Source organism: Leptolyngbya sp. FACHB-8 (assembly GCF_014695575.1).
Classification (GTDB): domain Bacteria; phylum Cyanobacteriota; class Cyanobacteriia; order Elainellales; family Elainellaceae; genus Vacuolonema.
In genome coordinates this window covers 1-57,671 of record NZ_JACJOO010000068.1, presented here as the reverse complement: position 1 = coordinate 57,671, position 57,671 = coordinate 1, and the positions used below count along the sequence as shown (strand labels likewise).

Sequence of the window (57,671 nt, the reverse complement as noted above, 5' to 3'; positions counted from 1 at the left end):
TATCGATAACAGCACTGTCTCCAGTCAGCTGATGGATGGAGCCGTGGGGCAGGGCGGAAATGTGGGAATTGCTGCCAATCGGCTCTGGGTTGTCAATGGTGCCGCTCTGTCTTCCAGCAGCTTTGGTACGGGGGATGGGGGGGCTGTTCAGGTGTTGGTAGGCGATCGCACGGTCATCGATAATAGCTCGTTGAATAGTGAAGTGAGTGGCAATGCTCAGGGTGATGGAGGCGATGTCTCCATTGCCACAGGGTCGCTGCGAGTTCTGAATAATGCTCAACTGAGTGCAACCACCTTTAGCCAGGGGGATGCCGGAGATGTGTTGATTCAGGCACGGGATAATGTGCTCTTTGACCAGGCCTTTGCCTTCAGCCGGGTGAACCGTGCGGGGGTGGGGGAAGGTGGTAATGTGGCGATCGTCAGTGGCTCGGTGACGGTACTCAATGGCTCTCAATTGATTGCGGATAGCCAGGGGCGAGGAAATGCAGGCAATGTCTTTATTCAGGCCCGTGATCGCGTCCTCTTTCAGGGCACCAGCCCCAATGGTCAGCTTGCCAGTGCCGCCTTTACAGATGTAGATCCGGAAGGGGTGGGTCACAGCGGCAATATTGGCATTCTGGCGAATACTCTGGAGTTGCGAGATAGGGCTTCGCTGACCGCTAGCAATGCGAGTACTGGGGATGCCGGAAGTGTGATTTTGGGGGTGAGCGATCGCATTCTGCTTGATAATGCTGCCCTGGCTAGTGAACTGGAATCGACAGGGCGGGGCCAGGGGGGGAATGTTGTCATCGGTACGGGCGATCTCACTCTGCGCAACGAAAGCCGAGTTTTGGCTCAGACCCGGGGCATGGGTAATGCTGGCAACGTAATTATTGACGCAGAAAACCTGCATGTCCTGGAAGGAAGCCAGGTCATCGCCCAGAGCGAAGGCATGGGAAATGCAGGATTTATCTTAATTAACGCACGGGGAAATGTGGTCTTTGACGGGGCCAGTGCTGACGGCAGCTTCGCTAGTGCTGCATTTACCCGAATTGGGGAAACCGCTGTCGGTCAGGGGGGCGGCGTATTCATCAGTGCTGAGTCTCTTCGTGTGACGGGAGGGGGGCAATTGATTGCCGATACCCTCGGGACGGGAGATGCGGGGGCCGTGTTTCTGCAAATACGGGGGCCGGTGCAGTTTGATGGAGCCAGCCCAAATGGGCAGTTGCTCAGCGGCGCCTTTACGAGTGTGGCGGAAGGTGCCAACGGTAATGGCGGCAATGTAGCCATCCAGGCAGGTTCGCTGACTCTCCAGAATGGAGGCCGACTGGTGGCCGACACCGAAAGCGACGGTAATGCGGGCAATGTGATCATCGAAACTCAAGGGCCGTTGCGTGTGATCGGCACTAACCCCATCAGCGGCAACAGCAGCGCCATTTTCAGCGAGGGCTTCGGTAACGCAGGTGGCAATGGGGGAAATGTGATTATTTCGGCAGATTCTCTGGATATTCGGGATGGAGGTGCCCTGGCAGTACGGGCGTTTGGTTCTGGCAATGCGGGCAATATTATTGCCACTGTTGGCTATCTGACCTTGACCGGTGGCAACATTTCCGCTGAGAGCCTGGGAACGGGCCGGGGGGGGCAGATTGCGATCGCCGCCGATCATCTAGTTCTGGACGATGAATCCACCATTAGCACACAAACTAACAGCACCAATGGCGGCAACATTGCGTTAGCGGTGGATCGAGCGCTGGTGCTGCGACGAGGCAGCTTAATTTCCACAGAAGCCGGACGGGCAGAGGGCTCGGGCAATGGCGGCGACATCTTCATTGACGCCGATTTTGTGGTGGGCATCCCTCAAGAAAACAGTGATATTGTTGCCAATGCCTTCGAAGGAAGTGGTGGAAATATTGCCATCGCAACTCAGGGCATTTTCGGCCTGGAATATCGACCTGAGCTGACTGAGCTGAGTGACATTACAGCCAGCTCTCGCTTTGGCTTAGATGGGACGGTTGTGGTGGATACTCCCGGTATCGATCCAGTTCAAGGCCTGGTCGCATTACCGAGTGGGGTCGTGGATGCCTCTGACCAGATCGGTCAGGTGTGCCCCACGGGGCCAGCCGCCGCAGAGAGGCTGGGGCGTTTTGTGGTCACGGGTCGTGGTGGATTGCCTCCCAGCCCTCTAGACCCTTTGGAATCTGATGAAGTCGAAGCAGGTTGGGTGTCTCAGGATGAGGTGCGCGATCGCCCCTCTATGCCCACCCCAGAACCTCACTCTACTCAACCCACACCCGCAATCACCGAAGCGGAAAGTTGGGTTCGGGATGCTCAGGGTAACATCTACCTCGTTGCTGGGGCCGCTCTGGGCCTACCGTCCTTGGCGGAAAGGGGGGGCACGTGTCCTCAAGTGCATTAAAGTGGGTCCGATTCCGGTTAAGGCGAGCGATGCGATCGCTCCTTTATTCCTGGCTGGCAATTCTCACAGCAGTGCTTTGCCTCACCCTACCGGGTCTTGCTCAAATTTCACCGACTCAAAATCTTGCAGCCCAACCGTCTGACCCATTAACCCAGAGTCGTCAATTTTACGAGGCAGGACGCTATGCGGAAGCAGCTGCTTTGCTAGAACCCCTATCCCAGTCAAGCAATGGGCTGGCTGCTGCGATCACCTTCAGTAACCTTTCCCTCATTTATCAGCATCTGGGCCAGTGGGAAGCGGCTGAACGCGCGATCGCCACCAGCTTAGAACACCTGCAAGCTCTACCTGAAGAAACGGCAGTCCGAGCTCAGGTGTTAGAGGTTCAGGGACAGCTCCAGTTCCATCAAGGCCAGGTTGAAGCCGCTCTGGCAACTTGGGAACAGGCAGCAGCTCTCTATAAGGCTGAGGGCAATGGTGAGGCGGCTCTCCGATCCCAGCTCAATCAGGCAGAAGCCATGCAGGCTATGGGGATGTATCGGCGAGCAGTGGCATACCTGACCGAACTACGGCAATCCCAGGTGAGCCAACCAGATTCCCCCCAGCAGATGGCAATTCTCCGCAACCTGGGAGATTCCCTGCGGGTTGCAGGCGATCTCCAACAGGCAGAAGCCGTTTTGCAGGAGAGTTTGACCATGGCCGAGCGGTTGTCTCTAACCGAGGCGATCGCCCGTGCTCACCTGAGTCTCGGTAATGCCTATCAATCTCGGGGCGATCGCAAAACTGCTCTGGCTCATTATCAGCAGGCAAGCTCCACTTCCAATCTGACTCTGCGCACTCAGGCAGAACTCAATCAACTGCACGTCCTGTTAGATCTGGAACGGTGGGCCGAGGCTCAAGCCCTCATTCCTATGCTGGCAGAGCAGGTGGACCAAATGCCCACCAGTCGCGCCGCCATCGATGCCCGTGTCAGTCTGAGCCATAGTCAACTCCGCTTGCCCAATGCCCAGAATCTGGAGGCTGTGGCGCGATCGCTTGCCACGGCTGCTCAGCAGGCCGAGAATTTACAGGATAAGCGGGCTGAGTCCTATGCCCTGGGTACGTTGGCAGCCCTTTACCAGAAGACGGGGCAACTGGACGAAGCCCAGACCCTCACCGATCGGGCTTTGCTATTGGGAGGGCAGGTCAACGCTCCGGAACTGCGCTACCGCTGGGAGTGGCAGTTGGGCCAAATCCTCAAGCAAAAGGGCGATCGCTCTGGGGCGATCGCGGCTTATACCCAGGCGATCGATACGCTTCAAGTGGTGCGCCGTGACCTATCCGCCATTAACCCAGAAGCGCAGTTTTCCTTCCGCGACAGTGTGGAACCCATCCATCGAGAATTGGTGTCGCTGCTGTTGGCTCCCGACGCCACACCGACCCAGACAGACCTGGAACAGGCCCGGTTCACCATTGAATCCTTGCAACTGGCAGAGCTGGACAACTTCTTCCGCGAAGCTTGTCTGAATGCTCGGAAGGTGCAGATTGATGCGATCGACTCCCACGCAGCGGTGTTTTACCCGATTATCTTGAGCGATCGCCTGGAGATTATTCTTTCTCTTCCTGCTCAACCCCTACGCCACTACTCCACCCCGATTTCTGCAACTGAGGTTAATGCCCTCATCACCCGCTATGTTCGCCAGTTGCGTGACCCACGCTTCAGCCAGCGCACCGGCCCCGATAGCCAGCAGGTGTTTGACTGGCTGATTCGTCCAGCTCTGGAGGATCTGCGGGTCAATCAGGTTCAAACCCTCGTGTTTGTGTCGGATGGTTTGCTGCGCAGCATTCCGATGGGGGCGTTGTTAAATAGCGATCGTTACTTGATTGAAGACTATGCTGTGGCTCTGGCCCCTACCCTGCAATTGCTGGAGGCGAGTTCTTTGTCAAAGGAACCCCTGACAGTATTGATGGGAGGCCTGAGCCAATCGCGCCAGGGCTTCTCTCCATTGCCGGGAGTGAAGGATGAGCTGTCTCAATTGCACGCGATTGTTCCAGGAGAAGTCATTCTAGATGAAGCATTTACTGATGAAGAATTGCGGGCGGCGATGGATGCAGTGGACTTCCCAGTGGTACATCTGGCTACGCATGGCGAATTCGGCTCGACTGAGGAAGATACGTTCATCCTCACCTGGAACGATCGCCTCAACATCAATGAAATGAATACGTTGCTGGAAGCAACCGATCTCAATCATCGCCGCCCTATTGAGCTGCTCGTGCTCAGTGCTTGCCGTACGGCAGTCGGAGACGATCGCGCTGCCCTTGGCTTAGCTGGGGTAGCCGTCCGTTCTGGCGCCAGAAGCACCCTCGCCTCGCTGTGGTATGTCAGCGACGAAGCAACCTCACGCCTAATGGTGCGCTTTTATCAAGAACTCTCGAAGGGGGGCATCACGAAAGCAGAAGCCCTACGCCAAGCACAAGTTGCGATGATCCACGACCCCAACCTGGTTATCTTCAGCCGTCCATACTACTGGAGTGCCTTTGTCCTGGTGGGTAACTGGCTATAGCCCTACAGCATTTTCTGGCCCTATAGCCTTATAACGCTGTGCAAATGCGTTAAGTACAGCAACGGTGGTGTGGGGCACTTCGTACCCCACACCACCGTACTTAATCAACGTGCACTGTACTACATACAATCTGGTTAACCTCAACTCTCTTAAGCCAAACTCAGGCTTGTTAAGAGAGTTCAATTTTTGAAAAGCTGTGCTCTGCACAGCTTTTCAAAAATAAAGGGTTTGAAACATGACTAAACAGCCTCAAAAACAAATGTAGCTCCCTTTGCTAAACCCCTTAAAGAGGTGTCACAAAAAGAACTACAATTTGCAGACTGATTGACTTCAAGAAACAGAGGATTGTTAAGCAATACCTTCAGCTGTACCTACAGCGGCCAAAGCGGTTTGATCTAAGCAAGCTTGCTCCAAGTTTGCTCTATCTAAATTAGCTTTGGAGAGGTTTGCAGAGGTTAAATCTGCATGAGTCAGATTAGCCCCAATCAAGACGGCTCCGGTGAAGTCAGCCCCTGTCAAGTTTGAGTGACTGAAGTCTACATTTCCCAACGTTGCATTTCGAAAATCTGCGCCGCTCAGGTTAGAACAACTCAAGTTTGCGCTGGTTAGATTAGCCCCGTTGAAATTTACATTTCTCAGGTTCGCGTTTCTGAGCCGGGCAGCAATCAAGTTGAGCCGACTAAAGTCACGCTGTCCTGCGGCATATCGGCTTAAAAGCTCGTGGATATTCATTGGGATAGCTCAAAGATTCGGCGCGAACAAAACTTACTGGTAGCGGAAACGTTGTCTCCGCTGTCTATGCTTTGCCACGGCTTTCCGCTTAGCTTTCTCTAGCGGAGTCTCGAAGTGTCTCTTTTTCTTGACGTCCTGAAGAATCCCAGCCTTAGAAACTTGACGCTTAAAGCGTCGTAGTGCCGACTCAATTCCTTCATTTTCTCCCAAAATTACCTGGGTCACTCTGCATCCTCCTCCGAATCAACATTTAACAGCGGTCACGTGAAAGTTATAGCTTAAAAGCCTATAACTACCAACAGAACTAGAGCCAAAAGAGATGGAGACCGCTTGTCGGGTATTTTACCCAATTCCAAGGCAGTAATCCTTCCCTTTTGGCTCAAAACTTTAGCTTAGTAGCGACGGTCGTTACGACGATTTCCGCCGCCACCGCCACTCCAGCCGCCGCCAGAAGAGCCACGCTCTTCCCGGGGTCTTGCTTTGTTAACTTTTAGATCGCGGCCCATCCACTCAGCACCATCCAATGCGTCGATCGCACTGGCTTCCTGAGCTTCTGTTTCCATTTCTACGAATGCAAAACCGCGGAATCGCCCGGTTTCACGATCCATAGGGAGCTGAACACGCTTAACCGTGCCGTACTCTGCGAATGCCTGTTCAAGATCTTCTTGGGTAACTTGGTAGGCCAAATTTCCAACGTAAATCGACATGAGATTCCTCCGAATCAAGAGAGTGTAGAGAAGCTAGATCCGGAGAAAACAACATTTGCTGTAATAAACAAATTGGAGTTCCAGAACCCAAAACCATCTTTACGCTACGACTATAACACAGCCAACGGAACTGTAATATTCTGTAAAATTTCGTGAGGTCTCCTGGCAAGAACGTGCGATCGCCCTTCCCCATAGGTAAGTTCAAACTTACTGTTTTATTCTATACACCCCAGGAGTTCCTGCTTCAAAAACGAGGAATATAGCTAAATAAGCGCACCTCCTACTGCCTAAGAACAAAACATACCTTACATCAGCGTCAATTTCAAATCAGCTAAATGGCCTGTTTTTGTATGCGCAAAGCATACGCAGAAACAGTTTTTATGGCTGTGCAGCTCACGTTCGCCAAAAAACTTAGCCCAGCCTCAGGTTTCGTTGTTCACAATTTAAGGCTATTTTCCCTGAAAATTTCGGCAATATTTAGTGTAGAGCATTAATCTTTGATTATGTTTTTTGTGGGAAGTGCAAGTTGAATATCCTCTTTTCTGTTACTAGAGATAGCAAAAAAGAGAGTGAATAGACCTAAACACATAACTCTTACAATAAGGTACGAAGTTCCATATACATCCTTCGTACCTTATTAGATCGGAAAACGCTTTAGAATGCGTTTACTCTTAGCGTTATGCACATCCTATATTTGGGTTTTATGTTAATGAATAGCTACCAGAATTTTTGTAAGGTCGTAGCTCCTACAAAAAAACAAACTCAACTTTTTGGGTAGGTAATTAGAATTAATAGGACCCAAAAGGCTATGCCGCCCGCGTCGTGGGCGGCATAGCCTTTTGGGTCCTATTAATTAGGCTGAGCTACTTAGCACTGGATACCCGGTACTAAAAATTGATAGGACGCTAACTATTATTGGCAAGAAGCGCTTCTATATCGGCTTCCAGGTTAGATTTAGTCTGCTGAAATTCCTGGCCCAGGTTTTGCAGCAGGTCTTCATCCATACATTCGCGAATGGTGTCAAAGATCTCACTTTCTTCTTCTTCGATATGGTGCATCATGGCATCTTTCAGATCCATGATCATGTCAGCGAAATCTTCGTCGCCGGGTTCCATTGCCTTCATCTGCTCCAACATAACTTTGACGGAGGTATGCTCTTCCTCTGCCTCTTCGATGTATTGGGCAGTTTCTTCGAACTCCCGCATTGCTGGATAGAAGACAACTTCTTCAGCCTGGGCGTGAAGATTTAATGCTTTATAGATTTGCTTAAAGCAATCTTGTAGTTTTTTCCCTTTTGCCTTTTCAGCCTGCTCAAAAAGTTGTTCAGCTTGCCGGTGATCAGCTTCGATCAGGGAAAGAATATCAGTTGCTGCTTGTGATTTAGCCATGGGTCCACCTCGTCATCTGAATAATCAGTGTCTAATCCGATGCAACATAGAGGGTGTTTGAAAAGTGTGTATTTCGTTCTCTACACGCACGAAAAACAACCCTGTCAGGGTGTCTTTTCAAACGGCCTCGTAGGCTAATTCTTCAGATTAGCTTGGCTTAAGAGTCTCACTAAAGCCCCCTTAAAATCCTCATTCTTTTGACTGAGTTACTATTTCGCCTAAATGCAAAATAATTGATCCTTTCCTTAGGCAGACCTGAATTAAAGTTATCGCTTCCATTAGACAGACGAAAGTTAATAGTAGACTTTTTAGGATCGGTGAGTCAGTGAGTGGGGGGTTGACTTATTCATGAGCCTCATGTTTCTTGATGAACCCAAGACACTTGCTACACAATCACAAAGCCCATACATTTCTATTTTTATGTCGACCTATCGGGCTAGTGCGGAAGTGCTTCAAAATCCCATTCGCTTTAAGAATTTACTGCGGTAAGCAGACACCGATTTGCAAGCCTATAGCCTTCGCTCTACAGATATCAATAATCCTTTGGAGCCAGCCCAAGATTTAGATCGCTTAGAATTTTAGGAGCGTCAAAATGAAGGACTTGCGCTTTTTATTGCGTCTAATTTCTTCCGGTATTACTGTTTGCCAATAACATTTTTTGAGCAAGATCGAGAGGTAGCGATCGCCCACTACTTCGAACTCACTAACACGGGTTGTACCTCTACTGACCTGAAAGAAACCGTTTCATGTGCCTTGTTCAGGCGCATTGAGGAGTTGTTGGTAGCAGTCGGTGTAACAACGGGGCCGTTTTGGCTCCGACAACAACGAGCTGACTGTTCACAACGAAGCAGAACCTGGTCATGAAAATTTGCTCAATGCTGCTACCTAAACCCTGCTAAATGGTGGAACTGTGTATGCCGTTTCACCCGAACAGGTGCCCGATGCCACATCTGTGGCTGCTGTCCTTCGTTGTTAATCAAGGAGAATCCTAAATGAATACTACTCAAGGGGACGATCGCTCTACTCAAAACGAGTCCCAATCTCAAGCTGTGCAGCCCGAATCAGGAGCTGTAGAGGATCGAGAACTACGGCAAGACATTCGCCAGAGTTCTCCTACAAACCCACGGGTTGAGGATAAGAACGAAGAGGCCATGGAAGAGCCTTAAGCGCGATCGCTGTTCACATTTAGAACATCAGGAAAGGGTTGGGGATTAACCCCAACCCCTTGGTTTAGGTAGGGACGTTTCCAAACCGAAATTTGCTTATGCCTTGGCTTAAATGAATCCGTCTCGTACCAAAGCCCCTAAGGACCACAAATAAAACACCCTGTAATTCCTTTGTGGGAGTGACGGTTTTGCCGTCACTCCCACAAAGGAATTGCAGGCTATTAAATGCACAATTCTATAGAATCCCGGCACTAAAGCACTTGTCTAGCATCCGTTGCATGCTGCTATCCAGAATGTCTGGTGTCAATTCTTCAATGGAAAACCATCGTCCCTGCTCTACATCCGTTGCGGGAACGATAGGTTGTGATTCCGTCAGACACAGATAGCGGATGTCAAAGTGCTGATGGGTAGGGTAGGGCGGTCTGGCCGGAATAGGATGGACGTCCACATCGAAAAGCTGAGCACGAGATGAGGCGACGGCCAATCCCATTTCCTCTGCCACTTCTCGAAGGGCGGCGGCAAGAATATCTGTTTCGCCAGGGTCAACATGGCCTCCAGGCTGCAACCACCGTTGTAAGCCCTTGTGAAAAATGAGGCCGACCTGCCGAGTGTCTACTGCCACAACCCAGGCGCTTGCAGTGATGTGACCTGGAGAATAGCGATCGCGATCCAGGGGATCGTCACAGGTTTCGATTAACTGCAAAATAGTGTCTTGATGACTGGCTTCTATCTCGTTTGCAGGGATATGGTGTTGAATCGCCTCCGCTAACCTCTGGCGAATTATTGGGCTTAATTTTGCCATGATAGTTAACTCTATTTTTCTGCAGCATTTCCCGATTCAATAAAGTATGAGAGGGCTGTGAGACTTCGTTTCACACCTCCTCCTGTACTTTATAGACTGTGCATGCTGTTTGTAAATTTTGCTAGGGATAAAGGCTTATATAGTTGCCCTGAAAATTATCCTTCTAAATTCGGGTATTTCTAGAGATCCTGCCAGGGGGAACGCCTATTGGCGTACTTCAGAGGAGTGATGTATGGAGTGAGTGGTCATTGCTCTTTCAGAACGGATATTTGATTTTATGGGCATTGATTTTACGACTATTGAAAGAGGAGTTTGATAATAGCAGTTCTTAGACTGTTTCTGTACAGACCACACGGAGCTTACAGCGATGGCGGTTTCTCCAATTGACATTACGAAGGCTTTAGGTGGCATGGATTTTCCCGCATCTAAGCAAGAACTCGTGGATCATGCTAATGGAAAAAAAGTAGATAAAGAAGTGCTGGATCTGCTGAAGCGCTTGCCTGACCAACAGTATGAAACCATGCGAGATGTTGAGCACGCTTACAGTGAAGTTCGTTAGCTTTTCCCCTGTCACTTCGAATTGCTATAGACGCGACTGAATTAAAATTCAACCCTTCCCAAAGAGCAAAAAAGCCTCGGATTCTCCGAGGCTTTTTCTTATAGCAATATACAAGTGCGTTAAGTACAGCAACGGTGGTGTAGGGCACGAGGTGCCCCACACCACCGTACTTAATCAACGTTCACAGCGCTATATATACGGACGCTTTAAGAGGAGGCTTACTCTTCTAAAAAGGCAGTCTTGAAAGGCGTATTTTTCATACTTGTTTGATACGAAAAATACATCTTCCCAATAGGTTTAGCCTCGCATCTTTTCAGACCATACACGGGTGGGTAGGCCCCAGACGTAGATGAAGCCTTCGGCGGCCTTGTGATCGAATTGATCCTCAGCACCATAGGTTGCCAGGTCAGGGGTGTAGAGAGATGTTTCAGACTTACGACCGACAATGGTGGCATTGCCCTTAAACAGCTTCACTCGCACCGTACCCGAAACCCGCTCCTGGGTTTGTTGAACAAAGGCGTCCAGTGCACCCTTTAGGGGGCTATACCAGAGGCCGTTGTACACCAACTGAGAATAGGTTTCTTCGATACCACGCTTGTAGTGGCTAACATCGGCTGTCAGAGTTAAGCTTTCCAGATCGCGGTGCGCCTGGATTAGCACCAGCAGAGCGGGAGCTTCATAAATCTCGCGAGATTTAATCCCTACGAGACGGTTTTCAACCATGTCGATGCGGCCGACGCCATGGTTACCCACATGCTCATTCAACTGACCTACCAGATCCAGTGGTGCTAAGAACTGGCCATTCAGGCTGACGGGAATGCCACGCTCGAAGCCAATCTCGATATAGTCGGGCTCGTTGGGGGTGTCGGCGATCGCCTTCGTCATCGCATAAATTTCTTCCAGAGGCTCTGTCCAGGGGTCTTCTAAGGGACCAGCTTCAATACTGCGGCCCAGTAAGTTGCGGTCAATGCTGTAAGGAGACGATTTCTTAACAGGAGCCGGAATGCCAAACTGCTCACCATACGCAATGGTTTGCTCCCGGCTCATACCCCATTCCCGTGCGGGGGCGAGTACCTTCAGGTTAGGGTTAAGGGCCGCGATGGATACGTCAAAGCGCACCTGGTCGTTTCCTTTACCCGTGCAACCATGAGCTACGGCATCGGCACCGTACTTTTCGGCGGCCTCTACCAACAGCTTTGCGATCAAAGGACGGGCTAGAGCTGTTGAAAGAGGATAGCGGTTCTCGTACAGAGCGTTCGCCTGGATCGCAGGGAATGCGTAGTCCTTAATGAAGTCCGCTTTGGCATCCGCAACCAACGAAATAGATGCCCCAGAATCTTCGGCTTTCTTCTGAATAGGTCCTAATTCTTCTCCCTGACCCAGATCTGCCGCCAGGGTAATCACTTCTTTCACACCCCACTCTTCTTTGAGATAGGGAATACAAACGGAGGTGTCCACCCCACCCGAATATGCCAGTACGACCTTTTCGGCGCGACCCATGATACCTGAACCTGAGAGAAATACAACCTTCCCATTATCAAATGAATTGGCACAAATTCTGTTCACCAAGTACGGACAGATAAAACGAAATTGTCACAGCTTCGTGAAAGAAATATAGCAAGGCTCACTTTTATAGCGCTGCGCGCTCAGAACCAGGAATTTTGTTTTTGAAAAGCCTTGATGAGCAAAGCTTTTCAAAACAAAATTCCTGCGTGAATCGTTGCGCAGCAAAGCTGGGCAACGCACGCCCTCAAAACCCGCTTTATGCAGGAGGTCTAATAAACTTGTCCTACCAGATTGCGCAGATTTTTATAAGAGCAATACAGAGTGGGCACCGCATTACGCGCCGCCCACTCTGTATTGCTCTTATAAAAATCTAGCCTGAGATTAAACCAGCTGTTAGTCGACGAATAGCCCGATTCGCTACATCTCCATAGGTTACTTTGCCAGCAAGAATTTCCGCCATCCGCTGGGTGGCTGACGGGCGTTTAATTCCCAGCTTGTACCCAATCTTGGGAACCTTGTAGAACGCGCCAGCTAGCTTTTGGGCCCAGGCCATTTCTCGGCCCCACTCCTGTTGAATGATAGCCGTATAGTTTTCTAAAGCGTTGCGATCGCCCCCTACAGCCCGGTCAATCGCCTCCGCTGCCTTCACCCCTGTAAAGATTGACGGACGAATGCCTTCTGCCGTCATTGGGTCCACCACACAAGCGGCTTCCCCAGCTAAAAGCGCATTTTGAGTATGCAAAACTTGATCGCCATCCCAGAGGCAGAGGGGGTGGCCATGTTGCCGAGTTTCCTTCAGGTCAACCTTAAAGGAGGCAGCATATTCTGTAAGAATTGCTCTAAAATCCTGAGATTCTCCACCTCGGAAGGCCCCTATGCCGATGGAATATCCATCCGCTTTCGGGAAGTTCCAGATGTAGCCGTTCTTCACCATGCCAAACTCGAAGTGAACGGTGTCGGGCCGCTCGATGGGTACATCAGCCTCGACTTCCAGAGCACCGCCCATCCGGCGCTTGCGATCCTTAAAACCCAGCCATCGGGACATTAAACCCTTGGCTCCGTCAGCTGCTATCAGGTAACGTCCATGAAACTGATCGGTTCCGGTATTAACCTGCCAATGATCGGACTGGAAGCTGATGCTGGTCACTTCTGTCCCATCTTTCAGTTCTGCACCCTGCTCCTGGGCTTTTTTGACTAGAAAGTGATCAAAAACATCCCGACGTACCATCCAGATAGGTTGCAGAGAATCGAGCTTTGCTTCTACCGGGTCTTCCATGTCCCAGGTGTAGCGAATGGTGTCAATTTTGAGAGAGATAGCCGGGCTAAAGTCGAAGTCAAACCACTCCGCCACTTGAGGAGAGACACCGCCACCGCAGGGTTTGTAACGCGGTAGGGTAGCTTTTTCCAGCAGTAGCACCGATCGCCCGCGCTTTGCCAAGTGGTAGGCAGCACTGCCTCCTGCTGGTCCTGCGCCTACAATAATGCAGTCGTACATGGTGGAACAGTCACTCCTGACGTGATGGCTCTGTTCTATATAATCGTTGCTTGGTAAAACTGTCTACCGATTTATAGAGAGATTTTGTGCTCTTACAGGGGCCAAGAAATATCTACTTCTTAGGTAAGAGTAATGCTCACAGTGTCACTCTTACCTAAGAAGTGAAAGCAGAAGCGACCGATTGGAAACTTCTTACCTTGAGAGAGAATAGAGTTGCCCCGAGAGCGATCGCCCCTTGTCTCTCTCAAGTCCGGTGTACAAAACTCATACCGACCCAGGAAGGAGCACCATGATGCAGAGTCGTGTGGCGTTAGAATCTTTCGATGGCCGACAGCATGAGGCATTGTTGAAGAACTGGTTATTGGCTCCCCATGTAGCACAATGGTGGAAACATCCAGAACGGCATTTGGCGATCGCGCTCAAACCTCCCTCCTCTCACCAGCAAGCGATCATTACTGTCGATGAGCAAGCAGTAGGCTACGTCTACTGGCAACGGGCGTCCGCGAACAGTCTGGCAAAAGCCCGTTTAAATCACATTCCGGCTGGATCTATCGCTGTCAGCCTCCTAATTGGAGAGGCACCTCGATTAGGGCAACGCATTGGGCCACGGGCATTACGCCTGCTCCTGGGAGAACTCCGCCGTGATCCATCCATTCCCCTTGTGAAAGGGGCAGTGCCTGCACATCATACCGCTGCGATTCGGGCCTATGAGAAGGCAGGGTTCGTGCGATCTCACCCCTACACGCCCCCGGATCCGCGTCCTTATCTACTAATGGTGGTGGACTTACAGCGCCGAGACGAGGATGTACCGAAAACTATCATGCCGTAGGTTGTGTTTCAGACGTATGAATGGTTGTGTGTAACGGGGTAAAGTGCTCCTTACACGGCATCAATAGAGAAAAGAGCCGGGCATTGCCCGGCTCTTGTGTCAGAACTTTATGCAGAAATCTGAGCAGTAATTAGAGACTAGACCTTAACAGCGCTCTTAACGCTGGTTTGAGTCAGTTCGCCTTTCTTATACTTAGCAGCGAAGATCTCCATGCCAACTTGCTTGATCTTGCTAGCTTGACCGGCGGTTCCGAACTGCACATAGCGATCCGCACATACTTTCTGCATGTACTTAATGGAAGGCTTCAGGAAGTGGCGGGGGTCAAACTCTTTGGTGTTGGCAGCCAGAGCTTCCCGAACCGCAGCGGTGATCGCCAAACGGTTGTCGGTGTCGATGTTCACTTTACGAACACCGCTCTTAATACCCTTTTGGATTTCCTCGACGGGTACGCCATAGGTTTCAGGAATCGTTCCACCGTACTGGTTGATTAGCTCAATCAGATCTTCGGGAACGGAGGAGGAACCATGCATCACCAGGTGGGTGTTGGGCAGACGGCTGTGGATTTCCTCAATACGGCTGATCGCCAGGATTTCACCCGTGGGTTTACGGGTGAACTTGTAAGCGCCGTGGCTGGTGCCGATGGCAACGGCCAGAGCATCCACTTGAGTCCGCTCAACGAAGTCTACCGCTTCGTCGGGGTCGGTCAGCAGCATGGAGTGATCTAACTCACCCTCGAAGCCGTGGCCGTCTTCTGCTTCGCCTTTACCAGTTTCGAGAGAACCCAGGCAACCCAGTTCGCCTTCAACAGAAGCGCCAATAGCGTGGGCTACCTTCACAACTTCACTGGTAACAGCCACGTTGTACTCGTAGCTAGCGGGGGTCTTAGCGTCAGCTTCCAAAGAACCGTCCATCATGACGCTGGTGAAGTTGTTCTTCAGAGCGGAGTAGCAGGTTGCTGGCTCGTTACCGTGATCCTGGTGCATCACGATGGGGATATGAGGGTAGGTTTCCACCGCAGCCAGAATCAGGTGACGGAGGAAGTTCTCACCGGCATAGTTACGAGCGCCGCGAGAAGCTTGCAGGATCACAGGGCTGTCGGTTTCGTTGGCAGCCTGCATAATCGCCTGGATTTGCTCCATGTTGTTGACGTTGAATGCGGGGATGCCGTAACCGTTTTCGGCTGCGTGATCCAGCAACAACCGCATTGGTACAAGCGCCATAAAAAATCCTCCTGGACTTCGGGTGAGCTAGTTTTAGTAGGCAGAGTCAATCCTTAGGATAATCTTAAGGTAATTTGCCGCATTAAATCAGAGATACCCCTCTATCTCAACAGGAGAATAAGCAAAAATCACTATTTGTTTTTCTGATTCTTTAGATGGACTTTCATTAAATTTGTTGAAGCTTCTTTCGTAAGATTCCTCAACCCTTTGCCGGATAAGCTTTTGGTACTTATGAGCTGTCTTGCCAGTTCATAAGAAGCGTGCGTTGAATAACCTGTAATTCTTCGTGTGAGAGGGGCAGTTTTGCATCCCCTCTCACACGAAGAATTACAGGTTGTTTTAGTGAGCCTAAACTAAAAAATTTTCAAGACTTTGGATGCTCTATGGGCACACCCTATATCCTGAAAAATTTTATTTATTAAAAATGTAAAAATGGGTCGCCTGGGATTCGAACCCAGGACCAATCGGTTAAAAGCCGAGTGCTCTACCGCTGAGCTAGCGACCCGCTCGCTTGCCTTTCAGGCGTCGGTAACCTCAGACATTATGGCGTTGCCATAACGCCCCTCTTAAGAGCTTTCCTGAAAGATGGGTCGCCTGGGATTCGAACCCAGGACCAATCGGTTAAAAGCCGAGTGCTCTACCGCTGAGCTAGCGACCCGCTCACTTGCCTTTCAGGCACAATTACTAACCTAACATAATGGGGAAATATTTACTAACATTTTTAAAAGAATCTGTTTCAGGACTTACGCAAGCCTGCTATCCATAGTGCATTTATGTTGTGGTGGGGTGCTTCGCACCCCACCACAACATAAATGCGTAAGTCCTGTGTTTTTTATCACGCCTCAAGACTTGATAGGCCATAGAAGCCGCAGTTCTTCAAGAACTGCGGCTTCTAATCGTCAGCAAATTTTATGAGCATTGTTAAGCCAGGCTTGAGGCTGTGAGGCGCACAGTTGTGCCAATGGTTGTTTCAGGATCGAGGTTGATCAGGCGATCGCCTGTATTCAGGGCATTTCTCGCCGCCGTCCAGGGCTCCAGGCAGTAAAAATCCTTCTCTTTAAGAGTCCAGAACACCAGCATGGTGTAGGGAGCCGTATAGTCGAGGGTTAGTTTTGTTCCCCGAGATGGGTCTACAACTGTGGCCTGTTGCCTCGATAACTCTCCGAACAGCACATCAATCTCCGGCTGTTCCAGGTCAAAGCTGCCGGCAAAGGCTTGTACCTGGCCGTCTTGCTGGGAGCGAAATTCAGCCGAGGGAATTTCGAACTGAAGCGCACGCTTGTCGCTTGCCTGGAAGTAGGGGTGCAGTCCCAGGGAGAACGGCATAGGAGTTGGGCCGAGATTGGTCACCTCCTGGTGAATCGCCAGTGTCATGCCCTGGAGCCGGTAGCTGAATTGCAGTTGAAAGTCGAAGGGGTAAACGGCACGGGTTGCTTCAGAGCTATTCAGTTCCAGTGTGAGGGATGCCTGATTTTCAGTAGATTGCGTGGTCACGGCCCACGGTAGATTCCGCGCAAACCCATGCTGTTTCAAGCTGTAGCTCTGGCCGTTGTGGGTGTAGGTATCATTCGGCAGATTGCCACAAATCGGAAACAAAATAGGAATACCGCCCCGAATGCTGAGGTTGGGGTCTGCAAACCGTTCCTCATCGAGATAGAGGAGTTCGCGATCGCCCACCGACCACCGCGTTACAATACCACCCCGCTCGGGCACCACCTCCAACCGTGCGGGGGCTTGCTCATCTCGCAGGATGTAGGTGATGTATTGTCGCTGCTCTGTTGTAATCGAAAACACGGGAGAACTCCAATTACAAAGCCGCTTCCTCCGTTGGGGTCGCAGCGGGCTGGTCCTGAGAGGCCCACGTCTCAGCCTCTAACTTCTTTGGTTTCACATCGTTGCTTGCCAGGTCTGAGGGCTCTGGTGCTGGTTTGGCAATGGCCTCAATCGGCTTCTCCACCGTATCGGTCACCTCCTCAGGGATGGAAGTCTCGGTGGGTAGATTCTCAGGTTCTGGGGTAGTTTCGGGCACCAGCATCGCTTCGGGCTCTAATACCTTAGGTTCTGGGGCCTCAGGGGTAGCCTCCTGGGGTTCTAGACTACTGGGTTCTGGATTATTAGATTCTGAGTTATTGGATTCCAGATCCTGGGACGTTGGCGTAGCGTCTGTGGGTGCTTGAGGCTCTAGATTCTCTTGAGGAACTGCTTTTTGAGGAGCCTCCTGAGTGTCTTCCGTTCCATTGGGATAGGTGATGAAGGAATCAGGAGAGGGGGAGGGCTGGGCGTTCGATTCTGCGGGAGGATTGAATTCTGAGGGAGGTGCCGGCTTGTTGGGATCCAGCGCCAGTCGATCCAGGATGGTGGGCGACTTCATGGGCTGAGGGAATAGGGCCGACGAGCGTTCGATATACGTGAGAATGTCTTTGGCTTTCTGCCCAGTGGCGATCGCCGCCTGATTATCCTGCACTTCAACCGGGATAAACTCTAACCGCATCCGGTCATCCTTCAACGACACCTTCAAAACAGCGGAATCATAACTGCTTTGAGCGCTTTGGGGCTGGTCAGCAAAGATGAAATTGCCCAGGGAGTAGGCAATGACGCGGCCTTTATAAATTTCAGCTCCTTGCAATACCTCAGGATGGTAACCCACCACCAGATCTGCACCCTGGTCAATGGCAGAGTGGGCCATTTGAGTTTGCCAATCGGCTGGGTAACTGGCGAGATCCTGGCTCCAGTGATAATTCACAATGACCCAATCAACTTGATTGCGAATGGCAGCAATATCTTCGGCCATTTGCTCCTTGAAGGCGGGGTTGGTACCAGGCCGCCAGCGCCCAGCCGCAAAATCATCCGCGTCGGAATAGCCCAGGTACGCAATCCGCTTGCCTCGCACCTCCACAATGTCAGGGCGGCGTGCTTCCTGCCGGTTACGGCCTGCGCCCACGGGGTGGGCTCCAACCTGCTGCAAGCTTTTCAGGGTCTCTTCCAGTTGGGTAGCTCCTGCTCCGGCTACGCCTTTGCCTGACACATTAACCAGCCGAATGCTAGTGCTGTCTGTGCTCTTGAGGTTGGTGGGTGCATTGTCGGGATTGGCGATCGCCAACGGCTGGTTCAAGTTCGCAAGCATCACATCCGAGCGAGGCAGGAGCCGCTGAGACCGAGGGATGGTGGACTCTGATGCCTGGGTAGATGCAGTCGTGGGGCGGCTCGTTTCCCCTTGAGCGGTGCGGGGGAGGGACGTGCCGGCTGGCCGCTCGGGTTGAGAGGCACTTGTTTTGGGCTTCGTACCCGGCGAAATGGGGGCACCTCCGGCGAAGGTGAGCGTCACAATCGGGTTGTTAGAATTACGCCCACCTTCAATTACAGGAACACGTCCAGACGCCGTCCGAATGGTGGTGCGGTTGTTCATCCAGTCACTGATGACTGCTCCTGCATCTAACTGCTTCCAGGTTTCCAACCCCAACCCCAGCACAAAAATAGCGGCAGCGGCACTGCTAATCCGTTGCAAAAACTTGGGGGTAATGCGCAGGGCAGGGGGCGGCGGAGTCACACGACGGCGACGGCGAGGGGCCGGGGCAGGCTGACGCGCGGGTGGCAAGGTGGCCACTTTCGGGGGTGCGGGTAGGGGCTTCGCGGCAGGGGTATCCGAGATGAGCGCCTGAATTCGGCGTAAATCTTTAGCTCGGTTTTGGGCTGCGGGAGCGGGCTGTTTGGGAGGGTGGGAGCGAGGGGCGGAATGTCGTTGGGGACGAGAACGTCGAGAAGAACGCAGGGCTTTTTTGCGGTGAGCCGGTATCACCAGACGGACAGACGTATCCCATAAAACTTCGGGATCATCCGCAAATCTTGCCAGAATGCGAACACCACGAATCACCTTTGAATTGAGGCGGCAGAGGCGGTGGCAGACAATGCTATTAAGGCAATCCCGTCGAGGCAGTCGCATGAACTCTAGCAGAACCAGCAGAACGCCAGGGCGATCTGCGGCAACCCGAGCGTAGATTCCCTGCGGCACCAGGCAGGCGTTGAGCCAGTAGGCGATCGCTCGAAAATCTCCCAACCGTGCCATTTGAACGGTCGAAGGCTGCGATACATGTTCCAGGTAGTCCATAAGATACCGTGTTCACTCCCCAGGTGTGAGCCAACAGCCTATGTTCTGTGGCTCTACGTTTGTTCTCGTTAGAAATTTTCCCAAAGTTTACCTCAGGAAACCCCCTACGAAGCAACTGTTTTCCTTTTCTACCCAGGCTTTAGACCAATTTTTAGAATTTCTAAGCTTTGTGAGGTGTAAATCTGGCATTGCTCACTTCATAGCAATGTGCAAGTTCGTTAAGTACAGCGCTATGTACCGCATAAAAACCAGTGGCTGCTAAACTCCCGGATTCCTCAAGAATTTAAGGCTCTGAGTACCCTTAATGTTTGCGATCTTCTGGATCTTGTCTCCAGTTTTAGAGTCAGCCTATGTCTCAATCCCGAAGCATTAGGCTCGGCACTGTATCTATCATTGAGTTTTGTTCAGGCAGGCAGCATAATCGGGGCACGTGCCTATCCTTCAACCAGAAGGAGCCATGCTCTTCGGATCACGACAGGATAATGTGAGAGTGCTAGCGTAGCCAACGCGTTTACAAAACATCACGGGTGACTGGATTGGCTGCCTGCCTATATCTGTGCTTCCCTCAATACTCTTATCGTCCATGACTCCAGAGCCAAGCCCTTCAAACCCTAATTCTTCCACTGCGCGCCCCAGCAGCGATAATGGGGCGATCGCTCCTACAAAACCCTGGCTCAATATTGAGCCTGATGACGAATTTCCCATGACCCCCCAACGTGGCTCTGTCGATGAATTACAGAGCGTTGGCTATGCCGAGCCCGGTGGTGGTCGCCGTAAGCCGTTTGACAATACAACCCAGCCCCCCATTGCGCTGGTCTTTTTGACAGCGATCGCCCTGGGTATTACAAGTCTTATCTTTGATCTGGCCTGGATGGGAATTACCGCCGCCATTGTGCTGCTCATTCTCACGGGGCGGGTGCTCTGGCTGGATATTCGTGCGGCATTGAATGAGCTGTTGTCTGCGCGGCAGCGTGTGACGCTGTTGGCCATCATTGGCCTGGTTGTCGCCATTATCAGCCTGTTGCGATTTACCGGAGCAGGGCAGGCTCTGGGAACCTGGTATCTCAGTCTGAGTTGGGACGCGATTGGGGCTACGGGCGAGGTGATCGGTGCCGTAGGGCAAATTTTGATTGCTGTCCTGGCGGTTTATGTGGCTTGGCGGCAGTACATCATTTCACGAGATCTGACTATTCAGCAGAATTTGATTACCCAGCAGCAAACCATTGATTCCTTCTTTCAAGGAATTTCAGAGCTTGTACTGGATGACGAAGGGTTGCTGGAGGATTGGCCCCAGGAGCGGGCGATCGCCGAAGCCCGCACCGCTTCTATTCTCAGTAGTGTCGATGCCGTAGGGAAAGCAAAGGTATTGCGATTTCTCTCGCGTTCGAAGTTACTGACACCTCTGAAGCGCGATCGCCTCCTGGGGCGCGCTATCCTTGACGGCTCCGGGGGGTACGAGGAGGACCGGGATGATGGCATGCGAGTCATTGATCTGGGAATCATCCTCACCGGCGTAAACCTGGAGGGTACCGACCTACGCTGGGTTGACCTGAGTGAAGCCAATCTGATTCGAGCTAACCTGCGCCATTGTGACCTGGTTAAAGCTAACCTGGCCCGCACGATCCTGGTAGACGCCGATTTGTCTGGGGCCGATCTGCAGGGGGTTCGTTTGTTCTATGGCACCTTAGAGCAAGCTACTCCCCGCAGCCGCAGTACCTTTCCCAATTACACGACGGGCGAATATACGGGTGCCGTAGTTGAAGGGGTAGACTTCACAGACGCCAAGCGTATGTCTGAGGAGCAGCGCCGTTACTGCTGTGCCTGGTGTGGTTCCAAGACCCGAGAAACTATCCCCGGGGGTTGCGAAGGTATTCCCAATCGCCTGGGGCGTTAATAAGCGTTACGTTCCTAGAATTTAACGAAAGACCGATGTGGGGAGGGTACGCACACGCCCTACCCACATCGGTCTTTCGTTAGAAACAGGAAGTTTATTTTTAAAGAGCCACAAGGAGCGTAGTTCTTTAAAAGAGGCTATAGAAAGTAGGAGGTGCGCGATGCTTTGCATCACGCACCTCTCTTGAAAAAGAGGGGATGCATCCCCTCTTTTTCACTGTGATCGTTAATTCAGAACGCTTGTCAATACACGGCCTGCTGTCTCTTTCAGCAACTCAGCCTTGTCAGTCTGTTCCCAGGGCAAATCTAGATCTGGGCGACCGAAGTGACCATAGGCAGCCACATCTTGATAGAAGCGGCCACCCCGTTCAGCGGGTAGATGGGTCAGATTGAAGGTTTGGATAATGCCAGCCGGGCGCATCTCGAAGTTAGCCTGAACCAGCTCCAGCAATCGCTCATCAGATACGGTGCCTGTACCAAAGGTATCTACCATGACGCTTACTGGACGGGCAACCCCGATGGCATAGCTGAGTTGTACTTCGCACTTCTCGGCTAGGCCTGCAGCGACAATGTTCTTGGCCACATAGCGGGCAACATAGGCGGCACTACGGTCAACCTTTGTGGGATCCTTACCTGAAAAGGCACCACCACCATGACGGGAGTAACCTCCATAGGTATCAACGATGATTTTCCGTCCGGTTAAACCAGCGTCACCCTGAGGGCCCCCGATCACGAACTTGCCAGTGGGGTTGACCAGGAACCGGGTCTCTGAATCGGGTTGAATGGCAATGTCTGCGAACACAGGTTGTACTACAGCCGTCCACAGATCCTTGCGGATTTGTTCTTGCACAGCGGCAGGATCAGTGATGTCGCCGATTGTTGCTGTGTGCTGGGTGGAAATTAGAATGGTGTCAATGCCGACGGGCTTGCCATCTTCATAGGCTACTGTTACCTGAGTTTTCCCATCGGGGCAGAGGTAGGGGAGCGTTCCATTCTTCCGGACTACCGATAGTTGCCGGGAAACGCGGTGCGCCAAGCTAATAGGCAGAGGCATCAATTCAGGAGTTTCGTTGCAGGCATAGCCAAACATCAAACCCTGGTCGCCTGCTCCGATCGCATCCAATTCCTCATCGCTGGATTGTGCCCGTTGCTCGTGGGCCTGGTTTACCCCCTGAGCAATGTCCGGAGATTGAGCATCTAGGGCGACCAGGACGGAGCAGCTTTCTGCAGAGAAGCCGTTGCCAGCATCGACATAGCCAATCTCAGTAATCTTCTTGCGTACCAGATCGACAAAGTTAACGGTCGCGCTGGAAGAAATTTCGCCAGTTAGCAGCACGAGACCCGTATTAACGACGACTTCAGCTGCCACACGACTACGAGGGTCCTGGGTTAATAATGCGTCCAGGATAGTATCTGAAATCTGATCGCAAATTTTATCGGGATGTCCTTCCGTAACCGACTCGGAGGTAAAAAGATATCGACGGGACAAGGGACTGACCTCTGCTCAACGATGGGTTTGCGTTGCACGTCTTTAACTAATTCAGGGAATTTAGCATAGATCGGGATCGGATTGGCTAGGTATGAAGACACCATGAAGCCTCATTAAAATAGTTTATAAATTTCTATCTAAAAATAATTATTGTATTTTTTGATACATGCTTGTTTGCACTTGCACTGTCGCGCTATGCCACTTGATGAGTCATCCCCTGCTTGGCGTCTGCTTTCTGCCAAACTCCAAAAACCTTTTCTAACAAGGACGTGTTTTAAAGCTCGTTAGAAGGGGTGTTTTTTCGTGCGCAAAGCGGCATGAAGAACTACTAGTACGCTGAGGCTGGAAATCCATCACCTATGTTTTGTGTGGGGTGCGAAGCACCCTACACAAAACATAGGTTGCGAACTTAGGCCGCAGCCTACTAGTTCAATACAGCGAAATATGAATCGTTATTTAGAGGGCGCTGAGCGCAACAGAATCCCCTTGTCTAAAGAACCATGATACGTGACAGCCGTTATCGAAGAATGGCCCTGGCCGTAGCAGAGGTGTTATGTGTAGTCGTTTTTACTGCTGACACCTAGCTAAACGGTTGTGGAATTTTCAAGGTTCGTGCAAATCCTCCCGGTACTGTGTCCTGAGTTTTCCCGGTTAAATCCTCACCTAACGTTATCTGTCAAATTTTGAAATGCTTCTCCTGAGAGTGTTTTGCAGCTTATAGAACTCACTTGAGCGCAAAACCCGCAAAAAAATGATTCCAGGTGAAGGAATTGTAAAGCGAATTGTATATGGAACAACAACGCTTTACTCCCGCCTTATTCGCTGGCTAAACGGTGCTAACTGGAGACTCAACCGGGTTGATGCGATCGCCCTATCCCACAACTTCAATTTCCTCAGGCCGATCCACGACCACAGTTCCTTCTAAAGGGGGTGGGAAGCCTGGCCAACCCCATCGTACCCCAATAGCTCCGGCTCCTAATGCTGCCGCCATCGCTAAATCACCCTGAGCATCACCAATCATGATCGTTTGGACTGGAGTAACCGCGAGCTGTTCACAGATCGTGTCGAGCAGGGTAGGGTCAGGCTTTTCAGGTTTGCCTGGTTCCGCGCCTCCCAGTACCTGAAAGTAGGCATGAAGCTGATAGGTTTCTAGAAAGTCGCGAATATTGGGGGGCGTATCAGAGGACAACACAGCTAGCTTGAGCCCGGCGTCTGCGAGTTGCTGAATCAGCGCTGGAATACCCAGCAACGGAGGGGTTTGGGAGGCGCGGTGGGCTAAGTCCTGATCAGACTGACGAAAGCAGCGCTGTACCAGACGTAAGGAGTCTAGCCAGGGACAACCTGTAGCTGTGACATAGGCCGCAGCAGCAATTTCATTCTCACGACGAGAGCCAACTGCCATCAAGCCGGCCGGGTTCAGGCGATCGCCCTCAACCCCAAAGGCTCGCAGGAGGGGATCTTTTAGACCCGGAAGCTCCTCATTGAGCAATTGACAGCGTCGCAGGGTGAGCGATCGCAAATACCTCTCAACATCTGCCAGAGTACCGTCCTTATCAAAGACAACCGCAGCAATATTTGAAAACTGCGTATTACGGCACCGAATCGTAACCAAGAGCTTTTCTCCTTATCGCGTTGTGCGTAGTGATTGCTAAGGATCCTGCATTTAACCTTTGTAGGAGTGATGGCTTTGCCCCCACTCCTACAAAAAAAATGACAGATTGTTTGATTTGTGATTCTAAATTAGAAGGTGGACGCAGGTGTTTGTAAAATTCACGTGTCTAAGGCTAAACCTGTGGTAGTCGGACCGTTAACCAGGCTCCACCAGTTTGGGGATGGTTTTGGGCGGAGACTTGGCCCCGATGGGCTTCAACAATCTGCCGCACAATCGCTAATCCCAAGCCTGTGCTATTTCGCCGTTGCAATTCCTGAATCTCAGGGTCATTAGTAGAGGGGCTGCTGCTGTTTGCGTAGGGCGAGGAGTGGAGAGATTTGCGCGAACGCGACGGGTCAGCTTTATAAAACCGTTCAAACACAAACGGCAAATCTTCTTCCGGAAAGCCGGGACCTGCATCAATAACCTGTAGCACTATCCAGCCATCCGGTGCTTCTTCAGTAGAGGCTTCCTGTTGCAGGGTGACCTGTACAGTGCTTAGAGGAGGGCTGAACTTAATACTGTTATCTAATAGGTTAATGAGCACTCGGTACATCCGGGCCTGATCTAGATGAACCGTAAAGTGGGTAGGGCCTTTGTAGTCAAGTTGCACCTGTTTTTTGCGGCTCAATGGCTCCAGGTTTAACCAGGCCGACTGAATGAGTTCGGGTAATTGAACGGTGTCGGCTGCAAGGGATTCTGGTAGGCTACGCTCCAGCTGGGCGAGATCCAATAAATCCTGTACCAGGTTGGAGAGCCGAATGGTTTCGTTGAGTAGCCGAGTCACCCATCCTTGCAAGGACGGCTCAACGCGGCTCTGTAAGGTCTCAGCCACCAGTCGAATCGAGGTCAGCGGAGTTTTTAGCTCGTGGGCAACATCGGAGGCCCAGCGATCGCGCTGCTGTTTCAATAACTCTGCCTCAGCACGACTCTCCAGAAAAATCCCCACCTGATTATCGCTGAGGGGATAGCCAATACCCCGCAAGGTTTGCCCAAATTGACGCGAGAGTTGGTTTGGATCGGGACTAACGGGATAGAAAGTCCAATCTTGCTGGCAGGGCTGTCGAGTTTCGCGGGTTTGCTCTACCAATTCATCCAATTCATAGGAGCGCACGACCTCTAGCAATAACCGAGGGGCATTTTCAGGGGATTGTTGGATACCCAAGAGCAAGCGCGCCTGATTGTTACACCAAACCAGACGATTCTCGTCATCCAGTTGGAGATACCCAATGGGGGCTCCATTCAGAATCGTTCGGTACTGTTCGACTTGCTCACTTAAACTGGCTTGAATGCGCTGCTGCCGTGTAATGGCCAGAGCCATTTGGGTAGCCGTGCCATAGATGTTATCGGTATTGGGGGAAAGTCGAACTTCTCGTAACAAGCCTTGGAGCCGTCGGAGGAGCCGCGATCGCTGCCATAAAAACAGAGCAATGCCAACGGATAGGCCTAGCAAAAAGTCGATTATCCCGATCAACACATTTGAGCCTCAGCCAAAGCGATAGCCGAACCCGCGTACTGTCGTCAAATATTCAGGCCGGCTGGGGTCTTGTTCTAGTTTCTCCCGTAACCAGCGGATATGCACATCAACGGTTTTGCTATCCCCCATAAAGTCGGGGCCCCAGATGCGCTCGATGAGTTGCTCCCGAGACCATACGCGCCGTTGGTGAGTCATGAACAACTCCAGGATGCGGAACTCTTTCGGGGAAAGGTTAATCTCTTCGCCCCGTACGAGCACCCGACACTCTTGAGGATAGAGGATAATGTCCTGAAAACGCAAAGCCCGCTCCTCTGAGGCAGTCGGCTCGACATAACGATGTCGGCGCAACAACGCCCGACACCGAGCGACTAACTCTTTCATGCCGAAGGGCTTGGTCAAATAATCATCTGCACCCACTTCCAGACCAACCACTCGGTCAGTCTCGCTGCCCTTAGCACTGAGCATCAGAATAGGGACTCGGTTTCCCTGATTACGGATGAGGCGGCACAGATCTAACCCATTGACGTAGGGCAGCATCAGATCGAGGATGACCAGATCAATCGACGTTTTACCTGAATCCTCACCGGGATGGCACACAATGTCCATGGCGCTCCGCCCATCTTCGGCCACGAACACTTCGTACCCTTCTTCCTGAAGGGCAAGGGCGATGGTATCGCGTATCACATCCTCATCTTCAACCACAAGAACACGTCCCAGGGTCAGAGCTGGTTGAAAGGGATTAGCCGCCTCAAGGGTCAACATAAATTAATGCTCGGGAATGTTGTGAAGATTACATTTGACGCGATTTATGCCGATTCTATCAAAGGACAATTCATTCACAACTATCCTTTTCGTTATTTTTATCCGGTTTTTAGAAACCTGTAAAAGTGGAGTAACAGCCTCCACAGAATGTTGTCTTCGTCAATAGATTGTTACTCCGATCTTAAGTTTTTTGAGGTTACTATGCGCAACTTTTATATACCCAAAGTAAGGTTTTGGAAAAACCCTATAACCCGTTTCGATTTATAGGGCATAAGTAGATGTGCAGCTTTATCCCACATCCATCTCTTGTTACTTCACAACCTGAAAAACGCAGTAACAGCAGTTACTGCCCGCAGCATCGATCGATACCTAAACTGTCTAATAACAGTTCACTGACAGCGTTCGCTACCGCAAATTCACTAAAGAAGCTACGGGAGAAATCAAATCCCTGCATCTCTGTGACCAGTGCAATCACAAGGGAACCTAGATCGTTTTCCCCTTCCAACCGTTGTCTGACGTAGACCTGGGCAGCCCGTTCGGCAATGGAGGCGTTGACGGCCTCTGGGATAAACTCATCATCGAGCCAGCGATGCAGGGATTGCTGAAGCCAAATCCCCTCTTGAGGGGCATTGGTGGCGGGGGGTAAGGTAATCGGTTGAATGGGTTCTACCATAAGGAGCACCTTAACGATGAGGCCAGTACGTACGAGTGATCAGCATTGTACGAAATCCCGGAGTCTATGCCACCCTGGAGAAGCTAGCCTCTGTCTTCGAAGTTGTTTTGTCTACGCAAACCGCGCACAAAAGCAACCATTCCTACAGCCAGCCTTAAATCACTCCCTAGCCTCTCGTTGTGGATTGCAATGATTTCGAGTCGTTACGATATCGCCATCATCGTGCAGAACTATGCCCGTGGCTACTTCCTCATGGCAGACGAAACAGGCCGTAACCTGGGCTGGTACAGTAGCCGAGAACGCACGCTGATTCCCTTGGATGAACGCTTTCGCTATCCGCGATCGCTCCGCCGTGCCCTTAACCAGGAACGGTTTCAGGTTGCCATCGATCGTGACTTCTCCGCTGTGGTGGAAGGTTGTGCCGATCGCGAGTCCACCTGGATTTCAGATGAACTGAAGGAAATTTACTGGGATTTGCACCGAGCCGGTATTGCCCACAGTTTCGAAACCTGGCAGGGAGATGAACTGGCAGGCGGCGTCCTTGGTCTCGTCATTGGTGGCGCGTTTATTGGGGAGTCGATGTTCTATCGCATACCTGAAGGCTCAAAGGTGGCGTTAGTGAAGCTGGTGGAATGGTTGCGATCGCGCCAGTTCGTTCTCTTCGATGCTCAAATGATGAACCCTCATTTGGAACGCTTTGGGGCCTACATTGTGAACAACAAAGAGTACGGACAGTTGTTGAAAACGGCATTGAAGCAGCCGAAAAAGTTTTGTTGAATTTGGGGGCCATGATAGGCCTCATTCAACGACTAACGCAGCGCAAACTTCCGTACGGCGAACAAGCTTCCCATCAAGCCGACAGAACTGCCCAGGCTCAGTAAAGAAATGGGAAGCAGCACGGCCTTATCAGGGCTCAGCTTCAGGCCGTTCGCCAGAAATTGGATGAAATCAGCCTGTTGAGCTAGCAAGCCTTGCAGAAACTCTTGCACACCGGTGATCAGCCCCCAAGCCATGAGCGCTCCTACAATGCCAAAGGTGATGCCTTGAAGGATAAAGGGGAAATAAATCCAGGTGGCGGTAGCTCCCACCAGCTGCATAACTTCGATTTCGCGACGACGGGCCATAACGATGAGGCGAATGGTCGTGGAGATGACGGCGATCGCCGTTAACGACAGCATGGAGATTAACCCCAGGCTGACCCAATTCAACCCTCGGTTTAACTGTGAAATGCGCTGTACCGCTTCTGCCACATACAGCACCTCATCGACCCCTGAAATTTGGCCAATCTGCATGGCTAACCCGGATACCTGTTCGGGCTCCTGTGCCTTGACTGTAATCTGATCGACCAGTGGGTTTCCATTCAGTTGCGCCGTCGCCCCCTGAATATCGGAGATGCCCATCTCCTGCACCAACGATTCCCAGGCTTGCTCTTTAGGCGTGATACGAATGTCAGTGACCGAGGGATATTGCCGAACGACAGATTCGATGGTGTCAGCCTGTACTCCCGTGTCTAGAAAAACCGAAATTTCGAGTTGGCTTCCGAATTGGTTGAGTAGTGCTTCTAACTGCCAGGAAGCTTGTAGGCTGATGCCAAACAGAAAGAGCAGTACAGTTACCGTACTGACGGCGGCCCAGTTCATCCACCCGCCTCGCTTGAGGCCCAAGAAGGTTTCGCGTAGTAAGTAGTCAGATTTGTTCAGCAGTTTCAGCATGGCGGGCGGGGAGAGCGACGACGATTTTCTTAAGCAAGTGGGTGATTTCAAATGGAAAGTCGGTGCAGGCGAGCCTGAGCAGAACCGTCCTAATCCGTTGAATGTCTGACGTTGACATTAATTGTTCTACAGTCTACTGATTTTCGTCCGTCCGTCTACCCATCCGGACTAGCAGAAATTTTCATATGGGGTTCACAACCGAATTCGGCATGTTTCAAATGTGTGGATGGGGTGTGGTGAAAGGGGCACTTCGTGCCCCTTTCACCACACCCCATCCACACGTCTAGAACACTACCGGATTTGAGAAGCGTGGCCCGAACAGATGTCCGACTTGATCATAGAGGGGAGATGATCCTCCTATTCGGGCGGTAAATTTATTAAGATGGAAAGTGTAGAGAAAGATGACAACCTGGCGCAACTGCTCATGACTGCTCAAATTCTAGTCGAGAAGAAAAAGCTGGCAAAACCGCCTTTAGAACTGCACTATTTGGGCGATCGCGTGTTGCGTCAGCCCGCCAAGCGCATCACAAAAATTGACAACGAAATTCGTCAGTTGGCGCGGGATATGCTGCAAACCATGTACAGCAACGATGGCATTGGTTTAGCTGCGCCTCAGGTCGGTGTTAACAAGCAACTGTTGGTGGTAGATATCGAGCTTGATGATCCCGCCAAGCCTCCCCTGATTATGATTAACCCCACCATTGTTCGTGCGAGTCAGGAACAATGTGTGATTCAGGAGGGCTGTCTCAGCATTCCCGGTGTATTTCTGGATGTGACCCGTCCTGACGAGATTGAAGTGTCCTACAAGGATGAGAACGGGCGGCCCCAGAAACTTGTGGCAACAGATTTGCTGGCCCGAGTAATTCAGCACGAAATGGATCACCTGAACGGTGTCATGTTCGTCGATCGGGTAGACAATGCCCTGGCTCTCAATCAGGAATTGGACAAGCACGGCTTCTCAATGCAAGCGGTTAAACCCGTCGAAGAGTAAAGCCCTAAGGGCTCATTTTCCGTGGGCGAAGTCCACGGAAAATGAGCCTTTTTGAAAATTTTTAGGCATTTTTGAATGGTACAGTTTGCTTCATAGAGATGAACCTAGCTCATTTCTATAAATCATAGAACTGTACCCATCGCCTGATAATGTGGTGAGGAGCGAGAGGCAAAACCTTTATGATGACCCCAAAAAGTGGCCTGTTTTTAGCGGTTTCCTGCGTGGCAGCGATCGCCGCCGTTGGTTCTGTATTTGAGTTATCTTCTGGGATACCTCAGCTCGGAGCCCCCGTTACCTCTGTCATTCTGGCCCTTAGCATTCCGGTCACCATTGGTAGCTTTTTGGCAGCGGTGCAAGACGCCCGCGCAAACCAGTAAACCAACCCTTCACATTGGGGAGGCGGTATGGCTGGCTCCGAACCGACCTCAGCGGTTTTGCAGCAGGTCTATCCAGCTGAAGGAACGGCCACTCTATATCCCCTAGCGACCCAAAGAGATTTTTTAATTGGGCGCGACCCAAGCTGTCAAATTTCTCTACCCTTCGAGCATGGTGGCGTTTCTCGCTTCCATGCTCGTTTGACATTTAGTTCCGATTCCGAGGGCTGGCAGCTTTGCGACCTCAACAGTACCAATGGTACGTACTTAAATGGTCATCGGCTGCAAGGATGCCGGATGTTGAGAGTGGGTGATCGCATCCGTTTAGGTCACCACGGTCCGCAATTTGTATTTACAGAAGCGAATGCTCCAGTTCCTACGCCAGTCCAAAGACCCGTTAGCGACCCGGTCACCTTTAGCCAACTCTTCCCCATCTTCTCTACGGCGGGTGATCTGGAGCATAAAGCTTATTTGATTCCCGGCATCATCACTGTGACAGTAGCCGTTGTGCTCTTCATGGCTGTAGGAAATGTGGGTCTCTTTAATGGCGTTCTGGCCCTTTATCTAGCTCTGGCTGCTTACTACGTGGTGTACCAGTTGTGTGGCAAGCATAAGCCGCTCTGGTTACCTGTCGTGACGGCTCTGCTAATGGCTGGCATTCTGCGTAGCCCTGTACTGAATGGGTTTATACAGGTGTTCCGTGTCTGGCTACCGGGCAGTGCTAATCCCAGTACCGCTGCCCAACAGCCTCTCTGGTTTCTCCTCCAAATGTTTATTGGTACAGGAGTTATGGAGGAACTGCTGAAAGCGTTACCTATTCTCCTATTCTGGCTCATTGGTTGGGCTCTGCGCCCCTCTACGCCCTCGTCCCCTCGCTCCCTCGCGGCTCAAATTGGTGTCTGGGAACCCCTTGACGGTATCCTACTGGGGACGGCCGCTGCTGTTGGTTTTACCCTGTTTGAGAGCCTTGGCTACTATGTCCCCTCGATGATTCAAAGTGGCTCAGAGCTAGAGCAATTGTCGGGGATGCAAGTATTGATTGCCCGAGTACTGGGGTCGATTTCTGGCCACTTGGCCTATAGCGGAACCTTCGGGTATTTCATTGGCTTGAGTGTATTAAAGCGATCGCACACCCCTCGCATTCTGGGCACCGGCTTACTCACAGCTGCCCTTCTCCATACTCTCTGGAATGTCAGTGGTTTGGTCAGTCCCATTGCTCTGGCAGTGGTAGGTAGCCTTTCCTACGCGTTCTTGGGAGCCGCTATCTTACAGGCGCGATCGCTCTCCCCTGATCGTGCGAATAATTTTGCGACTCGATTCAAGCCCCCTTCGTCGGATTAATCAGGATTTACGCGTTGGTGGGGTGTGCGTCGCACACCCCACCAACGCGTAAATCCTGCCAAATGGAAAACCCCCATTGCTGTTGTAGGAACGAAAAGCAACGTCGCTGCAGCAGTAATGGGGGTTCATGAGGCCAGTATTTTAGGCGCCAGGATGAGACTGTTGATTGAGGACGTAGCGGGCGATCGCCAAGCTAAGCCGAGCCTGCTCAATCTCCGAGAGCGCCTCCCAAGCTTCGCAGCGTACAGATTGCAGAGTGCCTTCCAAAATAGTGGAATCTCCACTCCGCATGGCGACCGCAAAGGGACGAGCCAGAACATAGAGGTCATCATCGGCCCAGGTAGGAAGCAGATCTTGAACGCAAAGTACCAGTTGGTCTGCCAGCGCCAGGTTATCAGCCAATACCTGACGAGCACGACGCACAATCCCTTCCAGCAAGTTGCTGGGAACCTGAGCGGAGAACCGCTGGAAGATCTCAGTTGGGAAAATAACGCCCAAATCAACAGCGGGTGAAGCCGTTTCCCAAAGTTGGTCAAATTGGTCAGATAGGCTGCTTACATAGGGCTGAAACTCTTCTGTCGACCACGTATCGGCGATTTCCTGCTCCAGGGCTTCACAGTAAGACCATACATCGGGGTCAGCAGGATTCCAGGGGTAGGTGGGGGAGGTTTGATCGAGCAGTAGCTCAATCAGTTCTAACTCTGCTACAGCCTGAGATGGAATCGATAGGGGACGGACAGAATCGCTTGCCATAGGGACCATGCTCCAAATTTCTAATGCGCCGGGCGTTATCGCCATCCCTGACTACAGGGTTTTCTGTGGCAGTTCCGCAACTGGCTGAAAAATTTTCTCGAAATCACCCGATTTAGTAACTTATAGAATTAATCCGAGTCTTACATCTCGTCAACGAGAAACTCAACTTTGTGAGTTCCAAAACACAGTTGGGTGCGGCTTCTAAGGGGAACTTCCTGTTGATGAATCTTATACCATCGGTTGTCCGACCGTAGCATCAACGTTCCAAATCGCGAAAAATCTCGTAGGAAGTAGCCGGACTGCATCTCTCCTCCATCCGCAGCATCCCGATAGAAAATTTCGGCGTGGCGGCGAGAAACCCCTGCCCCCCTTAAGACCAGGTCATTGTTATCGAGGGAGCCAATGCGCATCCGGCCACCCTGGATGGGCCAGGGAGTTTCAATGGTCTCAAGCGATCGCAAATAAGCCGGAGGAATTTGCAAACCCATCATGTGCGATGGCGTGTCGGGAGGCATCTGCGTCGTCGCAGAATCATGCACTGGCCTGAGGAGCTCGCCGTTAAATTCTGGGTGCATATACAGCACCGGCAAACTCCAGGCTGGGGAATTAAAGCGGTAGAGCGTAAGTAAGTGTTGCCGGGCCACAGCAACGGCCGCATCAATGGGAGAGCGATCGGAGAGCGATCGCGCAAACCGCTGAATAAAGCTCAAAGCTTCGTTATCGGCAATGGTGTCGCGCATCCCCAGCACTGCCGGAACACCATGGTGAATGAGCACCTCGGCTAAACTGCTGCGAGGAATAAATGCCCCATTCCGCATGTCGGGCTGCGCCCCCCAGCAGGCATTGAACACGGCTAGCTTGACACGACAGCGGGTCAGCAATTGGGCCAGTTCGGTGCCATTTAACGTGGCATCGGGGCGGAGATAGAGCAGTCCACCATCTGGCCCTGGCATCCCGTGGCCGCTGTAGAACAATACGTTATAGTGTTTGCGTTCTAAATAGCGCGTCAACTCTGCCGGGGTGGGCTGTACCAAAATATCGACTTCACAGTGGGCAGAATTGCGCCAGTTTGCGCCGATAGAGATGTCGCTGCCGCTCCGGAAGGCCTGGGCGATCGCCTCCGCCTCGGCTTCCAGGTTCAGTGGCTTCTCTACCTCAAAGGGCGACTCTGTGCCGAGGGCCTTGACCCCTTGCACCAGCAAAATGTTTAAGCTCCGATCCTCCTCCCCCAGCACTAGGGGATCAACGTCGTAGGTCGTACGGCTAAACAGTAATTGCTCATGGTGCAGACCCATAGCCCGTTGCCCCGGGCGAGATTGCATAATTTCCCAGGGAATCGTCACCAGGTTCGGATCTCGAATTTCCAGACGGAGCCGCAGGGGTTGTTCCATCCCCATGGAAATGCCTCGACTCTGATCCAGACTATTCTGAATCGGTCCATCAAACAGCCACTCCCAGAGCATAATGCCCAGGTATTGCATCAAGCGACTGGTGTAGTTGGTTGGAATTTCCTCATTGCCCTCAGGGGTCGGAAATTGCAACCGGGGTAAATTTTGAACGTCGGGTAATGGTTGTGACGAAAACAAAGCCTGCCATGCTTGCCAGGATTTATTTAGAGGTTCAGTCCAGGTTTGATCGTTATGAGCATAGCCCGCCTGATGGGGTGCCTGAATCACCCAAATCGCGTAGTGGTTGGACTGGGCGGTGGCATTGAGGCGGTCGATCGCCAGTCTTAAACAAGGATTTTCAGGCATGAAGGGAAGACTGTGGACTGCTCAGCCGTCGAAAACAGACGATGATTCGGATTACCCTCTAGTTTATCCGGTTCTTTCCCGAAATCCATAGAATCCCGGTAGCGCTCTTCAGTAATGAAGAGTTTGCTTCAGTTTGCGCTACTTTTGCGCTTCCTGTAAGGTTCAGTCGCAATTATTGCAAAAACGCCGGTGACATCAGCGCTTTTGCAATAAGTTGATAGAACTCTAGCCGAGAGGAGGAGGAGTTGGGGTCGGGGTTTGAGGTGAGAGGGGGGTAGCGGTGGGGCCGCAGGGTGAGCCAGCGATCGCTTCTGTTGCTACCGGCATGGCTCGGGGCAACAGCTCAGCTTCTTGCACCCATCCTTCTTCTCCAAGTTGTGGCACAAGGGTTAGGCTGGCCACTTCCGTTGGAGGAGGGGCAGCCGTCGATTCGGAACCCAGAGAGCACACCTGCACCCGTAGCCAGGGTGTGCCTTCGATAGAGGGCTTCTCAATGACTTGAAGCACAGTCCCAGGTGTGATGGATTTCCCCGCAGCATCGCCTAATTGAGGTTGTGGAAATAGCCCCAGGGGTGCAGGATTGCTCGTATTTACGCGACCAACCTGAATCACAGCAGATGGGGCTAAAGGAGAGGGAGCTGTCGAGCTTGGTGATGGCTGAGGTGTAGATGTAGGAGATGGATCAGATGCCAGGAAACCGGCCCCCCTCAATATGGGTAGGAGCAGATAGGCCAGCACCCCTACCAGCACAGTAGCAAAGACCAGGCTGAGAAACAGCGGCACGGGGCGACGAGGGGCCGGCTCGACTACTGTCGCTGTGGGCGCAACGACCTGGGTAGCCGTTGGGGTCGTAGTCGGCGACGGAGCAGACAAAACTGCTTGAGGCTCCTTGGCCACTGGAATCGGCACGTCGCCTAAAGTCGAACTCATATAATTCGTAATCAGCTCCCGATCTGCGGATGCATCGGGTACCTGGTAATGAACGACAGCAACGGTAACGTTGTCGTGACCATTGAGGGTGTTTGCAAGCTCAACCAGCCGTTGACTGACGCCCACTAAATCGGCCTGCCCTCGCAACACCGGCAGGAGATTGGTATCCCAATACTCCTCGACGCGATCGCCATCACTGAGCCCATCCGAGCAGAACAACAGCACACTGTCCTCATCAATCAGCAGCCGTTGTACGGTTGGGTGTAACAGGCTGGAGCCACTCATCCCCAGAGCTTGCACCAGAGACCCTGCATTGGGGTGCTGTAGAGCCTGCCGGTAGAAGTTGTAACCCAGCCGCATTTGGCGAGATGCCACGTCATCGTCAAGGGTAATCTGGTGGCACCCCCAGGGGGTGATCCAATACGCACGGCTGTCCCCCACATGGCCGACATAAAGCTCCTGATGTTTGATCAGTCCCATAACCAGGGTTGTGCCCATGCGCTGGCGGTCTTGCCGCTGCTCGTCGTCATTGCGCTGGCTGATGCGGTCATTGGCGATCGCCACACTCTCATCGATGGCATAGGCGATTGCTTCAGGGCTCAGGGTGACGACGGGTAAGTTCTGAAGCTTCTGGTAAACAGCTGCGATGGCCAAATTAGATGCCACATCGCCGCCCTGATGCCCGCCGATCCCGTCACACACAATAGCCAGCGGGCTGGAGGGTTGCCCACTTTGTAAAATCTCAGATTGAAGTGTGCCGCTGGCGGGGTAGCACGCATCTTCATTCCGCGATCGCGTTGGCCCCTGATCAGTCTGAGTCGCAATGTGAATGTGGCGTGGCTTACCTCGATTGGCGATCGCAATCTGCTGGTCGAGTTCTTCGATCAGGGCGATCGAGCTGTTGATTCTACCCTCCAGCAGGCCTGCACTTAACGTATTGAGAAATGCTGCAATGTCAGGTTGAGCGCTGCGTTGCCAGGTTTGCCAAAGCTGCCCTAAATGGGCCAATGTAGCAGGCTGATCGGGGTGGTCTGAGCGTAATTCTAAGATGCGTAAAAGGCAGCCCTCAACCCGCAGCAACTCTGGTGTGAGTAATGTAGAGCCGACTCCCTCACGGACCATCGGTTCCCACAAATTCGCGATTTGCCAGAGCCAGGACAGTTGCCGTCGTCCGGATACCTTTTCCCAGAGTGGCGTGATCGCCGGAAGCACAGCAACTGTTGAGGGATTTCCTTTAGAGCTGCTGACCGAACGCTCAGGTTGCCAGAGGGCGGCTTCCTCCAGCAACAGCAAGTTTGCGTTCCCGGAGGTTGGGTCTTGAGGAATCAAGTCATAGGCCAGGGGGATGTGCAGCCGCAGGGCCGCAAGTCGCAGATAAGCCAGAAGAAAATCTGGCAACTCTTCAATGCTGGCGATGGGAGGATAGCCGGGTAGGGTATCGAGGAAGATACCGTTACCTTTGCTAAGGTAGCGATCGCCCAGCAAACGGCCTGCTTCGGGTGCAGGGGATGTCAGACCTGCGGCCCATAGGTAACGATAGGGCAGCGGCGAATGACACTGCTGGCAAATACGAGTTCCCTCAAGGTTAAGGGTTTGGCAAGTTGGATTGGGGCAATACAGCATGAACCGGGCGTGGCACCTGAATACCACAGGAATCGGTCTTATCAGGATAGCCTAGCCCTTTCAAGATGGCGCTAATTTCCTGCGAAGATCGGTTTTCTATCAATAGGATTGAATTTTTTTGGGATGTATTGCACGACAATCGGGTTTGAACATTCTGGTAGATGTGGTGGATAGCACCGAACTCATTTACCAGAATGCCCATGGATAGTGACTTCCATAAGCCCTAGAACGATGAACTCTGCATAGTCTTGAAAAAACAAGTTGTGTGCGGCATAAGGTGCCCCACACAACGGATCGTTTCACTCAATTGAATGACCGACAGAGATTAGACGTTGATGTCTTCCGCAACCCGAGGCATGCCGAGACTATAGTTACGGACACGGCTCTGTAGGTTATAAGTGATTTGGCCCTCGTGGAGGAGCGATCGCACAAAATGCTCTAGATCTGAGCCAATACGACGGAGGTTGTAGTCGTTCAGGTCTTCTCCGTCATAGGAGGCCACCAGCTCGTCAAATTTATGATAGACCGCTTGCAACGCCGTATCATTCCAATTCAGCTCATTGTCTGGGTCGACATCCAACGTGAGCTTGTCAGGGACGGGCACCAGTTCGTCGTTCTGGATTTCGGCAGAAAAGATACGAATATGGCGGGTGGTGGACTTAAACATGGTTAGGGTGTCGTGCGAAACGAAACTTAACTGCCATTCTACTGGCTTGACCTACGTTATCGTAGATCAGCCCTTGCATCGAACCCAAAGATTCTTCCAAGCGTCATCATAGAAACAACGCTCAGGTAGTGGCTCACGCCCTAGACAACCGATGGAACAGAATTCCCGCCCGCCAAACTCCTCCCATCCGGCTTCTCGTTTCTTCTACAATCTGTCACTCATGCTGACGGGAGGGCTGGTCATTACGGGGTTGCTGATCGGTTCTGGTCTATTGCGGGATGGAGCGAGCCTATTAGGGGGAGTAAGGCGAGTTCTACCCCCGTTGCAGAACCCTGTGCAGGAGTCTGAGCCCAAGGTGGATGTGCAGTCCGTCGTGGTTCAGCAGGTGCAGGGCATGAGTGAGTTAACGACAGCAAAGTTTACGATGCAGGCCGTGGTGCCAACATCGCGCGATCGCACCTTTGCTGGATATAGGGTCGGTTCCACTACTCTCCTCTACATCGCCCATGGAGAAGTGAGGGCGGGAATTGACCTCTCTCAAATAACGCGCGAGAACGTGCAACTGGCCGACAACAACGCCCTCACCATTCAGTTGCCACCCCCCAAGATTTTAGATAGCAAAATTGATGTCAACCGCTCTCAGGTGTACGATTACGATCGCGGCTTCCTCGGCCTTGGCCCCGATGCAGCTCCCGAACTGCAACAACTAGCGCAACAACAAACCCTTCAACAGGTTGTTTCCGCTGCCTGTAACGAAGGTATTTTGCAGGAAGCCAATACCCGTGCTGAACTCGCTATTCGGCAGCTCCTCACCACAACAGGCTACGGCGCTGTGACGGTTCTGACCCAGGCACCACCGCCGGGTTCCTGCGTAGCGCCATCGCCTACAGCACCTGCCGCAGCCACAACCCCGACAGCCCCCTCAGCTCCTCCTCCAGCGACAGCTCCTCCGGCGGTAGCTCCTTCGGTGGCAGCTCCTTCGGTAGCCCCAGCAACTCAGGCTCCGGCCAACTCTACAGTTCCATCCTCACCATCCTCTCAACCCCTGCCTGCGGAACCCCTGCCTGCAAATCCCTCCAATCCATTGCCCCAGACAGCACCCAACCCACCCTTAGGCTAACCTCAGTTCCGGTTAAGGGCCTTTTAGCTTATTCCGAATTGAGGTTAGGTTAACCTCAATTCGGGTTAAGGGCGTTTTCGAGTGCCGCGCATTGCGCGGCACTCGAAAACGCTTACGCCAAAATAAGCACTTCAGCTTATCCCGAACTGCAGTTAGGTTAGTATCTTGGGTCGCACTGCAACCGATTGAACGAGTAACTCACGTTCATCTGCTCAGGTCAGGATGGCTCCACCCATGAGCTTGGCATAGCGGCGGCGCAACTCTTCCTTCATGGGCAGCCAGCGTTGAATGGTTGGGTCAAGTTCCATTACCCGTTCAGCAGCCTGGCGTGCCAGTTGTAACACCTCCTGGTCATCTACCAGACTCGCGAGGGCTAGATCGGGGAGTCCTGACTGCCGGGTGCCTAGCACTTCCCCTGGCCCCCGGAAGCGCAAATCCATTTCAGAGATGAAGAAGCCGTCCTGAGATTGCTCCAGCACTTTCAGTCGCTGGCGAGCGGTTTCCGATTTCGTGCTGGACATCAGCAGACAGAAGGACTGCTCGGCTCCTCGACCAACACGTCCCCGCAACTGGTGTAACTGGGAGAGCCCGAACCGTTCTGCATGTTCAATCAGCATGACAGTGGCGTTGGGTACGTCAACCCCAACTTCCACCACTGTTGTGGACACTAGCAGTTGTGTTTCGTTGTTGCGGAAGCGATTGATGGCATCGTCCTTCTCGGCAGAGGTCATGCGTCCATGAAGCAGGCCCACTGAAAATTCAGGGAAGACCAGTTCTTGCAAATGTTGGTGTTCTTCGATCGCTGATTTTAGATCCAGCTTCTCGGATTCCTCGACCAGGGGCAGTACCACGTAGACCTGACGGCCCTGCGCAACTTCGCGGCGGATCAGGTCGTAGGCGTGCGATCGCTCTCTCCCAGACAGCGCGGTCGTCTGAATCGCCTTTCGGCCTGGCGGTAACTCATCAATCTGGCTCACATCCAGATCCCCATGCAGGGTTAGAGCCAAAGTGCGAGGAATTGGCGTGGCCGTCATTGTTAACACATGGGGGTTTTCGCCCTTTTGCTGGAGTCGTGCCCGTTGCTGCACTCCAAAGCGGTGCTGCTCGTCAATCACCACCAATCCCAACCGGGCAAACTGTACGGGGTCTTCGATTAGCGCATGGGTGCCTACAAGTAACGGCAATTCACCTGTTGCCAGCTGAGCTAGCATCGGCCTGCGCTGGCTGGTTTTCGTCGAGCCAGTCAACAACTCTACAGGCAGGTGGAGCAGGTTGAACCAGCTCACCAGTTTGCGGTAATGCTGCTCTGCTAACACTTCTGTGGGGGCCATCAAGGCCGCCTGATAACCGGCTTGAATGGCGGCGAGAATTGCCACTACCCCCACAACGGTCTTACCAGAACCCACATCCCCCTGAACAATGCGATTCATGGGCGTAGGCTTCTGCAAGTCCGCCAAAATTTCATTGACAACTCGCTGCTGGGCCTGAGTCAGACTAAAGGGCAATACCTTGTAGAACTCATCGATCAACGCTCCAGTAGGCGGCAGCACGACCCCAGTCATGCGCTCTTGATGAGCCTGACGACGCTGTAGCAACCCCAGTTGTAGATAGAAGAATTCGTCAAAAACTAAGCGATGTCGAGCTTCTGCCAAAGCCTCACCGGAAGGAGGATAGTGAATTTGGCTAATGGCATCCTGCAATCCCATCAAGTCATATTTCTCCCGCAGGGGTTCCGGGAGCGGGTCGATGATTTGTGTGACTGCTGGCAATGCACCAATCACAGCCTTACGCACCAGATCCGCGGCTACCCCTTCTGTCAGGGGGTAAATCGGCAGTACCCGACCTACTTTGTTGGATTCGATGGACGCGCCAACGTGGTCAATGACTTCAATTTCAGGATTGTCCAGGGTAATGCCGTAGCGCCCTTCTTTCACCAGGCCCGAAGCCGCAATCACAGCACCAGGGGGGTATTGTTTCTTTTGTTGTTCCTGCCAGCCCCGACTACTAAAGCGACTTCCAGCTAGAAACTTACTGATTTTGAGTTGCCCGGTAGAATCCCGCACCACCAATTCCAGGATGGTGAGTTTAGAGTTTTTGGGACTGACGAAGCAGGTACACCGCTTCACGGTGGCTACCAGGGTTACAGTCTCTCCGGCTTTTAGCTGGCGGATATTGACCTGATTACCATAATCAATGTGGTCACGGGGGTAGTAGAACAGCAAGTCACGGACTGTATAAATCCCCAGTTTGCTCAGTTTTTCGGCATTTTTGGGACCGATACCAGGGAGGTATGTAACGGCTTGCTCCAACTCAACCCGGCGTTTTTTATCAACGAGCGGTGTTGTTTTGGGCGATTTGGGTGCAGGTTCAGGGGCAGGTGGGTCGAGCGATCGCCGCGACTCATACAACACCCGCCGTGTCTCTGCGACCAGATGCCGCCGTTGACCTTCTGACAAATCGGGGTAGCGGCTGAACCGGGACGCCATATCCCGTAAGCGTTCCTGTTCAGGTTGTGCCAATTCTGAAGGTGGTTCCTTCAAACTCAAGTGCAAAAATTCGCTGAACCGATGCTCTCGGCCCACCAGATCGCCAAACCCTCGATCAGCTTCCAATTCTAGTGCTTTTTGCAGGCGAGACCAGTCCATAGCAGCGGTTGATGGCGGAGATTAGTCTTCGTACCAGCTGGATCGCCAGGCTAATTCGGCCTGGGCGATCGCCCGCTCCTTCTGGTTTTTGCGGTAGTCTTTACCCACCTGACTGAGGCGGCCATTGATGGCCCGAAGGCGCGATCGCCAATTCGACAAGATTGGGTTGGCGAATTCTACTTCAGGTAACCGCAAGCGGATAGCCACGACCCGAATCACATCAGACGCTTTTTTCTCTTCGGACTGGGATTCAATGACTAAATTAATCAGGTTTGGCGAACCCGGGGTTGGCTCTGTCATCATGCCTGACTTTACCGCTACTTCTAAAACCGGCTCTGGCAACTGATGAGGCAGAACGTGAGCCTGATGTAAAATTCGGTTGGTTCCATGGGAGAGGCGATGCAGCACCTCCACGATGCCTTCCTCCACCCGTTGCTGCCATTGCACTAAACGGTTCAGTGGGTCGTCTGACGCGGTTGCGGACGAGGGTTCAGGGATGGGTAACTCCATCGTCAGCAATGCCATCATTTCTTCAGGTCCCATCGGTGCGGGCAGGGCAGGTGGCAGGAGCGGTAACTCTTCGTCGCTTGCCTCATCCTGCTCCTCTTCACCGGGAAAGGGTAAGTCGGCTTCGGGAGCTGGGACTTCGCTTTCCGTCGTTTCCTCTGGGGGGTGAAGGAGGGCGAGCAGTTGTTCAGAACTGGTGTTGGCTAGTCGGCGTACTCCTTGTTGTAAATCCTGTCGCTGTTGCAGGGAAAGCGCCAGAAAAGGCTCAGGGTATCCCTGGGTGCAGAGATGATAGGTAGCCAGGATCAGTTGACGGGACACAGCCTCGCTTAAATCTTGCAAATAGTCCGTGTAGACCTGCTCAAATTCCTGGGCGATCGCTCCCAGGGTTTCTTCTAAAGCGGCCAGATCTTTTTCAATGCGTTCGACGGTTCTTGCCATGGTTCCATTAGACACAAAAGCAGGCCAAACGAATGTTCTGACCTGCCCTAATTTAATTCCATGTTATAGCGCTGTACGCGCGGATTGGGGCGTGGGTGTGTGGTCATATAGCAACTACACACCACGAGAATGCCTACTTCTGGCCGGTTTGAGCCGCTACTTCAGCTGCGAAATCGCTCTCTTCTTTCTCGATGCCTTCACCCATAACGAAGCGCACAAAGCGACGGATACGAATGTTTTCGCCGAGGGTCGCAATACGCTCGGTCACAAGCTGTGCAACCGTGATGCTCTGATCACGAATGTAGGGCTGCTCCAGCAACGCCAGCTCTTTCAGGCGCTTATCGATGCGGCCAGCAACGATTTTTTCACGTACGGCAGCAGGCTTGCTGGAAAGGTCATCTTTACCCATCTCAACGGCCTTCTCCCGCTCGACGACATTGGCGGGAATTTCTTCTACAGAGACGTACTCAACGTTAGGCGATGCTGCAATCTGCATCGCTACATCCTTCACCAAATCTTGGAAGGCTTCGTTACGGGCTACGAAGTCGGTCTGGCAGTTCACTTCTACCAGTACACCTACCCGTCCACCGGTGTGGATATAGCTCCCAACCAACCCCTCTGCGGTGGTTTTACCTGCTTTCTTTCCGGCGGAGGCAAGACCTTTCTGCCGCAGCCAGTCGATGGATTTTTCTAGATCTCCATCGTTTTCTGCCAGGGCTTTTTTGCAGTCCATCATCCCTGCGCCAGTGCGATCGCGCAGTTCCTTAACTAGTTTTGCCGATACCTCTGCCATGTCGTTTAATCCCAGTTTCTACAACAGTAGTCGGTCATGGGCAGAACGGAGTTCGGGCAGACTCCCAATCAACCCGGACGGGCAATCCCGCTAGGAGGGCGTAGCCAAGCGCCCCCGTTCTACCCAGAAGTCTATCTATTCTTCAGATTTGCCACCAGCAAAGAGAATATTCTCTTTGCTGGTGGGAATGCTAGCCCAAAAGGCTATTTATTCTTCAGTTTCTTCCTCGGAGTAGTCACCGTCGTAATCGACGTCCTCTTCCGCACCATCGTAATCTTCGAAGTCTTCTTCACCATCTAGCTGGCCATGGCGACCTTCATAGATAGCATCGGCAAGACGGCCCACAATCAGCTTAATGGAGCGGATCGCATCATCGTTCGCAGGAATGGGAATATCCACCATATCGGGGTCACAGTTGGTATCCAACAGAGACACAATGGGGATGCCCAGTTTTTGACATTCCAGCAGAGCGTTGTACTCCCGCTTCTGGTCAACGATAACGACGGCATCAGGCAGCTTACGCATGGACTTGATGCCACCCAGGTACTTTTGCAGCTTCTCCAGCTCACGACGCAGTACCGCGGCTTCTTTCTTGGGCAGCAGATCGAACTGGCCCGTCTCGTAGCGACGCTCCAGTTCCTTCAGGCGCTCGACGCGAGATTTGATGGTGACCCAGTTGGTCAGCATTCCACCCAGCCAGCGCTGGTTAATATAGTAGGAACCGCAGCGAGAAGCTTCTTGAGCGATGATGCCAGCGGCCTGACGCTTGGTGCCAACAAACAAAAACTTTTTGCCAGCCTCAGAAGCGGTACGAACGTAGTCGTAAGCCTCTTCCATGAGTTCAGCAGTCTGCACCAGGTCAATAATATGAACCCCATTACGCGCCGTGTAGATGTAAGGCGACATTTTGGGATTCCAACGGCGGGTCTGATGGCCAAAGTGAACCCCAGACTCCAAAAGTTGAGCCAATGAAACAACGGGCATGAATTGTGACGCTCCTTTCGGGTTTATCCTCCATCCGGCAGTATCACTGAGTAATTTAATACTCAGGACACCCGAAAGCCCGGATGTGCGATTTAGACAACTTTTCTAGTGTATCACAGGGTGTACTGACGCAGTATTTATGGGTTGTAGTGTCAGCAATTCTCAGTATGGGCCTCAAAGCCAAGAGTTCACGCCCGAAGGGCACGAACTCTCAGCTTTGAAGCTCGAAAATAGCCCGCCGAAGGCGGGCTATTTTCGGGTTGGATTTCAAAATGAGAATTGCTGTTGTAGTGTCAGCAATTCTCAGTATGGGCCTCAAAGCCAAGAGTTCACGCCCGTAGGGCGTGAACTCTTGGCTTTGAGGCCCGAAAACTGTGCGCCTTCGGCGCGCAGTTTTCGGGCCTGATTTCAAAATGAGAATTGCTGTTGTAGTGTGTTCCGCACACTACAACCCATAAGCATGTACCAGGACTTACATAAGCCCTGTTATCTACTGGTGAATAGCGCCATTGGGCATGGTTGCCCCTTTGAGAATGGCACCTGTCAGATCGGCTCCGGTTAGATCGGCCCCTGATAGATTGGCCTTGGTGAAATTGCTGCCTGTGAGCGTTGCTCCTTGCAAATTTGCGCGTACCAGGACGGCTTCTGTGAAATCAGCATTGCTCAGATCGGACTGGCTCAGGTTGGCACGGATGAGACTGGCTTTCCTAAAATTGGAGCCTGTCAGGTCCGAATTGCTCAAATTTGCTCCGACCCCATTAGCCTGTTCAGCGTCAGCATTAATCATCTGAGTTCCTTGCAGATCTGCATCTCTCAGATCGGCTTTGGATGGATCTGCATCACTCAGGTTGGCCCCCCGCAGAACTGCATTGTTGAGTTCAGCCTTCATTAGAATTGCATTGTTCAGATTCGCCCCGCTCAAATTGGCTTCCATGAAATTTGTGCGGATCAAGTTAGCGTCTGAGAAATCTGCCTCCATCAAATCTGCCTGGCTCAGGTCGAGGCCGCGTAAATCTTGTCCACTAAAGTCGGCATGGGTGAGGTCGGGTCTGACTTTGGCATTTTTTTCGCGCCAGCGATTCCACAGAATGACATCCCGCTTGAATAATGCCAAATGCTCTCGTTTTGCCACAGCAATCGCCCTCCCATTCTCAACCCATCAACTTCATGGTGAAATGGTCAGGCGATCGCGGTAACCCTCCATTGATAGATCCATAAACGAAAAAGGGGTGAGCAATGCCCACCCCTTTTTCATGACAACTTAGCTTTCCGATCCCAAACAGCGGATTGCTTCTAACATTCCCCGTGCCTTATTTAAGGTTTCCTGGTATTCAGTCTCGGGAACGGAATCGGCAACTAAGCCTGCCCCAGCCTGAACGGTGACAGTCGAAGTGCCATCGGGCTGACTACGGACGACCATGGTGCGGATGGCGATCGCCGTGTTCAACTGCCCCTCAAAGTCGTAGTACCCATAGGCCCCCGAATAAATCCCTCGGCGGCAACCCTCCAGTTCATGGATAATTTCCATCGCGCGGATTTTAGGAGCTCCACTGACGGTCCCAGCCGGGAATGTGGCCTTCAGCAAATCCCAGGCCGAACGCTCCTGGGGAAGTTGGCCCACCACGTTGCTGACAATGTGCATCACGTGGGAGTAGCGTTCAATCACCATCAACTCATCGACTTTGACCGAGCCAATCTGGCAGACGCGGCCCAGATCGTTACGGCCCAGGTCTACGAGCATGACATGTTCAGCAACTTCCTTGGGGTCCTTGAGCAGATCTTCGGCATAGGCGTTGTCTTCGGTGGTGGTTCTGCCTCGGGGGCGAGTTCCGGCGATCGGGCGTAGTGTTGCAACGCGATCGCGACTATCCGCAGAATTCTCTGCTTTGACCATGACTTCAGGGCTAGAGCCAATGATTTGCCAATCGCCAAAGTGGAAATAAGCCATGTAGGGCGATGGATTGATTAAGCGCAGAGAGCGATATAGCGAGAACGGATCCCCTTCATAGGGGGCGGTGAGTTGCTGAGAAATAACAACCTGAAAAATATCTCCAGCTTTGATGTACTCCTTTGCCTTCTCAACGTTGGCGCAGTATTGCTCTTTGGTTACGGTGCTGGTGAAGTTGACGGGGGAAGTGGTTGCCCGGTCTGAAGTGGGTGGTGTCCACTCCAACACCGTGTCATTGCCTGAGAGGGGAAGTCGGAGCTTGGCGACCATTTGTCGGACGCGATCGCACGCCTGCTCATAAGCAACCTGCCGATCCGTTCCTGAATCGCGTACATCTGCATAGGCCACCGCCCAGATCTTCCGCTTCACCTGATCGAAAATCAGCAGTTGATCCACCTGCATCCATAACCCATCCGGCAAGTCACCTTCCCCGGCTGCGTAGACCGGAACACGAGGCTCAATCCAATTAATCAGCTCATAGCCCCAGAATCCGAACAGGCCACCGATGCCAGCGGGAAGTTGCGGCAGCGTAACCGGGGTGTAGGGTTCCAGACATTCCGCTAGGACGTTGAAGGGATCGCCCTGTAGTTGGCGTTGAGTGCCATCACGGTAAGTTTGGGTGGTGCGATCGCCCCATGTTTCAAGTACCCATAAAGGATTGCAGCCCACCATGCTATAGCGACCGATGCGATCGCCCCCTTCCACCGACTCCAACAAGAAGCTGTAGGGTTGCCCCGCGCATACCTTATACCAGGCCGACACGGGTGTATCCAGGTCTGCCACCCACTCCTGGTATACCGGAACAAAGTTACCCTGTTCTGACAGCCTGGAAAATTGTTCAAAGTCGGGAAAAATCATGGACGTGGATGCATCTAGAAAATTACAAGGGATATCACTGCCAGCAATGCTCATTCTGAACTGAGGATGAACAGCGGAATGAGAAACGCTATCTGTTGCCGGGGCATTTGAACAGGATAGCTTGTCCGGGGTAGCACGACTGTGTGAAACCTGAGTTCGGGTGAAGGGCTGTTTCGAGGGGTGCGCTTTGCGCAGATCAAAACGGGCACATGGGCTTATTCCCAATTGAGATCCCGACGTACAGAAGTGATGACGTGGCACGCAGCGGGATCCCCATCTTCACTAAAAGAACAAAAAAGGAGTAGGGTTACCCTACTCCTTCAATGAACTTAAGTGGTTAAACAGGTAACAGATTTGATTTAGGAATCAAAAGTGCTACGGCCGCTGAACTTGATTGTCGCAGGGCTGGGGTTGCTACCGATATTACGGCCAACGCTGTTTACAGCTTCCCGGCCTGGGTTTACCTTCTCGGGGAAGACACCGTCTGCAGGGTGCAGATATTGGGTTTCATCGTTGGGGAAAATCCGGTAAATCTTGTAGTTATCGATACGGGGCTTGAACTTCGAGCGAAGCTGGCCACCCAGGGCGATGCACTGCTCCTTACGAGCCAGATAGAGAATGTTATCGCCTTCCCGCATGGTGGCAGCACCACCTGTAGGCATTTCGAAAACTTGCTCTTTCGGGCTAGTCCAGGTAATGGCATATTTCTCTTCGGTCTCAGCTTTGGTGAGGAGACCACCTGTGCTGCCACCGAAAAGAGGAGTTTGTCCAGTAAGCGCTTCTGTCATGAATGTTTCCCTGAAAAGGTTGCCTGAACATTTTTCTGGATGGTATCACTCCGTTTGAGCCGCATTAGTGAATTGTTCAGGAACTGTTACAGTTCTTTGTGATTTACATTTCTTAGTTATTTTTCTATTAAAAATGGGGGCTTAACCCCCATTTTTTCATCTAAAGCTCATCGAATTGATGTGTTAGTTCTAGTGGCCCTAACCCGATCTCGTTGGGAGAGAGCGATCGCACTTCAAAAAAGGCCAGCATGTCCTTCATAGTGGGATTACCGCGGCTAGCTCCCGTGGATCCTTTAGCAATCACCAGGCCACATTGGCCTTTGGTTTTCTTGCAGCGCTGATCCCACTTTTTGCGAGCTTCAATATGAATGGGATCTTCTTCATCGAACTCACCAAAGAGGTGAAAATCACCATCTAGGGTTTTGAGAATGCCCAAATCATAGTGAATTTCATTAATGGGGTCTTCTCCGGGATTGAAGCAGATGGCTTCTAGCCCGCCTGCTGCCTGGAGCCCTTCAATCAAACTCATTGCTTTGGGACGAGTCGTTTGAATCAGGACAATGGGGAACCATTCCAGTTTTTTGGGTAGCTCAGTCGTTGAAGGCTGGTGTACTTTAACCGACTGACGCAATTCTTCCAACACTTGGAATGGCATAGCTCCCAAGCTGTAGAACGAGTCACGAGGAATCAGGTCATCCCGTAAAACCGGGACAACGTCAAACTCCAGGGCTTCCAGGTCGTCATCCAGGCTGAAGTCTTCAGTCATTTCCGCCAGTTCCTCTGCCAGGTCAGGAAGGGTGGCGACGGTAACCGAAACCTTTTTTCCCTGCTGTTGTGGATCTGCGATGCGGTACCGGCTGGTCAGAGGGGGAAACTCTGCCATGTCAATTTCTTCTAAATGATCCTGAAAAAATCGATATAGCGCCTGCAGTGCTACGAGCATGACGCTGGCTTCTTCTTCATGCAAAATAGGGCGCATGCCTTCCAGCGGGTGGAGGCTGCCAAAGGCGGGTTCAATGGGGGGCAAACCGTCGCGCCCATGACCATTACTTTCGGCGGTGCTCTGGTCGTAGGTTACAAAAAAGCAATCCTGTTGCAGAAAGGCATGCTCAAGGTTTTTGGGGTTGTCTTCGGCACTCAACACCTCCTGCCGGAACCGCTTGAGGGAGTCTACCGAGCGATACATCAAAATTCCATACTCCATACCCAACATGCCCAGGATGGAGACATACAACGTGTCTATATCTTCGTAGTTGAGTTTGATGGAGATAATCTTTTCTTCGTCCAAATTTTGCCAGGGGGCCTCTTTCCAGACGTTGAGGGCAACCTCGGTAAGGGCATCAGCGTCTTCAGCAGGTAGATGAGGATGCCGTTTGTTGGCAACTTCTTGGAGGCTCTGAAAGATTTCGTCAATCAGTGGCAGGTCGGGGGTGTAATCCACCGTGATATCCAGGTCTTGTAGAACCCCACGTAGAAAGAATTGCACTTCGCGATCGCGCACCAAAATTCTCTGGGGCCGTGCCGGTTGGATTTGCGCGCCGCTTGGGGCTTCCATGGCCCGTAATAGCGTTCTGACCAAAGCTTCGGGGCCACTATCGGGGGGGACCATATCCATGGCGCGTACAGCTTCATCAACCCCATCCACCCAGAGGATGCAGTCACCTGAGAGGTTAGAATCTGCCACCAAGTCACCTAGCCCATCGGTGGCTAGCAGACGGCGATCGCCTTCCCAAACACTGGGCACCTGACGCAATTTCTTGAGACGGCGGCGGGTAGCGGGCGTAAGACCAGACATACACAAACCCCAAAGGTTTCGTTTACCAAAAATCTAGCGTTGAGCATTGAGTGGCAGTTGAGCCGATCCATCTTAGCTGCCCTCATGCACATATCAACCAACGCTAGATACCCTAACCCTAACTGGGTTGATGCGATACATCGCATATCTTCAATCTATCGAACCCTGGAGAAATAGGTTGTTAATATTACTTATCCGCTACCATCGAGATAGGATAACGCGATCGCCAATTTTTATTCCTTGGCTTTTGCATCGAGATTTTGAGTAGCAAGGAGCGTTGAACCCCCATGACACAGACGGCATCTTCTCAGCAACGGGGCATTATGATGACGGATTCTGCCATCAAGCAGGTCATGGCACTGCGGGAGAAGCAGGGCAGGGACCTTTGCTTGCGGGTTGGCGTCCGACAAGGCGGCTGCTCGGGCATGTCCTACACAATGGACTTTGAAGACCCCAACAATATGCAGCCGAACGATGAGGTATTTGACTACGACGGTTTCAAAGTGTTGTGTGATCCCAAGAGCATGTTGTATCTCTATGGTCTGGTGCTCGACTATAGCGATTCAATGATTGGCGGTGGCTTCCAATTTACCAACCCCAACGCATCCCAAACTTGCGGCTGCGGTAAGTCCTTCTCCTAAAGCAATTCCTGAAAGAACCTCAGAAAGGAATGTGCCCAGTGCTTAGCGCTGGGCACATTCCTTTCTGAGGTTCTTTAGCTGGTCGCTGTGCGTCTAGTTGAGCGTACTCTGTACATTCACCAGGACTTACGTATTCGTGTTGTGGGTGGGGTGCTTCGCACCCCACCCACAACACGAATACACTTGAACTCCGGTTAACCAGTAATCACAAGACTTCTTGCATGAATCGGTTTTTGAGGGCGTAGGTGACCACTTACGCAGGAAGTCTACAGGTCTAGAACAGAACCCGGTGAGTTATATTTTTTAGGTTGTGCGATTGGGAATATCTGAGTCGTTATGAGTGAGTTGACCGCTGAAGCCCAGTTTGACCAGGGTTTAGAGCGTTACCGGGCAGGAGAAAGCCCAGCTAGCTTAATTCCAACCTTTAAGGATTTGTGCGATCGCGTACCCAAGAGCAGCCCAGCATGGACCTGCTTGGCCTGGCTCTATTTGTTGGACAATAAACCTTCGCAAGCGTATAAAGCTGCTCAGAAGGCTGTGAAGTTAAACCCACAGGATCCTCAGGCGCGGGTAAATCTAGCGGTCGCGATGCTAGAAACCGCCAAAACCGGCGTCCGAGAGCACATTGATATAGCTTCACAACTAATCATGGCAGTTCCGGAACTTCAGGAAGAAGTGCAACAAAATATTGAGGACGGCCTTTCTCGTAAACCGGAGTGGAAAAGCTTAACCCGCATTAAACGGTGGTTGTTCGAAGAAGAATAAGTCGCGCTTTACAATCAGTTAACAATTGCATCCCCGTGAGATCGCGGAGGACAAATCCGTCGAATCCGTCTATCGCAGGGATCACGGGGATCAAAAGAAACTAAACCTCAGGATGGAGAATATTGAGCAATCGCAATGATTACACAAGATATTTAATGATGGCTCAGAAAAAACGAATGATAAGATTTTGTGAAATCAACGATGAGTACACCTTATCGTTGATTTTTCGGTCATTCGGTCATCCAAGGAGAGTCAACATGTTTTCTAACGACGTACAAGTTAAGCCTGATACTCGTAACCATCGTGGCTTCTTTGTTCAAGAAGGTGATTACAAATTCATGGGCATCGATCAATCCGGTTGGGCATTGATCTGCATTGATGAAGCCACCTGCCACTATGTTGATCCGGATAACCTGCAAGCCATGATGGCGCAAGCTGAAGAGTAGAACTGGAGTCACACTCCATTAGTCACATGAATATGAAACAAGAGGCTCGTTGCTCCTCCCATGAGGCGGCGAGCCTCTTCCATTTGTTCTCTATAGTCTTTGTCAAGTTAGTTAACCTCAGTTTGGGATAAGCTGAAGTGCTCATTTTGGCGTGCGCAAAGCGCACGCCAAAATGAGCGTTTTCGAGTGCCGCACGTTGCGCGGCACTCGAAAACACCCTTAACCCGAACTCAGGTTAGTTAGGGCATCAGGAGCGAGTGGGAAACCTGCTCCCGCTCGCTCCTGATGCCCTAATAACAAGTAAGGTTCAATGCCGATATAAAAAGGCCGCACCACTTTTTATATCGGCATTGAACCCGACATGATATAACAACACGGCACTGGCAAGATTAGGACTGATGCCTGCTTGTGGTGTGTGCATCAGGCCTGCCACAAGCATGTTCTAGCTTTCGCGATCGCGCTCGTACATAATGTCTAGAATTCGCCGAATTGTTGTTTGATCCTGCTCGACAGGTACTTGTTGGAGATAAAACTCCAGATCGCCGATAGCGTCATCCCAACGGCCCTGCTCGTAGTAGAGGAGGCCGCGATCGCGCCGTTCGCTCAACGCATCAGGTGCGATGAGTAAAATTCGCTCGACGGATGCCAGGGTTCGATCCAAATCGCCTTGCTTCAGGTAGATCATCTTCAGATTAGTCAGCATCCGAATGAGGAATTGATGAGGGCTGACTGCTTGTAAAAACTCTGCCCGTAACTCTACAGGACGACCATAGATCTGGCTCAGGCGATCGCGGCAATCCTCAGGGAATAGCACTTCTCCATGGTGGAATGGGTCGACGAACACCTCCATCTCATTTACCGTAGGCCGAATCAAAAAATGTCCTGGCATCCCTACCCCTACCATAGGAAAGCCAATCCGCTGGCTCACCTCCAAATACACCAGTGACAACGTGATGGGAATACCTGTGCGGCGCTCAATGACTTGATTCAGGTAGCTGTTGCGTGGGTCATAGTAATCCTTGGTATTACCCACGAAGCCCAGGTCTTCGAACAGGTAACCGTTAAGGGCTTGAATCGTTTTGAGGGGGTAACGCTCTGCAGGCAATCGCTCTGATACCTCTGCCGCCATCGTATCCAGGGCATTGAGATACTCGTCAGTATCCAACTCTGGGTATTCTTCCGCAGCGATGTATAGGGCTGCCCGAGCCAAGCTGATTTCATCCTCGGGCTGCTCTATTTCCTGAGAAAACCGTTGTCGGGCCTCTACTCCGTTCATCCCTCCCTCCTACTGATTCATTAACCATTCCAATCGGGCTTTTGCCAGTTCCAGCTTGTTGGCGACCTGAGGATTCAGGCTGTCTTGCGTATCTTCGGCCACAACGGGTTCAGAGCTTTTGTTATCTCCCAGCAGGTTAACGGTGCTGCGCAAACGGTCGGAGAGGAAAGTGGCGATCGCCTGGTAGAAGTGCGATGCGAACGCCACGTCCTGGGATAATTTCATATTCAGCTGAGAGCGGGAAATAACCCAAACTGCTGAATCTGCTTGTGCCATTACGGTTGCGGAAGGAGGACGAGAATCAATGAAAGAAATTTCCCCTAACACTTCCCCACCACCAATGCGAGCAATTTCCATGCCGCCTTTTGCCTGTACCGAAACCGAAAACATTCCTGCCAGAACAATGTACAACGCATCAATGCGTTGGCCTTCAATAATCAACGTGTTGCCCACCGGAATCTGGGTGCGCTTGCCATTCTTGAGAATCCATTCAAAGTCCCGGTCATTCAAGGCTGCCAGGAGATATAGTGCTTTTCTCATGCGTTTAACTTACGTAGGTACCCAAGGTGAATGGGGGGCGGCAGGTCAAGCAAGGGGCAGAACCAGCGCTGCAACAGCCTGTAGCTCTGAAGCTGTGGAGTCGGCTAAATAATGCCATTTGCTCTTTCAGCATACCGAGAGAGTTTGAAAACCGTCCCGATGCTAAAAGGAGTGAAAACATTCGCAATAAACCTTCCACCGATTGCAGCCGCTGTTCAGGGAATATTGTCACCATACCCATTGATCCCTGGCTTTGCGGATTGCATGAGTTGAAAAGTCAGCTACGCGAGTTTTTACCCATGGAGCCAATTTCGTTTCTAGATTTATCGTGATTACTCATCGCGATAGTCTGAGCCCGAACCGTAAGTCCAGGCATCTAAGCGGCGATGCCAGCGGTACTGCTTAGCAGGAGGACGAGTATGAATCCAGGGGAGGAGCGATCGCCCCAACCCGTGCAACCCTGTGTAAAGCCCCAAGTTGCCGTAATGCCATAGCCACTCCGTCACGGCCGGAATGCCCACCTGCGGCAAAATTTTTAGGACCAAACCAGGATGATTTACTGTTGTGAGAGCCAGCGTTTGGGCTAGAGGTATAAACTGCACCACATCCTGCAGAAACGGCTTCAGCACTGGTTCACCCAGGGCGTTCATCTCGGTAAATACAGCCGAAAGTAACTGGTTGATCTGTTCCGGATTTACGGCTTGGCCAACCCTGGCGCTCATAGACTGCTGAAATAGCCAGGTGACTGACAAGCTGGGTTGATAGGGTTGTAGCAAAGACAAATCTTTCTTCCCCAGGGCATCGGCATGAAGGGCCTCGTCAATTCCATCTGTGAGGCGGTGTAGATGCCGGATCATGGCCCCAAAACCGCCAAAGCTTAGAGGAGATTGGCTCCCGCTACTATCACCGATATGCAGTATCCGATCCCAGGTCGATGCTAACGGACTTTGACGGTAACAAGGAAAAAAGCCGAACAGTGCCCGTTTAAAGTTCAGGTTTGTTAAATCCACCTGTTGGTAAGACGGTAACAGCCGGAAGTAGTCGTCAAATAAGGTCTCCAGGGAAGGGCGATCGGGGTGAGTGTCACCATAGGTGAATAGATAGGTCGTGCGGCCATCCCGTGCCGGAAATGCTTCCCAGAAGTATTGCTGGCTATCGCTGAGTGGCGTAATAGAGGCAAATAAATCTCCTGTCTCGTTCTGCGGAAACCCAGTACCACAGGTGCCTACGACCATACAGACTGCATCGGGTCGGGTTTGCCCCCGAGCTTGCCGAGCAATGGGTGAGAAATGTCCCATGGCATCTATCAGAAGCCGGGCTGTATAGGTTTCTCTGGCTTTTACCTGGACGCCATCGGGGTAGGCGATCGCCCCCTCAAACCCGGTATGCTCCTTCAGCACTCCACCCGCTGCCAAAAACTTTGCTTTCAGGGTCTCCAGCAACATCACTGGATCGACCCCCACATTCAGTACATCCTTCACCCAAAACTCAGCCCCTCCATGGAATGCAATGCGTCCGGGGTTGTACTCGCTGGCGATCGCCCCCTGCAATTCCTCCGGAGTCAGCAATTCCAGTTCAACCAACTCTTGTAACTCGCGGCGGGAAATATTCCACTCCTGCTCTCGCCCCCGCAGTTGCCCTCGTTCCAGCAGCAACACCCGCCATCCCCGCTGCACCAGCGCTGCGCCCAAAAGAATCCCCAACGTCCCGCCAGCGATCACCACATCCCATTCCACGTCCCCAATCTTTTTAAGGCTCCACCGAATGACCTCAGATACAGGTAGGGTGCCCTGCCGATACTGTTGCCAGAGGCGATCGGCCCCCTGCAATCCCTGCAACGGTTGCCCCGGCATCTGCCCCAAAATCGTCTCCGTCAAGCCCATAACTTCCAGCCCCCGTAACGCCACACTTCCAAAGATTACGCATTCAACCCAATTTTGGGAGAGCTCGGTACAGACGCACCAAGCCCTCTCAGAATTGGATTTTCAGATAGGCTTATAAACCTGCTTCAAAACTTCAGTAATGCCAAGCGGCCTAACAACACCTATGCAAAACCTCCTGGGGCAAGGGGGCCTGGAGGACAGGCCGCCGCCCACCGACCGGGAAGTTTGCTGGGCGATGCGCCTCTAATCCAGATCTTCAACTAAGCCAGCAAAGTGCCCAACGTACTACAGCATCGTGTCGCTTGGTTTAGAAGAAGTATGGCGTTACGTAACACACTCCCTCTCAATCAACTTATAGCAATGTGCAAGTGCTTAAGTACAGAAACGGTGGTGTGGGGCATGAAGTGCCCCACACCACCGTACTTAATTAACCTGCACAGCGCTTTAAATACTGCAACGGAAACTCAAAAGAAATGGCGCAACACAAAGCGTCACGCCACTTCCTATATCCTCAACAAAACCGTAAAAAGGCAAGTTCTGATTGAGAGTTATTGCTATTTTCCAAAAATCCGGCTAAACCTTCCCCTACGTCAGTAGAAACTATGGTTGGAAAAGGGTTTTAAGAACCAGGAGTTCGCAGATTTTCCAAACCGGCTGTTACACGGGCAGATTCAATGCGATCGCCCTGCTGAATCCCATCAACCACATCCATGCCGTTGGTCACATAACCAAACACGGCATAGCTACCATCCAGGAAACCCAAATCTGCCAGGGCAAAGTAAAACTGCGCCGAAGCCGAATCCGGATTCTGAGAACGAGCCATGGCTACCGCCCCACGGGTATGACGCAGAACTGGAGGCGAACTAATCCGAGCCATCTCAAACGTACGGCTATAAACTGGTGCATCCGCCCCCTGAGGTTTAATTTCCAGGGGGATAGAACGCTCTTTAGAGGTTTCTGGGTCAATAAACCCACCTGTACCCAGACGGCTGGCCGGAACATTCGGATCGCTGCCCTGTGGGTCGCCCCCTTGCACCACAAAGGGCTGAGGCTCCCGCACCACGCGGTGGAAAACCAACCCATTGTAGACACCCCGGTTAACCAGATCCACAAAATTTCCGGCCGTGACAGGGGCATTGGTGCCATCGACCTTGATCGTAATAGGCGAACCCTTCACAATCATTTCGACAGTTGCCTCACCCGCCAGAGACGGCAGATTGGCATAGGGTTGCTGAGAAGACGTAGAAGAAGCCACTGGACTCGGCGATGCTCCATCGGAGGTTGACTTTGCCGATTGTACAGAACAGCCTGCCGTTAATACCAGGGCGATCGCCAGAACTGGCAGCAGCCACGCCCGAATTTGCTTCAACCAGGCCATACGGAAAGACCTCATCTAATTCAACGTTCCCCATGCTAGCCCAAAGGTAGGGCATCAAGTTTTGTAGTATCGCTGTAGCAAAATAGAAAACTTTAGCTACTGAACACTAGAGAGATAGCGCGCCGAATTGTGCTGCGCACTACCTGCATTGAATTGAAAGAGAAATTACAAACCTTCAAGAGGCACACCCAAAAAACGTGCCAGTTCTGCTCCCTGGTTCTCCAAAGCGGCAAGGGGTAGAGGCTGCCCTACACGAGTCAAAGGAATTTCGCCCTTGCCCTTAACACGCAGGTAGAGTGCACGTTTTGGGTTAACGCCATCCCGCAAGTCAACTCGGATGGCCTGGATGTCCTCCAGCTTATGAGTCACATCAATCTTGCGGTTCTTCCCAGGAAAGCCCCAGCGGAAAATGTGAACTTGGCCTGTCTCCTGGCTAAATTCGTTGTAGCCGCCGCCAATATCCCAGGCCACCACAAGCCAAAGATAGGTAGCCAATAGCAAAGCTGCTACCCCATAAAACCCCATCACCAACCCTTGCGGGACGAAGATTAACTGAGTCGCATCAGAAAAGGGCAGCAAATTTACTTGCAGAAAACTGGAGAGGCTGGACAGCAGAAACCCGACACCTCCAGCGGTAATGACCGCTGCCCACCAGTAGTTGCTAAAACGGCGAGCCCCCAGAATGGTCTGACGTAAAACTTTTTTATTTTCGGAAACTGTGGATGCAGTCATAAAGCAGTGATATTGGGTACGCCCGAAATGGCTTCTCAATAGATTTTACAAGGCCAGGGGTAGAGAAGGCAGAAGATGGAAGGCAGACGGTGGAAGGAAAGCAAATTTAGGAATAGAGCGGTTTTCAAATCGTGACAGCAATGTAAATACTTCTAAGCAAAAATGCTTACTTTCTGTGCCTTCCCTTCTGCCCTATGCCTTCTGCCCTATGCCTTTCCCCAAATGAGAATCTAAGTTTCGGATTGTAAATTTTTTCATCTCTATCTATCATATAAGTCAATTATCCCTACCCCGACAGACCCCGGTTTGCCCTTGGCAAATTATGGAATAATACGAGCAAATGGTTTTAGTGTCCGGTGCTCACCTGAGGGGGTAGGGTACCGTCTCTCTCGAAATTGTCGCGCCTCTGGTACGGCAGTTTCAGGAAAAGCTTGACGCCATATTAAGAGGATATGAAATGACCATAGCAATGGGACGGGCGCAGGAGCAGCGGGGATGGTTTGACGTCCTCGATGACTGGCTCAAGCGTGACCGATTCGTCTTCGTCGGCTGGTCTGGCATCCTGCTGTTTCCCTGTGCTTACCTGGCACTGGGCGG

Annotated in this window: 47 protein-coding genes, 2 tRNA genes and 1 pseudogene (1 of these 50 running past the window's edge); 15 read left to right on the top strand and 35 right to left on the bottom strand. The window is 51.9% G+C overall.

Annotation, left to right across the window (positions count from 1 at the left end; all coding sequences use genetic code 11):
* Together H6F91_RS18255 and H6F91_RS18250 are read left to right on the top strand one after the other, a co-directional pair.
* Positions 1 to 2,395, top strand: partial view of a filamentous hemagglutinin N-terminal domain-containing protein gene (locus tag H6F91_RS18255; protein ID WP_190773339.1) — the 3' portion only. 1,175 nt of this gene lie to the left of the window's left edge; 2,395 of the gene's 3,570 nt are visible here — the last part of the coding sequence; its start codon lies off the left edge, out of view; the stop codon is at positions 2,393 to 2,395.
* Positions 2,396 to 2,424: 29 nt separating this feature from the next.
* Positions 2,425 to 4,935 (top strand): CHAT domain-containing protein, encoded by a 2,511-nt coding sequence (locus tag H6F91_RS18250; RefSeq protein WP_190773340.1) that lies wholly within the window; start codon positions 2,425 to 2,427, stop codon positions 4,933 to 4,935.
* 348 nt (positions 4,936 to 5,283) lie between these two features.
* Here the strand turns inward: H6F91_RS18250 and H6F91_RS18245 are convergent, their stop codons facing one another.
* From H6F91_RS18245 to H6F91_RS18230, 4 genes are all read right to left on the bottom strand, one after another.
* Positions 5,284 to 5,667: a pentapeptide repeat-containing protein gene (locus H6F91_RS18245; protein WP_190773341.1), complete on the bottom strand. Its 384-nt coding sequence runs from the start codon at positions 5,665 to 5,667 to the stop codon at positions 5,284 to 5,286.
* A gap of 33 nt (positions 5,668 to 5,700) precedes the next feature.
* Positions 5,701 to 5,892, bottom strand: coding sequence for a 30S ribosomal protein S21 (gene rpsU, locus H6F91_RS18240; RefSeq protein ID WP_190773342.1), 192 nt, complete (start codon positions 5,890 to 5,892; stop codon positions 5,701 to 5,703).
* 167 nt (positions 5,893 to 6,059) lie between these two features.
* A complete protein-coding gene (locus tag H6F91_RS18235) occupies positions 6,060 to 6,374 on the bottom strand; it encodes an RNA-binding protein (protein ID WP_190773343.1) in 315 nt (104 codons plus the stop codon).
* A gap of 905 nt (positions 6,375 to 7,279) precedes the next feature.
* Positions 7,280 to 7,762: a hemerythrin domain-containing protein gene (locus H6F91_RS18230; RefSeq protein ID WP_190773344.1), complete on the bottom strand. Its 483-nt coding sequence runs from the start codon at positions 7,760 to 7,762 to the stop codon at positions 7,280 to 7,282.
* Between the two features lie 992 nt (positions 7,763 to 8,754).
* On the opposite strand from H6F91_RS18230, the gene H6F91_RS18225 reads away from it, so the two are divergent.
* Positions 8,755 to 8,928: a hypothetical protein gene (locus tag H6F91_RS18225; RefSeq protein WP_190773345.1), complete on the top strand. Its 174-nt coding sequence runs from the start codon at positions 8,755 to 8,757 to the stop codon at positions 8,926 to 8,928.
* Positions 8,929 to 9,163: 235 nt separating this feature from the next.
* Here the strand turns inward: H6F91_RS18225 and H6F91_RS18220 are convergent, their stop codons facing one another.
* Complete coding sequence (locus H6F91_RS18220) at positions 9,164 to 9,730, bottom strand: NUDIX hydrolase (RefSeq protein ID WP_190773346.1); 567 nt, start codon at positions 9,728 to 9,730, stop codon at positions 9,164 to 9,166.
* Positions 9,731 to 10,097: 367 nt separating this feature from the next.
* On the opposite strand from H6F91_RS18220, the gene H6F91_RS18215 reads away from it, so the two are divergent.
* Entirely contained in the window at positions 10,098 to 10,289 is a 192-nt protein-coding gene (locus tag H6F91_RS18215) for a DUF2795 domain-containing protein (RefSeq protein WP_190773347.1), read from the top strand.
* 297 nt (positions 10,290 to 10,586) lie between these two features.
* On the opposite strand, the gene H6F91_RS18210 is transcribed toward H6F91_RS18215, so the two are convergent.
* Together H6F91_RS18210 and H6F91_RS18205 are read right to left on the bottom strand one after the other, a co-directional pair.
* Positions 10,587 to 11,789: an argininosuccinate synthase gene (locus H6F91_RS18210; RefSeq protein ID WP_190773348.1), complete on the bottom strand. Its 1,203-nt coding sequence runs from the start codon at positions 11,787 to 11,789 to the stop codon at positions 10,587 to 10,589.
* A 376-nt stretch (positions 11,790 to 12,165) separates the two neighbouring features.
* Complete coding sequence (locus tag H6F91_RS18205) at positions 12,166 to 13,290, bottom strand: geranylgeranyl reductase family protein (RefSeq protein WP_190773349.1); 1,125 nt, start codon at positions 13,288 to 13,290, stop codon at positions 12,166 to 12,168.
* Between the two features lie 289 nt (positions 13,291 to 13,579).
* Between H6F91_RS18205 and H6F91_RS18200 the strand changes: the two genes are divergently transcribed.
* A complete protein-coding gene (locus H6F91_RS18200; RefSeq protein ID WP_190773350.1) occupies positions 13,580 to 14,119 on the top strand; it encodes a GNAT family N-acetyltransferase in 540 nt (179 codons plus the stop codon).
* 137 nt (positions 14,120 to 14,256) lie between these two features.
* Here H6F91_RS18200 and fba read toward each other — a convergent pair whose 3' ends face one another.
* The 5 genes from fba to H6F91_RS18175 form a co-directional block, all read right to left on the bottom strand.
* Complete coding sequence (gene fba / locus H6F91_RS18195; RefSeq protein ID WP_190773351.1) at positions 14,257 to 15,339, bottom strand: class II fructose-bisphosphate aldolase; 1,083 nt, start codon at positions 15,337 to 15,339, stop codon at positions 14,257 to 14,259.
* Between the two features lie 433 nt (positions 15,340 to 15,772).
* A tRNA-Lys gene (locus H6F91_RS18190) sits at positions 15,773 to 15,844 on the bottom strand.
* A gap of 81 nt (positions 15,845 to 15,925) precedes the next feature.
* Positions 15,926 to 15,997: transfer RNA gene (locus tag H6F91_RS18185), tRNA-Lys, on the bottom strand.
* Between the two features lie 263 nt (positions 15,998 to 16,260).
* A complete protein-coding gene (locus tag H6F91_RS18180; protein ID WP_190773352.1) occupies positions 16,261 to 17,133 on the bottom strand; it encodes an aldose epimerase in 873 nt (290 codons plus the stop codon).
* 13 nt (positions 17,134 to 17,146) lie between these two features.
* Positions 17,147 to 19,444 (bottom strand): CapA family protein, encoded by a 2,298-nt coding sequence (locus H6F91_RS18175; RefSeq protein WP_199307907.1) that lies wholly within the window; start codon positions 19,442 to 19,444, stop codon positions 17,147 to 17,149.
* A gap of 583 nt (positions 19,445 to 20,027) precedes the next feature.
* Between H6F91_RS18175 and H6F91_RS18170 the strand changes: the two genes are divergently transcribed.
* Positions 20,028 to 21,338, top strand: coding sequence for a pentapeptide repeat-containing protein (locus H6F91_RS18170; RefSeq protein ID WP_190773353.1), 1,311 nt, complete (start codon positions 20,028 to 20,030; stop codon positions 21,336 to 21,338).
* Between the two features lie 225 nt (positions 21,339 to 21,563).
* Here the strand turns inward: H6F91_RS18170 and metK are convergent, their stop codons facing one another.
* From metK to H6F91_RS18145, 5 genes are all read right to left on the bottom strand, one after another.
* A complete protein-coding gene (metK, locus tag H6F91_RS18165; RefSeq protein ID WP_190773354.1) occupies positions 21,564 to 22,826 on the bottom strand; it encodes a methionine adenosyltransferase in 1,263 nt (420 codons plus the stop codon).
* A gap of 871 nt (positions 22,827 to 23,697) precedes the next feature.
* Entirely contained in the window at positions 23,698 to 24,438 is a 741-nt protein-coding gene (locus H6F91_RS18160) for an HAD family hydrolase (RefSeq protein WP_190773355.1), read from the bottom strand.
* A gap of 172 nt (positions 24,439 to 24,610) precedes the next feature.
* Positions 24,611 to 25,954, bottom strand: coding sequence for an ATP-binding protein (locus H6F91_RS18155; RefSeq protein WP_347280058.1), 1,344 nt, complete (start codon positions 25,952 to 25,954; stop codon positions 24,611 to 24,613).
* Between the two features lie 9 nt (positions 25,955 to 25,963).
* Complete coding sequence (locus H6F91_RS18150; protein ID WP_190773356.1) at positions 25,964 to 26,716, bottom strand: response regulator transcription factor; 753 nt, start codon at positions 26,714 to 26,716, stop codon at positions 25,964 to 25,966.
* Between the two features lie 343 nt (positions 26,717 to 27,059).
* A complete protein-coding gene (locus H6F91_RS18145) occupies positions 27,060 to 27,389 on the bottom strand; it encodes a hypothetical protein (RefSeq protein WP_190773357.1) in 330 nt (109 codons plus the stop codon).
* 189 nt (positions 27,390 to 27,578) lie between these two features.
* On the opposite strand from H6F91_RS18145, the gene aat reads away from it, so the two are divergent.
* On the top strand, positions 27,579 to 28,166 hold the full coding sequence (gene aat / locus H6F91_RS18140; RefSeq protein WP_190773358.1) for a leucyl/phenylalanyl-tRNA--protein transferase: 588 nt from the start codon (positions 27,579 to 27,581) through the stop codon (positions 28,164 to 28,166).
* 32 nt (positions 28,167 to 28,198) lie between these two features.
* Here aat and H6F91_RS18135 read toward each other — a convergent pair whose 3' ends face one another.
* Positions 28,199 to 29,101, bottom strand: coding sequence for an ABC transporter permease (locus H6F91_RS18135; protein WP_190773359.1), 903 nt, complete (start codon positions 29,099 to 29,101; stop codon positions 28,199 to 28,201).
* A 424-nt stretch (positions 29,102 to 29,525) separates the two neighbouring features.
* Between H6F91_RS18135 and def the strand changes: the two genes are divergently transcribed.
* The 3 genes from def to H6F91_RS18120 all read left to right on the top strand — a co-directional run bounded on the left by def (position 29,526) and on the right by H6F91_RS18120 (position 31,807).
* Positions 29,526 to 30,092 (top strand): peptide deformylase, encoded by a 567-nt coding sequence (gene def, locus H6F91_RS18130; RefSeq protein WP_190773387.1) that lies wholly within the window; start codon positions 29,526 to 29,528, stop codon positions 30,090 to 30,092.
* 182 nt (positions 30,093 to 30,274) lie between these two features.
* Entirely contained in the window at positions 30,275 to 30,469 is a 195-nt protein-coding gene (locus tag H6F91_RS18125; protein WP_190773388.1) for a hypothetical protein, read from the top strand.
* A 27-nt stretch (positions 30,470 to 30,496) separates the two neighbouring features.
* Positions 30,497 to 31,807 (top strand): PrsW family glutamic-type intramembrane protease, encoded by a 1,311-nt coding sequence (locus H6F91_RS18120; protein WP_190773360.1) that lies wholly within the window; start codon positions 30,497 to 30,499, stop codon positions 31,805 to 31,807.
* 141 nt (positions 31,808 to 31,948) lie between these two features.
* Here the strand turns inward: H6F91_RS18120 and H6F91_RS18115 are convergent, their stop codons facing one another.
* The 4 genes from H6F91_RS18115 to H6F91_RS18100 all read right to left on the bottom strand — a co-directional run bounded on the left by H6F91_RS18115 (position 31,949) and on the right by H6F91_RS18100 (position 37,534).
* Complete coding sequence (locus H6F91_RS18115) at positions 31,949 to 32,560, bottom strand: hypothetical protein (protein ID WP_190773361.1); 612 nt, start codon at positions 32,558 to 32,560, stop codon at positions 31,949 to 31,951.
* A gap of 140 nt (positions 32,561 to 32,700) precedes the next feature.
* Complete coding sequence (locus H6F91_RS18110) at positions 32,701 to 34,314, bottom strand: CHAT domain-containing protein (RefSeq protein ID WP_190773362.1); 1,614 nt, start codon at positions 34,312 to 34,314, stop codon at positions 32,701 to 32,703.
* Positions 34,315 to 34,539: 225 nt separating this feature from the next.
* Positions 34,540 to 36,867, bottom strand: coding sequence for a protein phosphatase 2C domain-containing protein (locus H6F91_RS18105; protein ID WP_190773363.1), 2,328 nt, complete (start codon positions 36,865 to 36,867; stop codon positions 34,540 to 34,542).
* Positions 36,868 to 37,192: 325 nt separating this feature from the next.
* On the bottom strand, positions 37,193 to 37,534 hold the full coding sequence (locus H6F91_RS18100; RefSeq protein WP_190773364.1) for an NAD(P)H-quinone oxidoreductase subunit M: 342 nt from the start codon (positions 37,532 to 37,534) through the stop codon (positions 37,193 to 37,195).
* A 151-nt stretch (positions 37,535 to 37,685) separates the two neighbouring features.
* Here H6F91_RS18100 and H6F91_RS18095 point away from each other — a divergent pair, with 151 nt between their 5' ends.
* Positions 37,686 to 38,654, top strand: coding sequence for a DUF4230 domain-containing protein (locus H6F91_RS18095; RefSeq protein ID WP_242035861.1), 969 nt, complete (start codon positions 37,686 to 37,688; stop codon positions 38,652 to 38,654).
* 212 nt (positions 38,655 to 38,866) lie between these two features.
* On the opposite strand, the gene recG is transcribed toward H6F91_RS18095, so the two are convergent.
* The 8 genes from recG to H6F91_RS18055 all read right to left on the bottom strand — a co-directional run bounded on the left by recG (position 38,867) and on the right by H6F91_RS18055 (position 49,413).
* A complete protein-coding gene (gene recG / locus H6F91_RS18090) occupies positions 38,867 to 41,299 on the bottom strand; it encodes an ATP-dependent DNA helicase RecG (protein ID WP_190773365.1) in 2,433 nt (810 codons plus the stop codon).
* Positions 41,300 to 41,320: 21 nt separating this feature from the next.
* On the bottom strand, positions 41,321 to 42,247 hold the full coding sequence (locus H6F91_RS18085; RefSeq protein WP_190773366.1) for a hypothetical protein: 927 nt from the start codon (positions 42,245 to 42,247) through the stop codon (positions 41,321 to 41,323).
* Between the two features lie 133 nt (positions 42,248 to 42,380).
* Positions 42,381 to 43,040: a translation elongation factor Ts gene (tsf, locus tag H6F91_RS18080; protein WP_190773367.1), complete on the bottom strand. Its 660-nt coding sequence runs from the start codon at positions 43,038 to 43,040 to the stop codon at positions 42,381 to 42,383.
* Positions 43,041 to 43,247: 207 nt separating this feature from the next.
* The gene (gene rpsB / locus H6F91_RS18075; RefSeq protein WP_190773368.1) at positions 43,248 to 44,024 is read right to left on the bottom strand and encodes a 30S ribosomal protein S2; all 777 of its coding nucleotides are present in this window, start codon (positions 44,022 to 44,024) and stop codon (positions 43,248 to 43,250) included.
* Positions 44,025 to 44,514: 490 nt separating this feature from the next.
* Complete coding sequence (locus H6F91_RS18070) at positions 44,515 to 45,156, bottom strand: pentapeptide repeat-containing protein (protein WP_190773369.1); 642 nt, start codon at positions 45,154 to 45,156, stop codon at positions 44,515 to 44,517.
* A 129-nt stretch (positions 45,157 to 45,285) separates the two neighbouring features.
* Entirely contained in the window at positions 45,286 to 46,830 is a 1,545-nt protein-coding gene (gene trpE / locus H6F91_RS18065; protein WP_190773370.1) for an anthranilate synthase component I, read from the bottom strand.
* Positions 46,831 to 47,189: 359 nt separating this feature from the next.
* Positions 47,190 to 47,618 carry a photosystem I reaction center subunit II PsaD gene (locus H6F91_RS18060; protein WP_190773371.1) on the bottom strand — a complete coding sequence of 143 codons (429 nt, stop codon included), beginning with the start codon at positions 47,616 to 47,618 and terminating at the stop codon, positions 47,190 to 47,192.
* A gap of 160 nt (positions 47,619 to 47,778) precedes the next feature.
* Entirely contained in the window at positions 47,779 to 49,413 is a 1,635-nt protein-coding gene (locus tag H6F91_RS18055; RefSeq protein WP_190773372.1) for a hypothetical protein, read from the bottom strand.
* Between the two features lie 287 nt (positions 49,414 to 49,700).
* Between H6F91_RS18055 and H6F91_RS18050 the strand changes: the two genes are divergently transcribed.
* The 3 genes from H6F91_RS18050 to H6F91_RS18040 all read left to right on the top strand — a co-directional run bounded on the left by H6F91_RS18050 (position 49,701) and on the right by H6F91_RS18040 (position 51,265).
* Complete coding sequence (locus H6F91_RS18050) at positions 49,701 to 50,054, top strand: iron-sulfur cluster assembly accessory protein (protein WP_190773373.1); 354 nt, start codon at positions 49,701 to 49,703, stop codon at positions 50,052 to 50,054.
* 336 nt (positions 50,055 to 50,390) lie between these two features.
* On the top strand, positions 50,391 to 50,819 hold the full coding sequence (locus H6F91_RS18045) for a tetratricopeptide repeat protein (protein WP_190773374.1): 429 nt from the start codon (positions 50,391 to 50,393) through the stop codon (positions 50,817 to 50,819).
* Positions 50,820 to 51,076: 257 nt separating this feature from the next.
* Complete coding sequence (locus tag H6F91_RS18040) at positions 51,077 to 51,265, top strand: hypothetical protein (RefSeq protein WP_190773375.1); 189 nt, start codon at positions 51,077 to 51,079, stop codon at positions 51,263 to 51,265.
* Between the two features lie 442 nt (positions 51,266 to 51,707).
* On the opposite strand, the gene H6F91_RS18035 is transcribed toward H6F91_RS18040, so the two are convergent.
* The 5 genes from H6F91_RS18035 to H6F91_RS18015 form a co-directional block, all read right to left on the bottom strand.
* Positions 51,708 to 52,541 carry a transglutaminase-like domain-containing protein gene (locus tag H6F91_RS18035; protein ID WP_190773376.1) on the bottom strand — a complete coding sequence of 278 codons (834 nt, stop codon included), beginning with the start codon at positions 52,539 to 52,541 and terminating at the stop codon, positions 51,708 to 51,710.
* Between the two features lie 9 nt (positions 52,542 to 52,550).
* Positions 52,551 to 53,081, bottom strand: a complete 531-nt coding sequence (locus H6F91_RS18030; RefSeq protein WP_190773377.1) for a cyclic nucleotide-binding domain-containing protein — start codon at positions 53,079 to 53,081, stop codon at positions 52,551 to 52,553.
* A gap of 332 nt (positions 53,082 to 53,413) precedes the next feature.
* Positions 53,414 to 54,964, bottom strand: a complete 1,551-nt coding sequence (locus H6F91_RS18025; protein ID WP_190773390.1) for an FAD-binding oxidoreductase — start codon at positions 54,962 to 54,964, stop codon at positions 53,414 to 53,416.
* A gap of 619 nt (positions 54,965 to 55,583) precedes the next feature.
* Positions 55,584 to 56,357 carry a peptidylprolyl isomerase gene (locus H6F91_RS18020; protein WP_190773378.1) on the bottom strand — a complete coding sequence of 258 codons (774 nt, stop codon included), beginning with the start codon at positions 56,355 to 56,357 and terminating at the stop codon, positions 55,584 to 55,586.
* 150 nt (positions 56,358 to 56,507) lie between these two features.
* The gene (locus H6F91_RS18015; RefSeq protein ID WP_190773379.1) at positions 56,508 to 57,074 is read right to left on the bottom strand and encodes a photosystem I assembly protein Ycf4; all 567 of its coding nucleotides are present in this window, start codon (positions 57,072 to 57,074) and stop codon (positions 56,508 to 56,510) included.
* A gap of 457 nt (positions 57,075 to 57,531) precedes the next feature.
* Here H6F91_RS18015 and H6F91_RS18010 point away from each other — a divergent pair.
* Positions 57,532 to 57,671: pseudogene (locus H6F91_RS18010) on the top strand (photosystem II D2 protein (photosystem q(a) protein)); the annotation flags it as partial.

Excerpts from the sequence above, each read along its gene's own strand:
- H6F91_RS18055 (WP_190773372.1), bottom strand. The coding sequence starts at position 49,413 with ATGTCTGGTCTTACGCCCGCTACCCGCCGCCGTCTCAAGAAATTGCGT.
- H6F91_RS18045 (WP_190773374.1), top strand. The coding sequence starts at position 50,391 with ATGAGTGAGTTGACCGCTGAAGCCCAGTTTGACCAGGGTTTAGAGCGT.
- H6F91_RS18050 (WP_190773373.1), top strand. The coding sequence starts at position 49,701 with ATGACACAGACGGCATCTTCTCAGCAACGGGGCATTATGATGACGGAT.
- H6F91_RS18035 (WP_190773376.1), bottom strand. The coding sequence starts at position 52,541 with ATGAACGGAGTAGAGGCCCGACAACGGTTTTCTCAGGAAATAGAGCAG.
- H6F91_RS18120 (WP_190773360.1), top strand. The coding sequence starts at position 30,497 with ATGGCTGGCTCCGAACCGACCTCAGCGGTTTTGCAGCAGGTCTATCCA.
- H6F91_RS18200 (WP_190773350.1), top strand. The coding sequence starts at position 13,580 with ATGATGCAGAGTCGTGTGGCGTTAGAATCTTTCGATGGCCGACAGCAT.
- H6F91_RS18215 (WP_190773347.1), top strand. The coding sequence starts at position 10,098 with ATGGCGGTTTCTCCAATTGACATTACGAAGGCTTTAGGTGGCATGGAT.
- H6F91_RS18030 (WP_190773377.1), bottom strand. The coding sequence starts at position 53,081 with ATGAGAAAAGCACTATATCTCCTGGCAGCCTTGAATGACCGGGACTTT.
- H6F91_RS18250 (WP_190773340.1), top strand. The coding sequence starts at position 2,425 with ATGCGATCGCTCCTTTATTCCTGGCTGGCAATTCTCACAGCAGTGCTT.
- H6F91_RS18115 (WP_190773361.1), bottom strand. The coding sequence starts at position 32,560 with ATGGCAAGCGATTCTGTCCGTCCCCTATCGATTCCATCTCAGGCTGTA.
- aat (WP_190773358.1), top strand. The coding sequence starts at position 27,579 with ATGATTTCGAGTCGTTACGATATCGCCATCATCGTGCAGAACTATGCC.
- H6F91_RS18230 (WP_190773344.1), bottom strand. The coding sequence starts at position 7,762 with ATGGCTAAATCACAAGCAGCAACTGATATTCTTTCCCTGATCGAAGCT.
- H6F91_RS18025 (WP_190773390.1), bottom strand. The coding sequence starts at position 54,964 with ATGGGCTTGACGGAGACGATTTTGGGGCAGATGCCGGGGCAACCGTTG.
- H6F91_RS18125 (WP_190773388.1), top strand. The coding sequence starts at position 30,275 with ATGACCCCAAAAAGTGGCCTGTTTTTAGCGGTTTCCTGCGTGGCAGCG.
- H6F91_RS18110 (WP_190773362.1), bottom strand. The coding sequence starts at position 34,314 with ATGCCTGAAAATCCTTGTTTAAGACTGGCGATCGACCGCCTCAATGCC.
- H6F91_RS18085 (WP_190773366.1), bottom strand. The coding sequence starts at position 42,247 with ATGGCAAGAACCGTCGAACGCATTGAAAAAGATCTGGCCGCTTTAGAA.
- H6F91_RS18205 (WP_190773349.1), bottom strand. The coding sequence starts at position 13,290 with ATGTACGACTGCATTATTGTAGGCGCAGGACCAGCAGGAGGCAGTGCT.
- H6F91_RS18235 (WP_190773343.1), bottom strand. The coding sequence starts at position 6,374 with ATGTCGATTTACGTTGGAAATTTGGCCTACCAAGTTACCCAAGAAGAT.
- H6F91_RS18245 (WP_190773341.1), bottom strand. The coding sequence starts at position 5,667 with ATGAATATCCACGAGCTTTTAAGCCGATATGCCGCAGGACAGCGTGAC.
- H6F91_RS18170 (WP_190773353.1), top strand. The coding sequence starts at position 20,028 with ATGACTCCAGAGCCAAGCCCTTCAAACCCTAATTCTTCCACTGCGCGC.
- H6F91_RS18145 (WP_190773357.1), bottom strand. The coding sequence starts at position 27,389 with ATGGTAGAACCCATTCAACCGATTACCTTACCCCCCGCCACCAATGCC.
- tsf (WP_190773367.1), bottom strand. The coding sequence starts at position 43,040 with ATGGCAGAGGTATCGGCAAAACTAGTTAAGGAACTGCGCGATCGCACT.
- H6F91_RS18135 (WP_190773359.1), bottom strand. The coding sequence starts at position 29,101 with ATGCTGAAACTGCTGAACAAATCTGACTACTTACTACGCGAAACCTTC.
- H6F91_RS18220 (WP_190773346.1), bottom strand. The coding sequence starts at position 9,730 with ATGGCAAAATTAAGCCCAATAATTCGCCAGAGGTTAGCGGAGGCGATT.
- H6F91_RS18040 (WP_190773375.1), top strand. The coding sequence starts at position 51,077 with ATGTTTTCTAACGACGTACAAGTTAAGCCTGATACTCGTAACCATCGT.
- recG (WP_190773365.1), bottom strand. The coding sequence starts at position 41,299 with ATGGACTGGTCTCGCCTGCAAAAAGCACTAGAATTGGAAGCTGATCGA.
- H6F91_RS18150 (WP_190773356.1), bottom strand. The coding sequence starts at position 26,716 with ATGTTGACCCTTGAGGCGGCTAATCCCTTTCAACCAGCTCTGACCCTG.
- H6F91_RS18210 (WP_190773348.1), bottom strand. The coding sequence starts at position 11,789 with ATGGGTCGCGCCGAAAAGGTCGTACTGGCATATTCGGGTGGGGTGGAC.
- H6F91_RS18015 (WP_190773379.1), bottom strand. The coding sequence starts at position 57,074 with ATGACTGCATCCACAGTTTCCGAAAATAAAAAAGTTTTACGTCAGACC.
- H6F91_RS18020 (WP_190773378.1), bottom strand. The coding sequence starts at position 56,357 with ATGAGGTCTTTCCGTATGGCCTGGTTGAAGCAAATTCGGGCGTGGCTG.
- H6F91_RS18100 (WP_190773364.1), bottom strand. The coding sequence starts at position 37,534 with ATGTTTAAGTCCACCACCCGCCATATTCGTATCTTTTCTGCCGAAATC.
- H6F91_RS18060 (WP_190773371.1), bottom strand. The coding sequence starts at position 47,618 with ATGACAGAAGCGCTTACTGGACAAACTCCTCTTTTCGGTGGCAGCACA.
- def (WP_190773387.1), top strand. The coding sequence starts at position 29,526 with ATGACTGCTCAAATTCTAGTCGAGAAGAAAAAGCTGGCAAAACCGCCT.
- H6F91_RS18105 (WP_190773363.1), bottom strand. The coding sequence starts at position 36,867 with ATGCTGTATTGCCCCAATCCAACTTGCCAAACCCTTAACCTTGAGGGA.
- rpsB (WP_190773368.1), bottom strand. The coding sequence starts at position 44,024 with ATGCCCGTTGTTTCATTGGCTCAACTTTTGGAGTCTGGGGTTCACTTT.
- trpE (WP_190773370.1), bottom strand. The coding sequence starts at position 46,830 with ATGATTTTTCCCGACTTTGAACAATTTTCCAGGCTGTCAGAACAGGGT.
- H6F91_RS18095 (WP_242035861.1), top strand. The coding sequence starts at position 37,686 with ATGGAACAGAATTCCCGCCCGCCAAACTCCTCCCATCCGGCTTCTCGT.
- H6F91_RS18225 (WP_190773345.1), top strand. The coding sequence starts at position 8,755 with ATGAATACTACTCAAGGGGACGATCGCTCTACTCAAAACGAGTCCCAA.
- fba (WP_190773351.1), bottom strand. The coding sequence starts at position 15,339 with ATGGCGCTTGTACCAATGCGGTTGTTGCTGGATCACGCAGCCGAAAAC.
- H6F91_RS18175 (WP_199307907.1), bottom strand. The coding sequence starts at position 19,444 with ATGGACTACCTGGAACATGTATCGCAGCCTTCGACCGTTCAAATGGCA.